Genomic DNA, 57671 nt, shown 5'->3' with positions numbered 1-57671 from the left:
TGTCCTTCCGCGCCCTGGTGGCTGCGGGCACATCCGAGGCGAATGCCCGCCCGCTGGCGGTTGCCACCGCAGCGACAGAGGCCGACGGGGTGGCCAGCCATGGCCTCGCTTATATCCCGATCTACGCGGAGCATGTGCAGTGCGGCAAGGTGGACGGGCAGGCGTCGCCCGCGCTGGCCCGCCCGCGTCCCGGCGTCATTTCCGTGGACGCGGCCACAGGGTTCGCGCATCCGGCCATCGACGCAGGCTTTGAGGCGCTGATCCCGGCAGCCCGCGAGCAGGGCATCGCGGTTCTGGCCATCCGCAACAGCTATAACTGCGGCGTTCTCGGCTACCACACCGCCCGCCTGGCCCGCGCCGGGCTGGTGGGGCTGGGCTTTACCAACGCGCCGGCCTCGATTGCCCCGTCGGGCGGCAGCAAGCCGGTTGTCGGCACCAACCCGTTCTCGGTCGCGGTGCCGGGCGAGGACGGCGAGCCGGAACTGCTGATCGACCAGAGCGCCAGCACCATCGCCAAGAGCGAAGTGATGAAACACGCCCGCGAGGGCAAGGAGATCCCACTGGGCTGGGCGCTGGATGCTGACGGCAACCCGACCACCGATCCGGACGCGGGCCTCAAGGGCTCCATGGCGCCGTCGGGCGGGTATAAGGGCGTTAGCGTCGCGCTGCTGACCGAAATAATGGCCGCCGCACTGACCGGTGCGACCCTGGGCATCAACGCCTCGCCGTTCTCCGGCACCGCGGGCGGCCCGCCGAAAACCGGCCAAATGTTTATCGCAATCGACCCCGCTGCGACATCAAATGACACATTTCGTTCCGGAATGGTCGGAATCGTGGAAGCGGTGCGGGCACAGCCTGGCGCACATGTGCCGGGCGACGGGCGCCGCGGCAAGCGGATCAGGGCCCGTGACCAAGGCGTCGCGGTCAGCGTTGCAACGCTGGACAGGATCAAAGCTCTCATGGGCTGACGCCAATCCCCGGCGGGACCGCAACCCGCCGGATACTCCGCACCACGGTGCGGCACGTGCGAAACGGGAGGAAACGCATGTCAATTAAGCAACCTTTTACCGATTTGGAGATTAAGACCTCCAACGGCGGCTTCTACGAGGGGCACAGCGTCGAGATCGCCTTGCTCAGCAAGGGGATCATGGTCGCGCTGGTGCTCTGGGCCCTGGTTTGGCCGGCAAACGCCACTGGCGTGCTGGGCAGCCTGAACTGGCGCATTCTGGAGGATTTCAACGCATTCTACATCGTCATCGTCGGCTTCTTCGCCTTTTTCCTGTTTGTGGTCGCCGCTCTGCCGCAAACCGGTAAGCGGATCATGGGGGCCCCGGGCGAGCAAAAGGAGTTTTCGGACTTCTCCTGGTTCTCGATGATGTTCGGCGCCGGTCTGGGCGTCGGCCTGATGGTTTTCGCCACCGCAGAGCCGCTGGGCCTGTGGGGGTCCAACCCGGTGGTGCTGTCGCAGGATGTCGCGGCAAACAGCGAAGAGGCCATTCAGTCCGGCTTCCGCTACACCTTCCTGCACTACGGCTTCCACGCCTGGGCGATTTATGTGGTGACCGGCCTGTCGCTGGCCTACTACGCCTATACCCGCGGCATGCCGCTGACCATCCGCACCGCGCTGACGCCGCTGTTCGGCAAGCTGATGAACGGCTTCCTGGGCCACGTTGTTGACGTGCTGGGCGTTGTCGCCACCATCCTGGGCGTCTCCGTGACCATCGGTTTCGGCGTGTCGCAGTTCGTGGACGGCCTCTACGCGATCACCGGCATGGAATGGATGATGGACATGAGCGGCGACGCGCCTGCACCGGGCACCGTTGGCCTGCTGGCCGGCCTGTTCGCGATCATGGGCCTGTCGATCATCTCGGCAGTGTCCGGCGTCGGCCGCGGCGTCAAGTATCTGTCGAACCTGAACCTGGTGCTGTCGATCATCCTGCTGCTGACCTTTGTGGTCTTCGGCTCCTTCATGTTCGCCATGAGCACCTACGCCTCCGCCTTTGTGGACTATATCCTGAACTTCACATCGCTGAGCTTTGGCGCTTTCGGCCCGCAATCCGCGGCTGAATTCTCGGCAGCACTGCCGGCCGAGGCAGCCCCCTATGCCGACGCTCTGCGCGGCGGTGCCACCAACGCCTGGGGCTCCTTCGAAGGCTTCAAGTCCGGTCTGGAAGGCGAAGCGGCTGCCCTGTCCGACGACGTGCTGTCAGCGGCCTATGCCGCAGGCGAGCCGCAGCGCCAGTTCGGCTGGCAGGCAGGCTGGACCACCTTCTACTGGGCCTGGTGGATCGCGTTCTCGCCCTTCGTGGGCCTGTTCCTGGCGCGCATTTCCCGCGGCCGCTCGGTGCGTGAATTCATCATCGGCTGCGTGTTCGCCCCGGCGCTGGTCTGCTTTGCCTGGATGACCATCCTGGGCGGCACCGCCATCGACCTGGAACTGAACGGCGCAGCAGAGGGTGCGATCATCGGCGCCTCCAACACTGCCAAGCTGTTTGTCACGCTGCAAAGCATGATCGACGGCGGCCTGCTGTCCGGCATCACCATCATGTGCGTGGTTCTGATCATGACCTTCCTGGTCACCTCTGCGGACTCCGGCATTCTGGTGATGAACACCATCATGTCCGGCGGCGACCAGAACATCGGCAACAAGCACAAGATCGTCTGGGGCCTGATCCTGACCGCCGTGATCGGCACCCTGCTGTTCGCGGGCAAGCAGAATGGCGGGGCCGACCCGATGGAAGCGCTGAAAAGCGCGATGATCATCGGTGCCCTGCCGTTCACCATGGTGATGGGCCTGATGTGCATCTCGCTGGCCAAGGCGCTGTTCCGCGACGGTCAGCGTGAGAAGGCAGCAGAGCGCGCGCCTGCCGAATAAGCAATGCTGCCGCCCTGCCGGGCGGTGCAGGGGCCGGAGGGAGAAATCCCTCCGGCCCTTTTTGTTTCCGGCGGCCCGGAATCTTCCCGGGCAGCTCTGCGCGGGCGGGGCCGGAATTGCGTTAATATGGAAACTTCTTGCCGCAAAAGGCGTAAAACATACGGTTTCTGGATTAATTTGTGAAACCGCCGTATACTGTCCTCTCATGCCGAATGAACCTGCCTGCCGGACCTTTGGAGTGTTCGGGCAGCGGGGAAAGGGGGCGGGATGCTGATTGCGGTCGTGCTTGTGCTGATCGTGGCGGGGTCCGTTGCGTTCCATCTTTACAGCCCGTGGTGGTGGACGCCGATCGCGTCGAACTGGGACTATATCGACAACACGCTGGTTATAACCTTCTGGATCACTGGCGCGGTGTTCGCCGCGGTGGTGCTGTTCACAGCCTATTGCGTGTGGAAATTCCGGCACCGGCCGGGGCACAAGGCGGAATTCGATCCTGAAAACAAGCGCCTGGAATGGTGGCTGACCGCGGTGACCGCCGTTGGCGTGGCGGCCATGCTGGTGCCGGGGCTGTTCGTGTGGAAGCAGTTTGTCACCGTGCCGGACGACGCCACCGAGCTGGAGGTCTTCGGCCAGCAGTGGAGCTGGGCCTACCGGCTGCCGGGGGAGGACGGGGTGCTGGGCACCGCGGATGCGGAATGGGTCAGCGGAGAGAACCCGTTGGGCGTCAACCCGCATGACCGCTTTGGCAACGATGACCTCATCATCGAGGGCGGCGAGGTCTATCTGCCGGTGGATCAGCCGGTGAAGCTGCTGCTGCGCTCGATCGACGTTCTGCACAATTTCTACGTGCCTGAGTTCCGCGCCAAGATGGACATGGTGCCAGGCATGGTCACCTATATCTGGTTCACGCCCACCCGCACCGGCAATTTCGAGGTGCTCTGCGCCGAATACTGCGGCACCGCGCATCCCTTCATGCGCGGCTATGTGACCGTAGTGGAGGCGGAGGAATACCAGGAATGGCTGCAGGAGCAGCTGACCTTTGAAGACTACGCCCGCACGGCGTCTGAACCCGCGACAAGACTGGCAGAACGGTGAGGGCAGTGCCCGGCCGCGGGCGGAAACGAAGTGCCCGCTCCGTATTGCCGGAGGCAAACCTCCGGTTTGACGGGGCGGTCGGGCACTGCCCGGCTTTCAGCCGGGCGGGACGCAAACGCGATGGAGTCCTGCAATGACCGACACCCTGCCTGACCACGACAGCAATCTGCCGCCGCGCGAAGTTGCCGATGTGATGCCGCCGCATGCGCACAGCTGGATTGGCAAATATGTTTTCTCGCAGGACGCCAAATACATCGCCATCCAGTATTCCGGCACCGCTGTGGCCATCGGCCTGGTGGCCCTGGTGATGTCCTGGCTGATGCGGCTGCAGCTGGGCTTTCCCGGCACTTTCGACTTCATCACGCCGGAGGCCTATTACCAGTTCGTTACCATGCACGGGATGATCATGGTGATCTATCTGCTGACCGCGATCTTCCTCGGCGGTTTCGGCAATTACCTGATCCCGCTGATGGTCGGTGCCCGGGACATGGTGTTTCCCTTCGTCAATATGCTCAGCTACTGGGTCTATCTGCTCGCCGTCCTCGTGCTGGTTGCCAGCTTCTTTGTTCCCGGCGGGCCGACCGGCGCGGGCTGGACGCTCTATCCGCCGCAAGCGGTGCTGTCCGGGACGCCGGGCGGCGCGCAAAGCGGCATCATCCTGATGCTGGTCTCGCTGATCCTGTTCATCATCGGTTTCACCATGGGCGGGCTGAACTATGCCGTCACCGTCCTGCAGGCCCGCACCCGCGGCATGACGATGATGCGGCTGCCGCTGACGGTCTGGGGCATCTTCACCGCCACGGTGATGGCGCTGCTGGCGTTCCCGGCGCTGTTCGTGGCCTGCGTGATGATGCTGTTCGACCGGCTGCTGGGCACGTCGTTCTTCATGCCGACGCTGGTGGAGCTGGGCGAGAAGCTCAGCTATGGCGGCGGCAGCCCGATTGCCTTCCAGCACCTGTTCTGGTTCTTCGGCCACCCCGAGGTCTATATCGTGGCACTGCCCGCCTTCGGCATCGTCTCCGACCTGATCGCGGTCCATGCGCGCAAGAACGTCTTCGGCTACCGGATGATGGTCTGGGCCATTGTCATCATCGGCGCGCTCAGCTTCATCGTCTGGGCGCACCATATGTATGTCTCGGGCATGCACCCGTGGTTCGGGTTCTTCTTTGCCACCACGACGCTGATCATCGCCATCCCGACCGCGATCAAGGTCTACAACTGGATCCTCACTCTGTGGAAGGGCGACATCCACCTGACCCTGCCGATGCTGTTTGCGCTGGGCTTCATCGTGACCTTCGTGAACGGCGGGCTGACGGGGTTGTTTCTGGGCAATGTGGTGGTCGATGTGCCCTTGTCTGACACCATGTTCGTCGTCGCCCATTTCCACATGGTGATGGGGGTGGCGCCGATCATGGTGATCTTCGGCGCGATCTATCACTGGTATCCCAAGATGACCGGGCGGATGCTGAACGAGGCGATGGGCCAGATCCACTTCTGGGTCACCTTCATCGGTGCCTATGCGGTGTTCTTCCCGATGCACTACGTGGGCCTGGTCGGCGTGCCGCGCCGGTATTTCGAGATCGGCGAGCCGGAATTCCTGACCGCGCCGGTTGACGGGCTCAACGCCTTCATTTCCTCAGCCGCGCTGATTGTCGGGGCCGTGCAGGTGCTGTTCCTGTTCAACATCTTCTGGAGCCTGCGCCGCGGACGCGCAGCGGACGGCAACCCCTGGCGCGCCACCTCGCTGGAATGGCAGACACCGGAAACGCCGCCGCGGCATGGCAACTGGGGCGATGAGCTGCCCAATGTCTACCGCTGGGCCTATGACTACAGCGTGCCCGGCGCGCCGGAGGATTTTGTTGCTCAGAACGATCCCTGGGTGCCGGACGGCGAGGGGAGGCGGCTGTGACGGTCATCCTTGCCTTCCTGGCGCTGGTCGCCCTGGCTGCGGGGCTTTGGCTGTCGCAGCAGCGCCTGGCCTCCAAGCCCTGGCTGGAAACCGGCATTGCGCCACTGGCGGGCCATGGCCCGGGCAAGGCGCCAGGATTTATCTTCATCGCGGTTTTCCTGGCCGTGGCCGGCGGGCTCTTTGCCATGCTGGGCAGCGCCTTTGTCATGCAGATTGAGGAAACGCCGTGGGAGCTGGTGCCGCTGCCCGGCCGGGTCTGGCTGAACACCGCGCTTTTGCTGCTGGCCAGCCTGTTCCTGCAGTTCGTGGTGATCTCGGCGCGGGCCGGGACAGCGCGCTGGCTGCGCGCCAGCCTGATTGCCGCCAGCATCGCCACGCTCGCGTTTCTGGCAGGGCAGGCGCAGGTATGGATCGCGCTGACCAAAGACGGCTACCCGCTGGACGGCCCCCCGGCGGCCAGCTTTTTCTACCTGATCACCGGCCTGCACGGGCTGCATGTGCTGGGCGGCATCATCGCGCTGGCGGCGGTCTGCCTGCGCCACGCCGGGGGCAGGGACGTCAAGGCGCTGCTGCCGGGCGTGCGGCTTTGCGCGCTGTACTGGCACGGGCTGCTGGCCTTCTGGCTGATGCTGTTTGCGCTGCTGCAGGGCTGGGGCAACGCCTTTCTGGCGCTATGCCGCGCGGCCGTGAGTTGAAGGAGGAGGGAGAGTTATGGAACATCCGCTTCAAGGCCAGGATCAGACATTGCTGCAACAGGGGCACAGCGGCTTTGCCGCCGACTGGGGCTCGGACCAGCGGGTGTTCAAGAAGGTCTCCTGGGGCAAGGCGATGATGTGGATCCTGCTGCTCAGCGACACGTTTATCTTTGCCTGCTTCCTGGTCGCCTATCTGAACGCCCGCAATTCCACCACCTTGGAATGGCCCAACGCCAGCGAAGTCTTTGCCCTTCATATCGGCGGCCGGGACCTGCCGCTGATCCTGATCGCCATCATGACCTTCGTGCTGATCTCCTCCTCCGGCACAATGGCGATGGCGGTGAACTGCGCCTACCGCAAGGCGCGCAAGGCGACCGCCGCACTGATGCTGGCCACCGCCGCTTTGGGCGCGGCTTTTGTGGGAATGCAGGCGTTTGAATGGTCCAAGCTGATCAGCGAAGGCGTGCGCCCCTGGGGCAACCCCTGGGGGGCAGAGCAGTTCGGCGCCAGTTTCTTCATGATCACCGGCTTTCACGGCACCCATGTGACCATCGGGGTGATCTTCCTGATTATCGTCGCGCTCAAGGTCTGGCGCGGCGACTTCGACCGCGACCAGCGCAGCTGGATGTCACAGGGCAACGGCGATTACGAGGCGGTCGAAATCATGGGGCTCTACTGGCACTTCGTCGACCTGGTCTGGGTCTTCATCTTTGCATTCTTCTATCTGTGGTAGGGGGCCGCGATGACAGATACACCGCAAGCAATGGACACCGGCAGCATGGCCCATGAAGAGGGGCAGCAGCATCCGATCAAGCTCTACTTCGTAGTCTGGGTTTTGCTGTTCATCCTCAGCGCCGCGTCTTACTGGGTGGATTATGCGCAGCTGCAGGGGCTCCTGCGCTGGAGCCTGATCCTGATCTTTATGACCTTGAAGGCGGGGCTGATCATTGCCGTTTTCATGCATATGGCCTGGGAGCGGCTGGCGCTGATCTATGCGATCCTGCTGCCGCCGCTGGCGATGATCGGGCTGCTGGCAATTTTGATCATCGAGTCGGGTTACACCGCAGATACCCGTGTGATTGAGCTCGGGCAGGGGGCAGCTGCCGCGCCAGAAGAGTAAAGTATAATCGCCTGGCCGATAGGCCGGGCAGCACCCGACCTTCCCCACGGGAGGGCGCTTCACGCCCGCCGAGGGTCAGGCGCTGCCCTCAGTGTTGTTTCTGGGTCGTGTAAAGAGAAAGGCGCCCCGGTGTCCCGGAGCGCCTCCAATTTTCAGTTTCGGCAGCTCTTACGCCGCCAGATCGAACCGGTCTGCGTTCATCACCTTGACCCAGGCGTCAACGAAGTCCTGCACAAACGCCTCCTTGGAGTCATCCTGCGCATAGACCTCGGCCAGCGCCCGCAGCTGCGAGTTGGAGCCGAACACCAGATCAGCACGGGTGGCGGTCCATTTCACCTCGCCGCTGGCACGGTCGCGGCCCTCATAGGTGCCGTCGCCAGCCGGTTGCCACTGCACGCCCATGTCCAGGATATTGGCGAAGAAATCGGTGCTGAGCACGCCAGCCCGGTCCGTGAACACCCCGTGCGCGGAGCCGCCGTGATTGGCCCCAAGCACCCGCAACCCGCCGATCAGCGCCGTCATCTCCGGCGCGCTCAGGGTCAGCAGCTGCGCCCGGTCCACCAGCATCTTCTCGGCCGGAATGCTGTAGTCCGCCTTCTGGTAGTTGCGGAAGCCGTCGGCCTCCGGTTCCAGCACGGCAAAGCCCTCGATGTCGGTCTGCTCCTGACTGGCATCGGTACGGCCAGGGGTGAAGGGCACTTCCACCGGATGCCCGGCAGCCTTGGCGGCCTCTTCCACGCCGGCGCCGCCTGCCAGCACGATCAGATCGGCCATCGAGATCTTCTTGCCGCCGGTTGCGCCGGCATTGAAGTCTTGCTGAATGCCTTCCAGAACCTTCAGCACCTTCGCCAGCTTCTCAGGCTCGTTCACTTCCCAGTCCTTTTGCGGCGCCAGGCGGATGCGCGCGCCGTTGGCGCCACCGCGCATGTCGGAGCCGCGGAAGGTCGAGGCCGAGGCCCAGGCGGTGGAGACCAGCTCCGGCACCGAAAGCCCGGAGGCCAGCACCTTGGCCTTGAGGTCCGCCACGTCGCCGTCTTCCACCAGCGGGTGATCCACCGCAGGCACCGGATCCTGCCAGATCAGATCCTCCGCCGGAACCTCCTCACCCAGATAGCGCGACTTGGGCCCCATGTCACGGTGGCATAGCTTGAACCAGGCGCGGGCAAAGGCGTCGGCGAATTTCTCCGGGTTGGCGTGGAAATCGCGCGAGATCTTCTCGTACTCCGGGTCCATCCGCATCGACATATCCGCGGTGGTCATCATCGGCGGATGCGTCTTGCTGGGGTCATGGGCGTCCACCACCATATGCTCGGGCTTCACATCCTGCGCCTGCCACTGGTTTGCACCAGCCGGGCTTTTGACCAGTTTCCACTCATAGTCGAACAGCACGTCGAAATAGCCCATATCCCAATTTGTCGGGTTCGGTTTCCACGCGCCCTCAATGCCGGACGTGGTGGTGTCAGCCGCATTCCCGGTGCCGTGCGAGTTCAGCCAGCCCAGCCCCATATGCTCGATCTCCGCGCCTTCCGGTTCCGTGCTGACCAGCTCCGGATCGCCTGCGCCATGCGCCTTGCCAAAGGTATGGCCGCCCGCCACCAGCGCCACGGTCTCCTCGTCATTCATCCCCATGCGGGAGAATGTCTCGCGCACATCCTTGCCAGAGGCGACCGGATCCGGATTGCCGTCCGGGCCTTCCGGGTTCACATAGATCAGCCCCATCTGCACCGCGGCCAGCGGGTTGGCCAGGTCGCGCTCGCCGGAATAGCGGCTGTTGGGCTGGTCGCTGGTGGCCAGCCACTCGGTCTCCGCCCCCCAATAAACGTCCTCCTCCGGCTCCCACACATCCGCGCGGCCGCCGCCGAAGCCGAACACCGGGCCGCCCATCGATTCAATGGCGCAGTTCCCCGCCAGGATCATCAGATCCCCCCAGGAGATCCGGTTGCCGTACTTCTGCTTGATCGGCCACAGCAGGCGGCGCGCCTTGTCCAGGTTGCCGTTGTCCGGCCAGCTGTTCAGCGGCGCAAACCGCTGATTGCCGGTGCCGCCGCCGCCGCGGCCGTCCGCACTGCGGTAGGTGCCCGCGCTGTGCCAGGCCATGCGGATGAACAGCGGCCCGTAATGGCCATAGTCCGCAGGCCACCAGTCCTGGCTGTCGGTCATCAGCGCGTAAAGGTCCTGCTTCACCGCCTTCAGGTCCAGCTTCTTGAACTCTTCTGCATAGTTGAAATCAGCGCCCATCGGGTTCGACGCAGGCGAATGCTGGTGCAGGACCTTCAGGTTCAGCAGGTTCGGCCACCAATGCTTGTTGGTGGTGCCGCCGGATGCGCCGGCGCCATGAAACACCGGGCATTTTCCTTGGGGGGTATTTCCGTCCATTTTTGTCTCCGATCGTGGCTGCAATTACTATCGTGCTACGTGACAGAAGCGCCCTCGGGCCTGTGCGGCAGCTCATCGCTTGAGCGCAGCCCCGGCCCCGCCTTGAGAATACAAGCGCGGCAAAGCTGCTGCCGGATTCCCTGTCTTCGTGAAATGAGGCTAGCAGAGGAAACCCATTGGATTAAGTTGCATTTATTCATCGCAGTGATAATCAAATCCTATGATAAACGTGACCCTCCGCCAGATGCGCTATTTCGAGGCGCTGGCCCAGCACCGCCATTTCGGCCGCGCGGCAGAGACCTGCTCGGTGTCGCAGCCTGCTTTGTCTGTTCAGATCAAGGAATTGGAGGAAATTCTGGGGGTGCAGCTGGTGGAGCGCGGGGCGCGTCAGGTGCGTTTGACCAGCTTTGGCGAGGATCTCGCCTTAAGGGTGCGCGGCATCCTGCGCTCGGTGGATGAGCTGGGCGAGCTGGCGCGCGCCTCCCGTGACGGTCTGGCCGGGCGGCTGCGGATCGGGGTGATTCCCACCATCGCGCCTTACCTGCTGCCCTCCATTGTCGGCACGCTGACCCGCCAGTATCCGGAGGCCGACATCCGGGTGCGCGAAACCGTGACCCCCAAACTGCTTGAGGAGCTGGGGGAGGGGCGTCTGGACACCGCCATCGTGGCGCTGCCGGTCTCAGAACCTGCGTTCGAGGAAGTGCCGCTGTTCTCCGAGGACTTCGTGCTGGTGCGCCCGGGGGAGGACAGCGGCAAGCCGGTGCCGGGTCCGGAGGGCTTGCGCGAAATGCGGCTCCTGCTGCTGGAGGAGGGGCACTGCTTCCGCGATCAGGCCCTGTCGTTCTGCAACATGCAGTCGGCGGCCCCGCGTGAGCTGCTGGACGGCAGTTCCCTGTCGACCCTGGTTCAGATGGTCAGCGCGGGCATCGGCGTGACGCTCATTCCGGAAATGGCAGTCCCGGTTGAAACCCGCTCGGCGGTGGTCTCGGTGGCCCGCTTCCGCGACCCGCAGCCCGCCCGCACCATCGGTATGATCTGGCGCCGCAGCAACCCGCTGGCGCGGCAGCTGACGCAGGTGGCCGAAGTGGTGCGCCAGGCGGCCGATACCCTGCGGGCCAGCTGCAGCCCGATGATCTGAGGCGCGGATCTGTTCTGCCTTTGTGAACAATCACCGGCTTAGCCCCCTCTGGATTGAGTGGCTCCGGGGTGGTCTCAACCTCTTGCAGATTGGTGCGCAAAGAGCACGTTCACAAGCCTTTCAACGGCCTTATTGTTTCCTGATTCAGGTTGTTTTGTTAACTTTCCATAAAAAATAACGAACTGAAGCGGGCATACAGGCAGATGAAAACGGGCTTTCGCGGCACGTTTGTTGTTTCCTGGTCGCAAACCGAGATTGACGGCCTTCCGGCCGCGCCGGTGGGCGCGCTGGAGGTGGGCGCGGCTTGGTCCTGGCATGGCGATGCTGTGCGGGTGGACGGGCCGGCAGGGCTGTTGCGGCTGGATACGGCAAGCGATGAGGCAGAATTGCGCCGCCGGGCGGCACGGTCGGTGCGCCGGCTGGTTGGGGCAGCGGTGCAGAACCGGACCGATGTGGATGCGGTCGCGGTGGACGAGCCGCTGATGGACAGGAGCTTTGCCGTGACCAACGGCGCGCAAAGTTTCACGGTGACCCTGATCGAAACCGGGCCGGGCCAGTTGCCGCTCTTGATGTTCACGGGCAGTCTGCCGCCGCGCGGGACCGACCTCTGGGTGGTGCACCAGTCGCTGGCCGGCCGCAGCACGGAGCGGACCCACGGCGAATCCGGGGTGGTCTGCTTTACCCCCGGAACGCTGATTTCGACCCCCGAAGGGCCCAAGCGGGTCGAACAGCTGCGCGAAGGCGGCAAGGTCCAGACCCGTGACAATGGCGCCCAAGAGATCCTGTGGATCGGCTCGCGCCGGATCACCGGTGCGCGGCTGCACGTGATGCCGCAGCTGCGCCCGGTCCGCATTCATGCCGGCGCCCTGGGGATCGACCGCCCGGAACGGGAGCTGCTGGTCTCCCCCGATCACCGGATGCTGCTCCGCGGCGCGCATGTGCAGGCGCTGTTCAACACGCCCGAGGTGCTGGTGGCGGCCGGCGATCTGGCCAATGGCCGCACAATCCTGCCCGATGCCACGGTGCGCGAGGTCACCTATATCCACCTGATGCTGGCCAATCACCAGGTGCTCTGGGCCAACGGGGTGGAGACCGAAAGCTTCCATCCCTCCAACGCCTCGCTCACCGCGCTGAGCGGCAGCGACAGGGCGAGGCTGTTCCGTCTGCAGCCGCAGCTGGAGCGCGATCCGCTGTCTTACGGCGCCTATGCCCGCCGCAATCTCAGCGCGTCCGAGGCCGCGATTCTCGCGCATCAGGCCGCCTGAGCCTTTACGGAACCGGAACAGCGCGCTATTTCGCGTCCCGGCCCGGCTGTCGCCTGCAGATTTCCAGGCAAATGCGCGTTCGCCATGTTGACTCTGCCCCATCCCCCTATATAAGCGCGGCTTCATTGGTGTTGGTGGCCCCCGCAAGGGGATGCCTGTCATGCCCGGATCCTGGATGCGGAGCAAGAGGACAACGCCCTTCGATTGTTGCAGGTGCTCCTGGAGCAGGTGAACACGGACGGTGCGGTGGCGGATGCGATTGCAGCCCGAAAAGTGGGAACCGGTTTTCGGAACAAGCTGCAATGCCATTAAAGAAGGAGATCAGCCGTGACCAAACGCACGTCTGCCAAGTACAAAATCGACCGCCGCATGGGCGAAAACATCTGGGGCCGTCCGAAGTCCCCGGTCAACCGCCGCGACTACGGCCCGGGCCAGCACGGCCAGCGCCGCAAGGGCAAACTGTCCGACTTCGGCATTCAGCTGCGCGCCAAGCAGAAGCTCAAGGGCTACTACGGCGACCTGACCGAAAAGCAGTTCCGCCGCATCTACGGCGAAGCCGTCCGCGTCTCCGGCGACACCGGTGAAAACCTGATCGGCCTGCTGGAGCGCCGCCTGGACGCCGTCGTCTACCGCGCCAAGTTCGTTGCAACCGTCTTTGCGGCCCGCCAGTTCGTGAACCACGGCCACGTGACCGTGAACGGCAAGCGCGTGAACATCCCCTCCTACCGCGTCAAAGAAGGCGACGTGATCGAGGTCCGCGACAAGTCCAAGCAGATGGTTGCCGTTCTGGAAGCCACCCAGCTGGCTGAGCGCGATGTGCCGGATTACATCGAAGCCGACCACTCCAAGATGACCGCAACCTTCGTGCGCACCCCGTCCCTGGGCGACGTGCCGTACCCGGTTATGATGGAACCGAACCTGGTCGTCGAATTCTACGCCAAGAACTAAGCCTGCTGCCCCCGGGGCATCTGGCGGAAGGGCTGTCCTGCGGGGCAGCCCTTTTTCTTTGCTGCTGCCGCCTTGCAGGAGGTCGCGTGGCGCGGGCCGCAAGGAAAGCTGTGGTCCGGCGGCGTCATTGGTACTATCCTGATCCCAAAACGACAGGGAGTGACCAATGAAGTTGATGATGAAGGCAGCTGCCGTGGCGGCGCTTACGGTTCTGGCGGCGGCGGCAGGCGCTGCACCGCTGAAACTCACACCCGCAAATCCGCAGCCCTCCGGCCTCAAGCCCGGCCTTGCGGTGACCTACGCCTACCCGCAGGACGTGAAAACACTGGCCGAAGCCTCTTCAGCGCTCAAGATCGGCAGCGAGCGCGGCCGCCCCATTTCCGGGCTGGACAACCGGGACACCGAAGAGGGGCAGAACACCCTGACCTCCAAGCGGCCGATGCACGTGGCGGCCAGTATCACCGGATACGTGAAGTTCGACCAGCCCGGCATCCACAATATCGACTTCCTGACCAACGACGGGCTGCGGGCCAGCATCGGCGGCCAGATCGTGGGGGAGTTCGACGGCCGCCAGTCCTGCGACACCACCATCATGACCCAGGTCGAGGTACCCTCCGCCGGCTGGTATCCGGTTGATATTCTGTACTTCCAGCGCCTTGGGACAGCCTGCCTGCACATGCGCATGGGCCCGGACGGCAAACGCCCGAAATGGATGAAGGACAGCGCCTTCGGTCACTGACCAGAAAGGCCTTCTTCTGGCCGGAAATATCCCGGGGGAAGCCCGGAGGGCTGGGGGCAGAGCCCCCGCTCCATCCTTTTCTAAAGCGGCAGCGGGCGGCCTTCTGCGATGGCTTCCATCGCGAAATAGGAGGTCACGCTGTCCAGCTCCACGCCTGAGATCAGCCGCTGATAGACCTTGTCGTAGCTGGCCATGTCCTCGGTCACCACTTTCAGCTGATAATCGTAATCGCCGCCGATCCGGTGGAAATCCACCACCTCGGGGATGGTCAGCACATGGCGGCGGAACTTTTGCAGCCACTCCGCCGAATGGTGCCGGGTGCGCAGCAGCACAAACACCACCAGATCCAGCCCCAGCTGCTTGCGGTCCAGCCGCGCGGTGGAGCCCTTCAGCAAGCCGCTTTCATTCAGCGCTTTCAGCCGCCGCCAGCAGGCGTTCTGCGACAGGCCAACCTGATCCGCCAGCTCCCGCTGAGACAGGCTGGCGTCCTGTTGCAGCGCTCGCAAGATGGCGCGGTCAATTTGATCTGCTGATTTGCTCATTAGTGGATCATATGACACAATAATCGTGCGATCCACTCAGTAATTGATAAAGTTATCTCGCCGATTTCCGTTCAAGATGTCTCAACAGATTTCGGAGGCGCGACATGACCCTGGCAGCATTCAAACAGACCATCCGGCAGGCCGCACAGGACGGCACCCTTGGCGGCAGCGTAATCGGCGACGGTGTGATGATCCCCGGCCTCGATGGTGAGGTGCCTCTGGTCTATGCAGACTACGTCGCCTCCGGCCGGGCGCTGCGCCAGGTTGAGGATTTTGTGGCGGCGCAGGTGCTGCCGTTCTACGCCAACTCCCACACTGAGGCGTCCTACTGCGGCACGCAAATGACCCGCCTGCGCCGCGAGGCGCGCAGCGAAATCGCCCGTCTCACCGGCGCCACGGCACAGGATGCGGTGATCTTCACCGGGTCGGGCGCCACCGCGGGCCTCAACCGGCTGGTGAGCCTGTTCGGTGTCAATGAGGCCGCGCGGCCGGTGGTCTTCATCGGCCCGTATGAGCACCACTCCAACATCCTGCCCTGGCGCGAAAGCAAGGCGCAGGTGGTCGAAATCCCCGAGGCGGAGGAGGGCGGGCCCGACCTGGCGGTGCTGGAACTGGCGCTGAAGCAGCACGCGGACAGCGACCTGAAGATCGGCAGCTTCTCCGCCGCCTCCAACGTGACCGGCATCGTGACCGATCCTGATCCCATCAGCCGCCTGCTGCACGCTCATGGCGCGCTGGCGGTCTGGGACTATGCCGGCGGCGGCCCTTACCTGCCGGTTGACATGGGGCAGGGCGGCGCCGCCCGCAAGGATGCTGTGGTCGTGTCACCGCACAAGTTTCCCGGCGGCCCCGGCGCCTCCGGCGTGCTGGTCGTCAACACCGGCGCGGTGCGCCGCCGCTGCCCCTCGTGGCCGGGCGGCGGCACCGTCAGCTTTGTCTCCCCCTGGCGGCATGAATACAGCCAGGATCTGGCCGCCCGCGAGGAGGCCGGCACCCCCAACGTGATCGGCGACATCCGCGCCGCCCTGGCGTTCCTGGTCAAGGAGGCCGTGGGCCAGCAGCAGATCGAGGCCCGCGAGGCCAAATTCGCGCAGATGGCCTGGGACGGCTGGTCCGCCAACCCGCGCCTGCGCATCCTTGGTCACCGCGAGGCCCACCGGCTGCCAATCTTCTCTTTCCTGGTCACTGACGGGGCGGGCAGCCCGGTGCATCAGCAGCTGTTCACCCGTATGCTGAGCGACGTCTACGGCATCCAGGCGCGCGGCGGCTGCGCCTGCGCAGGCCCTTATGCGCACCGGCTGCTGGGCATCAGAGAGCCGGAGTCGGAAACCCTGTTCGCCGACCTGCAAGCGGGAGAAGAGATGAAGAAACCCGGCTGGGTGCGGCTCAACTTCTCCTACCTGATGGAGGAGGAGACCGCGCAGTACATTATTGATTGCGTGAACGATCTGACGCTGAAAGCAGGGGAAATTGCCGCACGCTACAACGCTGATCCGGCAACTGCACGGTTCAAATCCCGGGCCGCCTAGGCCCAACCGGAACGGGTGCTTTCCCGCGCCGGGGAAGCACCTCACATGCTTGTGATATGTAGGCAGCCGGCCCCTGCATTTAAAGGGGGAATGTCTATCCCAAATCCCCCGCGACGGGCGGCCGGCGCCATGGCACGCTTGAACCAGTAGTTAATTGGTTGGAGCAAAATCATGGCTCTCAAGCTTTCCGCCCCTGTCGGCGACAAGAAACGGATTACCAAGCCGGACCCCAAGACCGGCGAAAGCAAATTCAAACCGGTCAAGAACGCCCCCGCGGATGTCGAACTTGTCCGCCTGATGCTCAAGGCGAACGGCTATTCCGTCGAAATCAGCACCAAGTGCGATGCCGGGCTGATCAAGACCATCAAGGATTTCCAGAAAAAGAAGCTGGGCTTCAAAAAGCCCGACGGCATCGTCGATCCCGGCATGCGCACCTGGAACGCTGGCCTGCCCAAGCTGGCCGCGATGCATGCCGCCGACACCAAGATTGAACGGGTTGAGGTTGTCGAGAACGGCAAGACCAAGCTGATCACCGTTGCCGAGTTCGAGGCGGGGCAGGAAGAATTGCGCCGCAAGCTTCTGGCCAAGGCCAACATGATGTACGGCCAGGCGGAATCCTGGGTCGATTTCTGCAACGAGGTGGAAAACACCCGCCAGGGCAACGAGACCTTCCTCAATGCGCTCACGGAATTTGCCGTCAGCGTGGTTAACGACAAGACCGATCCGCCCTGGACCCCGATCCTGAATGCCCGCTCCGAGGCGAGTTTCCTCAAGACATTGACTAGCAAGAAAAAACCGGACTGGAAAAAGGTCTACAAACAGGATGTGAAGGCATCCAAGGCCTATAACACCGGCGGCAAGGCGTTCAAGAAATTCATCGACCAGCGGATCGCCACCGCAGGGGGCATCGTCTGGAAGCTGGAAGTGGTGCGCGAGGTCTCCTTTGCCGTGGTGGAAACCTACATGACCGCGCGCCTGGTGGCGACCAAGGGTATGTCGCCTGCCAAGGCTCACGCTGTCGCTGCCGCCAGCACCGAGGCGCTGAAATCCAGCGCGGGCCAGCTGGGTGAGCATCTGGCGGGCAACAAGGTGACATGGGACGGCGCCGCCAAGAAAGTGTTCATCGACAGCTTCATTGCCGGGCTGGCGGGGGCTGCAGGCGGCAAGCTGACCGCCAAGCTGTCGGCAGGCCTCGCCGATGATCTGGCCAAGGCCGCAGCCTCGAAACTCTCCCGCGAGATGCCCAAGAAAGCGGTGAAGGTCTTCTTTGAGAAGTTCCTGAAATCCAAGGCCGGGGAGGCGATGGTGACGGAAGCCCTGAAGGAAACCATCGGCCTGGCCAAGCCGCTGATCGAAAAAGGCCGTCCGCCGAACACCAAGGAGATCAAGGAAAGCATCGCCAAGATCCTGACCGCAGGCATCATGTCCGCAGGGGCCGGCAAGGCGCTGGAGAAATTCTCCTCCGGCTTCACCTCCGGCGCGGAAAAGTTCCTCAAGACCAAGCTGGCGCCCGCCGCGATGGAGGGCGCGGTCAAGAAGGATTTGATCGCCAAATACGGCGCCAAGGCCACCGAGGATTTCATCAAGCTGCACGGCGACGCTGTCTATGGCGAGATCTCCAAGCAGATCTCCGGCAAGACGCTCAGCAAATATGCAGGCGAGGCCCTGAACAGCGCCGACGGCTCGCAATCGGCGGCGACCATGCAAAAGCAGGCCAACGAGGCGATGCGCAAGGACATGGAGCTGCGCAAGCAGATCCAGAAGATCATCATGGCCGAGGCCAAGCGCAAGATGCCCAAGACAGCCGCGGCGCATTAACGCCAGCGGTTCTGTCGGCGGGAGCTGCCGCAGGGGGGGCGGCAGCCTGGGGGAAGCGTCATCTTGGTGCTTCCCCGTCCGCGTTTGGGCCGTTATGACGGGTTGGAATTAAGGAGCCCGTATTATGACTCAACTCACACCGCAGCCCGGTATCATGGACATCGCTCTGTATCAGGGCGGGGCTGCCCATGTGAAAGGGGTGAGCAATGTTGTGAAGCTCTCCTCGAACGAGAACCCGCTTGGCCCCAGCCCCCGCGCCATTGAGGCGATGCAGGCGGCGGCGGCCAGTATGCACCGCTATCCCAGTTCGGATCATGCAGCGCTGCGGCAGGCCATCGGCGAGGTGCACGGGCTGGAGCCGGAGCAGATCATCTGCGGCGCCGGCAGCGACGAGATCATCGCCTTCCTGTGCCAGGCCTATGCCGGGCCGGGGGATGAAGTTCTCTATACGGAACATGGCTTTGCCATGTACCGCATCAGCGCACTGGCGGCCGGCGCCACCCCGGTGGAGGTGAAGGAGCGCGAGCGCGTCACTGATGTGGACGCGCTGCTGGAAGGCTGCACCAACCGCACCAAGCTGGTCTTCATCGCCAACCCCAACAACCCCACCGGCACCATGATCAGCGAGGCCGAGGTCGCGCGGCTGGCAGATGGCCTCCCCGTTGGCGCGCTTCTGGTGCTGGACGGCGCCTACGCCGAATATGTCGAGGGCTTTGATGCCGGCGCCGCGCTGATCGCATCCCGCAGCAACGTTTTCATGACCCGCACCTTCTCCAAGATATACGGCCTGGGCGGCGCCCGGATCGGCTGGGGCTACGGCCCCAAGGAGATCATCAACGTCCTGAACCGTGTGCGCGGGCCGTTCAACGTCTCCAGCACCGCGCTGGCGGGCGCTGAGGCATCCGTGCGCGATACGGATTATGTCGATCACTGCCGGTCCGAAAACGCCAAGTGGCGCGCCTGGCTGGCCAATGCGCTGGCCGAAATCGGCGTGCCGTCGGACGTCTCCAGCACCAATTTCATTCTGGCGCGTTTCAGCAGCCAGGCCGAGGCCGAGGCCTGCGACCTGTACCTGCAAGCACAGGGGCTGATCGTGCGCCGGGTGGCGGGCTACAACCTGCCCACAGCACTGCGCATCACCATCGGCGACGAAGACTCCTGCCGCCGCATCGCGCAAGGCGTCAAAGCATTCAAAGAGGGGCAGGCATGAGCAGCCAGGAAAACGGCCAGGTCTACGGCCGCGTCGCGCTGATCGGGCTGGGCCTGATCGCGTCCTCGATGTTCTGGGCGATGAAACGCGCAGGCCTTGCGGGCGAGGTCACCGGCTATGCCCGCAGTGAGGAAACCCGTGCGACGGCTCGCAAAATCGGCCTCTGCGACCGCGTCTGCGACAGCGCGCGCGACGCTGTGAAAGACGCCGACCTGGTGGTGCTCTGCGTCCCCGTCGGCGCCATGGGCCCGGTGATGGAAGAGATCGCCCCGGTGCTGAAACCCGGCGCCACGGTCTCTGACGTGGGCTCCGTCAAACGCCACGTGATCGAGGCGGTGCAGCCGCATATCCCTGAGGGCGTTCATTTCGTGCCTGCCCATCCGCTGGCCGGGACGGAGCATTCCGGCCCCGAATCCGGCTTTGCCGAGCTGTTCGACAACCGCTGGTCGCTGCTGGTCCCGGTCGAGGGCACAGATCCCGCCGCCACGGCCCGTCTGCGCGCGCTGTGGGAAGGCATGGGCGCCAATGTCGATGAGATGGACGCCGACCACCATGACCTGGTGCTGGCCGTCACCTCCCACACCCCGCACCTGATCGCCTACACGATGGTGGGTGTGGCCGACGACCTGCGCCGGGTGACCGACAGCGAGGTGATCAAATACTCCGCCGCGGGTTTCCGCGACTTCACCCGTATCGCCGCCTCTGATCCGACCATGTGGCGCGACGTGTTCCTGACCAACAAGGACGCCACGCTGGAAATTCTCGGCCGCTTCACCGAGGAACTCTTTGCCCTCCAGCGCGCCATCCGCACCGGCGACGGCGCGCATCTGCACGATTACTTCACCCGCACCCGCGCCATCCGCCGGGGCATCATCGAGGCCGGCCAGGACACCGACGCGCCGGACTTCGGCCGGGTGCAAAAGAAATGATCCGGGCCGGTGCTGTCCTTGCGGCTCTGGCCTTGGCGGCGGCGCCGGCCTTGGCGGAAAACCAGCCGGAACGCGCCCCCGAGCTGCGGGAGCTCGCCGCCCTCAGCGCCCCGGCAGCAGCCCTGCCGCCCATGCCTCTGCCGCAGGCCCGTGCAGGCACCCAGGCGACCGAGGTGCTGTTCGGCCGCAAGAAACGCCTCAAGGGCGCGGTTTGCGGCGACGCGGACATCAAGGGCGATGAGGCCGGCACTGTGGCAGGCGCCTTGCCCGGCTGTGGCGTCAAGGATGCGGTCAGGGTGCGTGAAATCGCCGGGGTGCGGCTCAGCCAGACGTCGCTGATGACCTGCAACACCGCCCGGGCGCTGAAGACCTGGATCCACCGCGAAGTGGAAACCGCCTTCGGGCGCCGCAACAAGGTGGTCGGCCTGCGGGTCGCGGCCCATTACGCCTGCCGCACCCGCAACAACCGTCCCGGCGCCAAGATCTCCGAACATGGCAAGGGCCGGGCGATCGACATTTCCGGCTTCACCCTGGCCAGCGGCGAGACCGTCACCGTTCTGCACGGCTGGAAAAAACGCAAGACCCGCAAAAAGCTGAAAAAGATCTGGCGCGCCGCCTGCGGCCCCTTCGGCACCGTGCTGGGGCCGGAGGCCGACCGTTACCACAAGGACCACTTCCACCTGGATATCGCCCGCCACCGCGGCGGCTCCTACTGCCGCTGACGGCGGCCGCCGCCAGGCGGCGCTCCCCTGTTCATCTGGCTGAAAATATCCCGGAGCGCGAGGCAGAGCCTCGCACAGTCCTGCCCTTGCCAGCGGTGAGCAGGCTGCGTGCGGGCGCGCGGTCAGCGGATGATCAGCCGCGGCGCATGGCCCAGGGGCAGCGGGCCGAGGGTGACATAACCGTCCCTGAACCCCAGGGCGATGTCGAGGTCGCGGGAATTACCGCTGGCCTCTGCCAGCAGGCCCAGAACCCGCTCCACTGTGCCGCGCAACGCAGGCGGCAGCGCGCCGGTGCGCTCGGCCATCAGCACCAGCCCGCGCCAGTTTTCCGCCTGCAGCGCGATTTCCCCCTCGGGCAGCCCCTGCGCGTCCACCGTCAGCGCGCCGGTCGCCTTCAGCCGCAAATCACCCCAGCGGGCATCGGCCAGTTTCAGATCAATCCGGCGCGGCTGCGGCCGCTGCTGCTCCAGCGCTGACCGGTCCCAGGCGGCGTCAAAGGCAACCGTCATCTCCAGCGCCAGCGTATCGAACCGCTCCGGCAGGGCAGAGCTGGCCGCCAGCAGCCGCCGCCAGGCCGCGCGCGGCGCAAACTCCTGGGCGCCGGCGGTGATCCGGTAGGTCTCGGGGCTGTCCGCTTGCACCATGCGCAGGTCCAGCGCCGCGCCGCTCAGCACCGTCTCGCCGCCGCGCTCGATCTGCCAGCTGTCCGCCACCGCCGCCAGCCGCTCCAGCTCCAGCGCCGTGCCGGGCTTCAGGTGCAGGCTGGCCTGCAACCCGTCTGCGGTGATCACCGCAGTCCGGTCGAAATACGACAGCCGCTGCGCCGTCGCCGGGAAATGCAGCTCCAGCCGCCCGGGCCAGGCGGCGGGGCTGTCCAGTTCCAGCCAGTCCGCCCGCCAAGCCGTGCCGGTGCGGGGATCCGCCAGGGCAGGGCGGCTGATCCGGGTCTGGTGCCGGAACGGATAGCCCTGTGTCTCCAGCCCGGAGTATTCCGCCTGCCAGCCCCGGCTGTCCTGCGCATCGAACCAGGCCTCGATGCCGTTCTTCAGCCCCCAGGCCGCCGCCGCCCAGTACAGGCTCCACATTGCCGCAATGGCTATCAGCAGTTTTGCCAGGCGCATCGGATAGCCTCTTTTGTCCGCAACAGGATTGCTGTTTATAGGGGGGCAGCAGAAAGGGCCAGACGACATGACCATGTGGGTATTCGGATACGGATCACTTCTTTGGAACCCCGGTTTCCCGGTGGCCCGGCGCGAGGTTGCGGTGCTGCACGGCTATGCCCGCTCCTTCTGCATGACCTCCATTCACCACCGCGGCACCGAAGACCACCCCGGCCTGGTGCTGGCGCTGGACGCGGCCGAGGGCGCCCATTGCAAGGGCATCGCGCTGTCGGTGGAGGCCGGCCACGAAGAGCAGACCCTGGCGGAGCTGCGCGAGCGCGAGCTGATCTCCTCGGCCTACCTGGAGCGTGACCTGGAGGTGGAGCTGGCGGGTGGCTCCATGGTGACCGCCGTGACCTACGTGATCGACCCGCACCACGTGCAGTATTGCGGCGGCCTCAGCCTTGAAGAGCAGGCGCAGATGATTGCCCATGCGGTCGGCGGGCGCGGTCCCAATACCGAATACCTCTACAACACTGCTGAACATCTGGCCGAGATCGGCCTGCATGACAGCGACTTGGACTGGCTGGCGGGCCGGGTGCGGGAAATCACTGCCTGAGTCCCCTCCGGACGTGCCGGTCAGGGCAGCAGATAAGGCATCCACAAAGGGCGGCGCCCGCCCGTTTCGCCGGAGGCAACCCCGCGGTTTGAGGGGCGGACAGGCGGTTGCAGGTCCGGGAAACGCGGCCGTTCGGGAAACCACAGCGCCGGACAGCCATAAAGCCTTGGCGCTCCTGGCACTTTGCTTATAGGCTGCGAACCAAATAAGAGCAGACATAAGTGTCAGGAGCCAAGACGTATGGCGCAGCCAGACCGCAAGACCCGGCCGCAGTTCTCCCAGCCGGTGCGGCAGATCATCATGATGCTGATCGCGCTGGGGCTTTCCGGATTCGGGGCCTTTGTGGCGCTGCCGCGGGTGCTGCCGGTGTTCCAGGCCAACCCCTGGCTCAACGGCTTTATAGTCTTCGTGTTTGTGATCGGGGTGCTGGCCTGCTTCTGGCAGGTGGTGCAGCTCATCGGCTCGGTGCGCTGGATCGAACGCTTTGCCGCCGGCGACAACCAGGACCACCGCCGCCCGCCGTCGATGCTGGCACCGCTGGCGTCGCTGCTGGCGACGCGCAGCGCCCGGATGCAGCTGGGCTCCGCCTCGACCCGCTCCATCCTGGACTCGGTCGCCAGCCGCATCGACGAAGACCGCGAGATCACCCGCTACATCGTCAACCTGCTGATTTTCCTCGGCCTTCTGGGTACCTTCTACGGCCTGGCCACCACGGTTCCCGCCGTCGTCGACACCATCCGCAGCCTGGCGCCGCAGGAGGGCGAAGAAGGCCTGTCGGTTTTCAATCGCCTGATGACAGGTCTTGAGGCGCAACTGGGCGGCATGGGCGTGGCCTTCGCCTCCTCGCTGCTGGGCCTTGCCGGATCGCTGATCGTGGGCCTGCTGGAACTGTTTGCGGGCCACGGCCAGAACCGCTTTTACCGCGAGTTGGAGGAATGGCTCTCCTCGATCACCCGGGTCAGCTTCTCCTCCGGCGAGGACGGCGCCGGGGACAGCGGCGTGGTTTCGCAAGTGCTCGACAACATGGCCGAGCAGATGGACGCGCTGCAGGCGATGTTTGCAGAAACCTCCGAAGGCCGCGCGGCGGTGGATCAGAAACTGGGCGCGCTGGTGGAGACCATCCAGGAGATGAACCAGCGCCAGGAGCAGACCGGCACCATTACCGCGGCACTGGACCGGGTGGCAGTCGGGCAGGAAGCGCTGACCGAGATCCTGCGCGCGCAAGGAGAGCAGGGGGCGATCGACGCCGAAAGCCGGATGCGGCTGCGCTCGATCGACGTGCAGATGCTGCGCATCCTCGAAGAAATTTCCGCGGGCCGCCAGGAAAGCCTGGCAGAGCTGCGCAAGGACATCGACCTGATGATCAAGGCCTTCGCCCGCCCGCGCGGCCTCTCGCGCGGCGGCTTGCCGGGCCGGGACGCGGGGGAATAACCTATGGCCCTTTCCCGGCGCACAGGACAGCGGTTCCAGGCCTCGATCTGGCCCGGGTTTGTCGATGCGATGACCGGGCTGCTGCTGGTGCTGATGTTTGTGCTGACCATCTTCATGGTGGTTCAGTTTGTGCTGCGCGAGACAATCACGGGCCAGGAAAGCGAGCTGGATGAGCTCTCCGCCGAAGTCAGCGCGCTGGCCTCCGCGCTGGGGCTGGAGGAGCGGGAAAACAGCCGCCTGAACGCCCGGCTGGGGGCGCTGACCTCAACGCTCAACACCGCGGAACAGGACCTCGAGCGGGCGCGCAACCTGATCACCTCGCTGACCGCAGAGCGCGACCGGCAGGCGGGCGAACTGTCCGAGGCCGCCAGCCGCATCACCAGTTTCGAAGCGCAGGTGGCGGCGCTGATCGCCAGCCGCGACGCGGCCCAGGCGCGGGTCGCTGACCTGAGCGCAGAGCGTGAAAGCCTGGAAACGGCCCGCGCCAAACTGCTCAGCGAGCAGGAGGCATTGAACCTGGCGCTGGCCCAGGCCCGCGGCGAGATCGACGCCCAGGCCGAAGCGGCCCGTTTGGCCGCGGCACAGCGCGAGGCGATGGAAGCGCTGATCGCCAGCCTGGAGGCGGAGCAAACAGCAAACACTGAAGAAATCGCCGGTCTTCAGGAACAGCTGAGCGCCGAGGAAGCGGCCCGGATGGTGGAAGCCGCCGCCGCCGAAGCCCTGCGCGAAAAGCTGCAATCGGCGGATGCTGAGCTGACCGCCATGACCCTGGCGCTGGAGGCGCAGCGGCAGGAGGCTGAGGATACGCTGACATTGCTGGCCGCTGCCGAGGCCGCAAAGAAGCAGCTCGACGCGCAATTGTCCGAACTGGAGACGGCCCGCGCAGGCTCGGACGCCGAAGCCGGGCGGCTGGCGGCAGAGCTGGCAGAGGCCAAGGCGGCGCTGGCCGCGGCGGAAACTCAGGCCAGCGAGCTGGACGTGCTGCGCCAGCGGCTGCTGGCGGCAGCCGCCGCGCAGGAGGCGGCGGAGGCCACCGCGTCGGACCGGCTGACCCAGGCGGAAGAACGCGCCGCCCTTCTGGCGCAAGCCCGCGAGGCGCTCTCGCAGGAGAAAGCGGTGTCAGAGGAGGCCCGCCGAGAAACCGCGCTGCTCAACCAGCAGGTGGCGGCCCTGCGCGAACAGCTGGGGGGCTTGCAGGCCATTCTGGACGACTACCAGGCCCGCGACGCCGCGCAGCAGGTGCAGCTGCAGAACCTGGGCCAGGACCTGAACGCAGCCCTCGCCCGCGCCGCATCAGAGGAGCGCAGGCGGCGGCTGCTGGAGGAACAGGAGCGCAAGCGCCTGGAAGCCGAAGCCGAGGCGCTGGCCAGCAAGGCACAGGACCTGGAGCGCTACCGGTCGGAGTTCTTTGGCCGTCTGCGCGACCTTTTGGGCACCCAGGAGGGCGTGCGCATCCAGGGCGACCGTTTTGTCTTTGCCTCCGAAGTGCTGTTTGCGCCCGGCAGCGCCACCCTGTCGGCTGAGGGCAAGGTGGAGATCGCCAAGGTGGTGTCGATCCTGCAAAGCGTGGTAGCAGCGATCCCGCCGGAAATCAGCTGGATCATCCGGGTAGACGGCCATACCGATGACACGCCTTTGGGCGCACATCCGAAATTCTCCGACAACTGGGAGCTCAGCCAGGGACGGGCGCTGTCGGTGGTGCGCTATATGGTGGAGGCGCTGGGGGTGCCGCCGTCGCGGCTTGCGGCCAACGGGTTCGGGGAGTACCAGCCGGTGAACCCGGCGGACACGCCCGAAGCGCGCGCCCAGAACCGGCGCATTGAGCTGAAGTTCACCGAGAAGTAATCCGGGCCGGCGCCTTGCGGATCCGCCCCGTGCTGCGGCTGGCGCCCGCGGCCGGCCAAAGGGGCTGCGCCAGCGCGGCCGGCGGAAGGTGCAACCCGCTTCACTAATGGAGACAAGCTACTAGTTACGCACGGGTTGCTGCCCCACCGGGCAGTAGGGCACTATTAAAACTATTGCGAATGCGGGAGTTATCAACTTTTGAAGGAAAACGTCCCGCGCGTTGCAGCCCCAGCGGCGTATTCCGGCGCGCTCCCGCCCGGCGCCTGGCCGCCCCGCTGGGGCGTCCGCGCCGGTTGGGCCGCGCATCTACCGGGGCTGCTGCCCCGGCAGATGCGGCACCGTGATACAGCAAAGCTTTAGTCCGGGGTGTCCGCCAGCCTCATGCTGCTGCTGAAGCTGTCCACCTCGCTGCCGCCGCGCAGCAGGCGCGCCGTTCCGGTATAGCTGCCCGCAGGCCAGGACCCGCCGCGCAGACGGCGGCCGGTGGCGCGGAAGAACTGCGCCTGATCCTTTTCCAGCGCTTCTCGGCGGCTCACAAACTCACCGCCGGGCCCGGTCACCGTCAGCTCCAGCGTGTCGCCGGCCTGGCCGCCAAAGGCGTAGGCCCAGAACACGAAGGCCGGGGCATCCGCGGCCAGCGGCGCCTGGTCGGCGGTGCCATCCTTGATCGCCTGGTATTCGGGAATGGCAGTGCTGAAGCCTGCGCCCAGCACGCCGCCGGGCCGGTAGGGCAGCGGGTCGGCCCAGAGCGTCTGCCCGGACGGACTGGCGCAGGTGCCGGAACTGTCCGGCGCAAAGGGATCCACCACCGCGCCGTCCTTGCGGACAGACAGATGCAGATGCGGGAACTGGGTCTTGCCGGACAGGCCGACTTCGCCCAGGGCATCTCCGGCCTTGACCTTCATGCCGCTTTGGACCCGGATCGAGCCGCGCTTCATGTGGCAATACTGGGTTTCCCAGCCGCCGCCATGCCGCAGCACAACGCCGTTGCCGCACTCCTTGCCTTCAATGGCCGCGGCATTCTCTGCGGTTGCGTACTGGTCCGGCATGGTGTTGCGGTTGCCCAGGACGACGCCATCCGCGGCGGCGCGGACCGTGGCGCCGGCCCGCATGTCCGACAGGTAGGGCAGGGCAATGTCCGTGCCCTTGTGGCCCTCATAGCTGAGAGTGCCGCAAGTGAAATCCGTGGCCCCGGGGCCCGGGTCATGGTCCACAAACTGCTGGATGTGGCAGTCCTGGCCAAGGGTGCAATCCAGCGGGAACTGCAAACGAAAATCGCCCGCCGCGGCGGGCGCGGCGAGCGATAAAGCGATCAGCAGTCCTGCGGGGCGCATCAGTCCGCGGTCAGGAGCGGCGGCCGGTCGCCGGAAATCCGCGGCTTGCCCGGACCCTCCAGGCGCAGATCCAGCTTGCCGTCCTTGATACCGACCTTGACGACGCCGCCTTTGGTCAGCTTGCCGAACAAGAGCTCCTCTGCCAGCGGCTTCTTGATGTGCTCCTGAATGACCCGGCCCAAAGGCCGCGCGCCCATGCGGTCGTCGTAGCCCTTGTCGGCCAGCCACTCGGCCGCCTTGCGGGTCAGTTCGATGGAGACGTTGCGGTCCATCAGCTGCGCTTCCAGCTGGAGGACGAACTTCTCGACCACCTGCAGGATCACCTCTTTGCCCAGCGGCGCGAAGGAGATCACCGCGTCCAGGCGGTTGCGGAACTCCGGCGTGAAGGTGCGCTCGATGGCGGCGGTATCCTCGCCCTCGCGGCGGTCGCGGCCAAAGCCGATCGCGGCCTTTGCCATGTCGGAAGCGCCCGCGTTGGAGGTCATGATCAGGATCACGTTGCGGAAATTGACCGTCCGGCCGTTGTGGTCCGTCAGCTGGCCGTTGTCCATCACCTGCAAGAGGATGTTGTAGACGTCCGGGTGCGCCTTTTCGATCTCATCCAGCAGCAGCACGCAGTGCGGGTGCTGATCGACGCCATCGGTCAAGAGGCCGCCCTGGTCAAAGCCGACATAGCCCGGAGGCGCACCGATCAGGCGGGAGACCGCGTGTTTCTCCATGTACTCGGACATGTCAAAGCGCAGCAGCTCCACACCCAGCTGATCTGCCAGCTGTTTCGCAACCTCGGTCTTGCCGACGCCGGTGGGGCCCGCAAACAGATAGTTGCCAATCGGCTTCTCCGGCTCGCGCAGGCCGGCACGGGCCAGCTTGATGGCACTCGACAGGGCGGTGATCGCATCGTCCTGGCCGAAGACCACGCGCTTGAGCGACTTCTCCAGATCTTTCAGCACCTCGGCATCGTCCTTGGAGACGTTCTTGGGCGGAATGCGGGCGATCTTCGCCACGACCGCTTCAATATCCTTGACGCCGATGGTCTTGCGGCGCTTGCTTTCGATGATCAGGTGCTGCGCGGCGCCGGCCTCATCAATCACGTCAATCGCCTTGTCGGGCAGCTTGCGGTCGTTGATGTAGCGCGCTGACAGCTCCACCGCGGTCTTGATCGCGTCGCCGGTGAACTTGATGCCGTGATGCTCCTCGAAATAGGGCTTCAGACCCTTCAGGATCTCGATGGAATCTTCCACCGACGGCTCATTCACGTCGATCTTCTGGAACCGGCGGGACAGCGCGCGGTCCTTCTCGAAATGCTGGCGGAACTCCTTATAGGTGGTGGAGCCCATGGTGCGCAGCTTGCCGCCCTGCAGCGCAGGTTTCAGCAGGTTCGACGCATCCATCGCGCCGCCCGACGTGGCGCCGGCGCCGATCACGGTGTGGATCTCGTCGATGAACAGCACCGCGTCCGGGTGGTCCTCCAGCTCGGAGACCACGGCCTTCAGCCGCTCCTCGAAATCGCCGCGGTAGCGGGTGCCAGCCAGCAGCGCGCCCATGTCGAGCGAATAGATGGTGGTTTCCGACAGGATCTCCGGTGTCTCGCCCGAGACGATGCGGCGCGCAAGGCCCTCGGCGATGGCGGTTTTGCCAACGCCCGGATCGCCCACCAGCAGCGGGTTGTTCTTGCGGCGGCGGCACAGCACCTGGATGCAGCGCTCCACCTCGTGGTCGCGGCCGATCAGCGGGTCGATGTCGCCGTCGCGGGATTTTGCGTTCAGATCGACGCAGTATTTCGCCAGCGCCGACTCTTTCTTTTCGCCCTCGGGGGCGGTGGTCAGGTTGTCCTCTTCCTGCTCCGTCGCGCCGGTTACCGGGCGGGATTCCCCATAGGCCGGGTCCTTGGCGACGCCATGGGCGATGAAGTTCACCGCGTCATAGCGGGTCATCTCCTGGTCCTGCAGGAAATAGGCGGCATCGCTTTCGCGCTCGGCAAAGATGGCGACCAGCACATTCGCCCCCGTTACCTCAGTCCGGCCGGAGCTTTGGACGTGGATCGCGGCGCGCTGGATGACGCGCTGGAAGGCGGCGGTCGGTACCGCCTCGGAGCCGTCGATATCGGTGACCAGATTGGCAAGATCCTCATCCACGAATTCCACCAGGGAGGATCGCAATTCGGTCAGGTCGACACTGCAGGCGCGCATCACGCGGGCCGCGTCGGGCTCGTCGATCAGGGCCAGAAGCAGATGTTCCAGGGTTGCGAATTCGTGACGGCGTTCATTCGCCAGCGCAAGCGCTGCGTGAATGGCCTGTTCCAGGGTGCTCGAGAATGAAGGCACGGGCGTGCTCCTCTGATCTTGGGTTGGCCGGCGGGGCGGTATTAACCAACCCCTCAGTTCAACCATGTGCTTATATGGTTAGAGTTTGGTTGATAGAGCGCCGGCTTCAAGGGCTTTTCTTCATTTTGCGGTCACAATTATTTTCTCCCTGTTGCACCCGGACGCCCTTGATTTGCTCAGAAATTGTCTTTGCGCTTGCGGATTTCGGCAAAAACTTCTGCGTCATCAGCATCTTCCATGCCCAGATGCGCTCTGATGGCGCTATCACCGGCGCGCAGGAACGGATTGGTGCCAAGTTCCAGCTGCAAGGACGAAGGCACTGTCGGGTCACCCTTTTCCCGCGCGCTTGCGATATCGCGGATGCGGTCCTGCAACGCCGGGTTGCCCGGATCCACAGTGGCCGCAAAGGCACCGTTAGACTGGGTGTATTCATGGCCTGAGTAAACCATAGTTTGCGGCGGCAGCGCGGCAAGACGCGACAGGCTGGCCCACATCTGCTGCGGCGTGCCCTCAAACAGCCGCCCGCAGCCCAGTGCCATCAGGCTGTCGGCGGTGAACACCGCGTCCGCGCCGGGGATGTAATAGGCGATATGCCCCACCGTGTGGCCGGAAACATCCATCACCTGCACCTCCTCGCCCAGCAGGGTGAATGTGCCGCCGTCCTTCACAGCCAAGTCCAGATCAGGCAGCCGGTGCGCGTCCGCCTCGGCACCGGTCACCTTGGCGCCATAAGCCTCCCGCAGCTCTGCCACGCCGTCCACATGGTCCCAGTGGTGATGCGTCAGCAGGATCCAGTCCAGCCCCCAGCCGCGTTCCTCAAGCGCTGCCTTGATGGCGCCGGCTTCGGGCGCGTCCACCAGCGCGGTCTCGCCCGAGTCCGGATTATGGATCAAAAAGGCATAGTTATCGGACAGGCAGGGCAGGGTGATGATCTCAAGAGGCATGGTCATTCGCCTTTACATTGCTAAACTGCGCCCAGATTGGCCGAAGCAGCAGGCGCCCGCAATGCATCTTGATGTGCAGGATCTGAGGAACTTCTACTACCGCAGCACGCTGGGCCGTGCGGCGCAGGCGTCGATCCGCGGCCGCCTGCTGGAGCTGTGGCCGGAGGCCGAAGGCCTGACGGTCGCGGGCTTCGGCTTTGCCGCGCCGCTGTTGCGCCCCTACCTGCCGGAGGCGCGCCGGGTGATGGCGCTGATGCCGGGGCCGCAGGGGGTGATGCAATGGCCTGCGGGGATGCCCAATGTCTCGGTGCTGTGCGAGGAGACCAGCTGGCCTGTCGATACCGGCCGGATCGACCGGCTGGTGGTGCTGCACGGGCTGGAGACCTCGGAACGGCCCGCCCGGCTGCTGGAGGAATGCTGGCGGGTGCTGGGGCCGGGCGGCCGGGCGATTTTCATCGTCCCGAACCGGGCCGGGTTCTGGGCCCGCTCGGATCTCACCCCTTTCGGCTATGGCCGCCCCTACACGCTGCGCCAGCTCGAAGGCCAGCTGCGCGAGCATCAGTTCGCCATCGAGCAGCACACCGCGGCGCTGTACCGGCTGCCCAGCCACAAGCGGTTCTGGCTCAAATCCGGCGCCATGCTGGAGAAGATGGGCCGCAAACTGCCGGCAATGCTGGCCGGCGGGGTGTTCATGGTCGAGGTCAGCAAGCAGACCTATCCGCAGAAGGGCCACATGATCCGCACCAAGACCCCCAGCCGCATCCGGGTGCTGGAAGGGCTGTCCAACCCGATGCCGGAGCCGGCCTGACCCCGTGGCCGCCGATTTCGATTCCCTGAAACTGCCGGCGCCGCCGCCGCAGCGCAGCAAAACCGGCCCCGGCAGCGATATGTGACGGATTTCGGGGCAAATGCCGCTGTCCGGAATCGCCAAATTCTGCAGTTCAGCCGCACTTTTTTATTTGCCGACTGTGGTCAAAGGGCCGCACTTCCCGCAAGCCTTTGAAAACACGGAAAACATGCTTTCATCCGTTACCGTTATAGACAGTTGATAGGTCGCATCCGCTCTGCTAGACCCACGCTGATTTCAACGCCCCGCTGCCAATGGGGGATGACTCACGCCCCCGGACGCCTCCTGACGCCAGGTACGCCAACCGGGGCCAAAAACATATCGGAAGGGTGGACGTGTCCGAACCAGCTTCGATTTCTGCAGGCATTGCTGCGCGCTATGCCACGGCGGTGTTCGACATCGCTGAAGAAAACAAGGCGCTCGACAGCCTTGAAACCAGCATCAATGACCTGGCAGCCGCGCTGGCTGACAGCGACGACCTCAACAGCCTGATCCACTCGCCGCTCGTGTCGCGCGAAGAGCAGGGCGCCGCAATCACCGCGGTGGCAGACAAGATGGGCCTGGAGCCCGTCCTGCGCAATACCCTGGCTCTGATGGCTGACAAGCGCCGCCTGTTTGTGCTGCCCGCGCTGATCGAGGCGCTGCGCGCCCGCCTGGCTGACGCCCGCGGCGAAGTCACCGCCGAGGTGGTGTCCGCCAAGGCGCTGACCAAGACCCAGAGCGAAAAGCTGGCCAAGACCCTGGCCGAGCGCGTGGGCAAGAAAGTTACCATCAATGCTTCCGTCGATGCCTCCATCATCGGCGGTCTTGTCGTTAAAGTGGGCTCGAAGATGATCGACAGCTCGATCCGCTCCAAGCTCAACTCCCTACAGAATGCAATGAAAGAGGTCGGATAAATGGGTATCCAAGCAGCAGAGATTTCTGCGATCCTGAAAGACCAGATCAAGAATTTTGGTCAAGAAGCCGAAGTGGCAGAAATCGGCCGCGTGCTGTCCGTTGGTGACGGTATTGCCCGCGTCTACGGCCTCGACAACGTTCAGGCCGGTGAAATGGTCGAATTCCCGGGCGGCATCATGGGCATGGCGCTGAACCTGGAAGCCGACAACGTCGGTATCGTGATCTTCGGCTCCGATCGCGACATTAAAGAAGGCGACACCGTCAAGCGCACCAACTCGATCGTGGACGTTCCGGCCGGCCCCGAGCTGCTGGGCCGCGTTGTCGACGGTCTGGGCAACCCGCTGGACGGCAAGGGCCCGATCAACGCTTCCCAGCGTCTGGTCGCAGACGTCAAGGCGCCGGGCATCATCCCGCGTAAATCGGTGCACGAGCCGATGGCAACCGGCCTCAAGTCGGTTGACGCGATGATCCCGATCGGCCGCGGCCAGCGCGAGCTGATCATCGGCGACCGTCAGACCGGTAAGACCGCCGTGGCTCTGGACACCATCCTGAACCAGAAAACCTACAACGACGCCGCAGGCGACGACGAGTCCAAGAAACTGTACTGCGTCTACGTTGCTGTCGGCCAGAAGCGTTCGACCGTTGCCCAGCTGGTGAAGAAGCTGGAAGAAGCCGGCGCGATGGAATACTCCATCGTCGTGGCCGCAACCGCGTCCGACCCGGCGCCGCTGCAGTTCCTGGCGCCCTACGCCGCGACCGCGATGGCCGAATACTTCCGCGACAACGGCAAGCACGCGCTGATCATCTATGATGACCTGTCCAAGCAGGCCGTGGCCTACCGCCAGATGTCCCTGCTGCTGCGCCGTCCGCCGGGACGTGAAGCTTACCCGGGCGACGTTTTCTACCTGCACTCCCGCCTGCTGGAGCGTTCGGCCAAGCTGAACGAAGACTTCGGCGCCGGCTCGCTGACCGCTCTGCCGGTTATCGAAACCCAGGGCGGCGACGTGTCCGCGTTTATTCCGACCAACGTGATCTCGATCACCGACGGCCAGATCTTCCTGGAAACCGAGCTGTTCTACCAGGGCATCCGCCCCGCCGTGAACACCGGTCTGTCGGTTTCGCGTGTGGGCTCCTCGGCCCAGACCAACGCGATGAAGACCGTTGCAGGCCCGGTGAAACTGTCGCTGGCCCAGTACCGCGAAATGGCGGCCTTCGCCCAGTTCGGTTCCGACCTCGACGCCGCCACCCAGCAGCTGCTGGCCCGCGGCGCCCGTCTGACCGAGCTGATGAAGCAGCCGCAGTACTCGCCGCTGACCAACGCCGAAATCGTCTGCGTCATCTTCGCCGGCACCAACGGCTACCTCGACAAGGTCGACATCAAGGACGTCGGCCGCTGGGAAGCAGGTCTGCTGGCGCATATGCGCGGCAAAGGCAAGGAGACCCTGGACTGGATCACCAACGAAGATCCCAAGATCAAGGGCGACGCCGCTGACAAACTCAAGGCTGCGATCGACGAATACGCCGCCACCTTCGCATAAGGAGAGAGTCGGGACATGCCTTCTCTCAAGGACCTTAAAAACAGGATCGAGTCGGTCAAATCGACCCGCAAGATCACTAAAGCCATGCAAATGGTGGCCGCGGCGAAACTTCGCCGCGCCCAGGAAGCTGCCGAGGATTCCCGGCCCTACACCAAGCGGTTCAACGCCGTGATGGCAGGGCTGGCGGCCTCGGTCGGCGGTTCCGACTCCGCGCCCAAGCTGCTTCGCGGCACCGGCTCGGACCAGGTACAGCTGCTGATCGTGATGACTGCCGAGCGCGGTCTGTGCGGCGGCTTCAACTCGAACATTGCCAAGCTCGCCCGCCAAAAGGCGGCTGAGCTGAAGGCCGCGGGCAAGACGGTCAAGATCCTGACCGTCGGCAAAAAGGGCCGCGACGCCCTGAAACGCGACCTGGGCGATGATTTCGTCGGCCATGTGGACCTCAGCGAAGTCAAGCGTATCGGCTATGCCAATGCGCAGGCGATCGCCAAGGACATCCTGACCCGGTTCGATGCTGGTGAATTCGACGTTGCCACGATCTTCTACTCGGAGTTCGTCAACGTGGTGACCCAGATTCCGACCGCGCAGCAGATCATCCCGGCTTCCTTTGAAGCCGAGGAAGGCGAGAGCTCTGGCGCCGTCTACGACTACGAACCCGGCGAAGAGCGGATCCTGGCGGACCTGCTGCCGCGCGGCGTGGCGACCCAGATCTTCTCGGGGCTGCTGGAAAACGGTGCATCCGAACAGGGTGCCCGGATGAGCGCGATGGACAACGCAACCCGCAACGCGGGCGAGATGATCGACAAGCTGACCATCGAGTTCAACCGTTCCCGTCAGGCCGTGATCACCAACGAGCTGATTGAAATCATTTCGGGCGCTGAGGCGCTCTAAGAGACAACCGGAGACCAACAAATGGCACAAGCAAAAGGCAAGGTGACCCAGATCATCGGCGCCGTTGTGGACGTCCAGTTTGACGACCACCTGCCCGCAATTCTGAACGCACTGCACACCGAAAACGGCGGCAAGACCCTGGTTCTGGAAGTGGCCCAGCACCTCGGCGAAAACACCGTCCGCACCATCGCTATGGACGCAACCGAGGGCCTGGTCCGCGGTCAGGACGTGACCGACACCGGCGCGCCGATCTCGATCCCGGTCGGCAACGCCACCCTGGGCCGCATCCTGAACGTGGTGGGTGAACCCGTGGACGAAAAGGGCCCGGTCAGCGCGACTGAGACCCGCGCCATCCACCAGCCCGCACCCGAGTTCAACGAGCAGTCCACCGAGTCCGAGATCCTGGTGACCGGCATCAAGGTGATCGACCTGCTGGCCCCGTATTCCAAGGGCGGCAAGATCGGCCTGTTCGGCGGCGCCGGCGTGGGCAAAACCGTTCTGATCATGGAACTGATCAACAACATCGCCAAAGTGCACTCCGGCTACTCGGTGTTCGCGGGTGTTGGCGAACGGACCCGTGAAGGCAACGACCTGTACTGGGAAATGATCGAATCCAACGTGATCAAGCCGGACAACCTGGAAGACTCCCAGGTGGCCCTGGTTTACGGTCAGATGAACGAGCCTCCGGGAGCCCGTGCCCGTGTTGCGCTGACCGGCCTGACCCTGGCCGAACAGTTCCGCGACCAGTCCGGCACCGACGTTCTGTTCTTCGTCGACAACATCTTCCGCTTCACCCAGGCGGGCTCGGAAGTGTCCGCTCTGCTCGGCCGTATCCCCTCCGCTGTGGGCTACCAGCCGACCCTGGCCACCGACATGGGCGCCATGCAGGAGCGTATCACCTCGACCAAGAACGGCTCGATCACCTCGATCCAGGCCGTCTACGTTCCCGCGGACGACCTTACCGACCCGGCACCGGCAACCACCTTTGCCCACCTGGATGCGACCACCGTTCTGAACCGTGCGATCTCCGAACTCGGCATCTACCCCGCTGTGGACCCGCTCGATAGCTCGTCGCGCCTGATGGACCCGCAGATCGTGGGCGAAGAGCACTATGCGGTTGCGTCCGACGTTCAGCAGATCCTCCAGCGCTACAAGTCGCTGCAGGACATCATCGCCATCCTCGGCATGGACGAACTGTCGGAAGAGGACAAGCTGACCGTTGCGCGTGCGCGTAAGATCCAGCGTTTCCTGTCCCAGCCGTTCGACGTTGCGAAGGTCTTCACCGGCTCCGACGGTGTCCAGGTTCCGCTGGAAGACACCATCTCGTCGTTCAAGGCTGTTGTGGCCGGCGAATACGACCACCTGCCCGAAGGCGCCTTCTACATGGTTGGCGGCATCGACGAAGTGATCGCCAAAGCCGAGAAGATGGCTGCGGAAGCCGCCTAAGAACGGATTTTCCCCCGCGCTTTCGCGGTGCGGGGGAACCCTGAAAGGAGGCCCCAATGGCACAAACGATGCAATTCGACCTCGTCAGCCCGGAGCGCGCCCTGGCGTCGCTGCAGGCCAGCGCGGTTCAGATCCCCGGCGCCGAGGGCGACATGACGGCGATGCCTTCGCACGCGCCGACCATCACCACCCTGCGCCCCGGCGTGCTGAAGGTCGAAAGCCCCGAAGGCAACTCGGAGTATCTGGTGACCGGCGGTTTTGCCGAAATCGCAGGCGACAGCCTGTCGGTTCTGGCCGAGCGCGCGATCCCGATGACTGAGATGACCCGCGATCAGATGAACGAGCTGATCGAGGAAGCCCGCGAGATGTACAAGACCGCGAAAGAGGAAGACCAGCCCCACGGCCTGGTCGAGGACGCAGCCAAGCTGCTCGCCGACATGGAAGCCCTGGGCACCCATATGTCTCTCTGATCCTTCGCGGACTGGACGAGTTTGAAACCGGCTCCCCTTGGGGGCCGGTTTTATTTTGGGGCAGGCGGGTTGCGGACGGCTGCAGGACGATAGCGGACCGTTCCTGAGTAGGAGCGGGACAGCGTATTCGGGACAAACCGGACTTTCGCCGCAGATGCAGCCTGGGCAAGGCCGAGTTCCGCCCAAGCGCAGATAACAGACTTTGCAGAGCCATAGCGCCAGGGCTAACCTAATTAGGATAGAGGCTTTCCCCGCCCTTCCATTCGAAAGCCGAGTATACCTCGAGTAGCGTGTTGCGCAGGACGTTGATAGTTTGCACTGACACGTCTACTGCACCGTAGTGGCCATCAGACATCGTGGCGCCAAATTTGTTCCCATTCAAACCCATGCCTATGAGAGCGGTACCTTCAATGCTGATTTTGGATTTATCGACCTTCTTCAAATCGATTTTCTTCCCATAGTGCTCACCCTTGGATCGGTCTTCGGCATGTTGAATTGAGTTGCGAATTCCTCGCAAATCGGGAAGAGAAGCGCCGAATTTCTTGTGAATGTCTATTATGTCAGTTGGTGCGTCTGGGTCTTTCGCTATGTCACCAAGAAATTTGTCAAACAAATCCAATGCGTGAATGAACGCTTTCGCAAAGATAAACGGCGGCTTACTCAGAAGACTCTGAGGCAAAAATCCGCGCTCCCACATCTGGTGGCGAACTTGAGTATCCACAAGAAGCCTTCTTTTGTCGTACTCCTCTATAACACCCTCATTCGGCATTCCGATTGGCATCATACCATTAGGAAATAATTCTGATTCTACTTCGCGGGATATGCTACTGCGAGCCTCAAACTCCTCCATATGGCGTTCCATAGTTTGATTAGACGCGTGAGCTTGATCGAACATGTTGAGCGTTACATTCGCCTCCAAGACTGCGTCTTCCAGGCACCCTATTTGCCCGCCAATGCGCCAGGCCGCATCTTTGTCTAAACCCTCTATCCATATTCCGGGTTTGGTCCACTCCAATATTACCAAATCAAATCCCTCAAAACTTGTAGATTGTTGCAGAAGGTATGATGCAAACCAATAAAGGAGCAAGCCCTTCCAACCAATGCTGCGCTTCGCATGCGGGACCTTGCAATGGCCGCATAGCGTGGGGGAGCGACGTGCTGCACCTGCGAGGGCCTGGCAGGCGATCAAAGACCGCTATGGTGCAGGTTTCTCAGACGCCATGCGAGGCTTTTGAGTGACGCGGGGCGTTGCTTGGCGTCGGAGAAGCGCTCAAGCGGGAAATCGCGGGGTTGGGATTGGGCGGACCATCCCAGGTCTATGGGGATTTGAGCCGGTTGTTTGCCTTGGATTTTGCGGAGCTGGATGAGGCGGCAGCACTCCTGCAGGCGGCCTCAGCATAGGTTTTGCGGGCTTTGCTCAACATGCGTTGTATCCTGCGGTTTTCGTGACCTTCTGAACCACGGGCATCTGGGTTCCGGCCATGCCGGTGGGGTCGCAACCGGTTTTGAGCGCGGTTGAGATTGGACTTCCGGTTTTTGGCGCGCGTGTCATGCAGCAGCCCTCGCTGTTCCTGGCGGCGCTCTGGGGCGCCGTTCTGGCGCCATGGTTTCGACGATGACCAACCGCCCGCCGCAGCAGGGGCATGGCAGCGCGAGGACGCGGGCAAGTGCATCGGATGCATCGATATTGTCATCGCGAGCGTGACCCTGATCTGATGTTTCGGCCCCGAGCAGTTCCTTGATCCTGGCGATATTGGCGGCACGGTTGCCATTCCCGAAGAAGCCGTAGTGGCGGATGCGATGCTGCCCCTTGGGCAGGACATGGATCAGGAACCGGCGGATGAACTCGCCGGTCTTGAGGGTCATGGTGGTATGCCGCCCGGGACCGTTGACGCGGTAATCCTTGACGCGGAAGGTGACGCTCCGGCCGTCCATGCGGATCAGGCGGCTGTTCGAGATCGCGACACGGTGGGTGTAGCGCGACAGGTATGCCAGCACGGCTCTGGGGCCGGCGAAGGGCTCCTTGGCATACACAACCCAATCGATCTTGCGCAGCGGTCGCAGGAAAGCGTCGAAGGCCGCGCGATCCGCAAGCCTGGCATGATCGCCGAAGAAGTGCAGCTTCCCGGCTTTGTGCAGCCGGGCCAGCCCGTCCAGGAAGAGGCGCCGGTAGAGGCGGGACAGCACCCGGACAGAGAGGAAGAAATTCCTGCGGCAGGCGATCCAACCGGTGCCATCGGCAGACAGGCCACCGCCCGGCACGATCATGTGGACATGCGGATGGTGCGTCATCGCCGAGCCCCAAGTGTGCAGGACGGATGTGATGCCGGCCCGGGCGCCAAGGTGCTTGGGGTCGGCGGCGATCCGGATCACCGTGTCCGCACTTGATCGCATCAGCAGATTGTAGATCTCCCGTTTGTTATGGCGGGCGATGTCGGCGACCGGTTTTGGCAGCGTGAAGACCAGGTGGAAATACCGCACGGGCAGCAGTTCGGCCTCCCGCGCCGCCAGCCATGCCTTGGCCGCACCCGCCTGGCATTTGGGACAGTGCCTGTTCCGGCACGAATTGTAGGCGATATGTTCATGCGCGCAGTCTTCACATCGTGCAACATGACCGCCAAGCACGGCCGTGCGGCAGCGCTCGATGGCGCTCATCACCTTCAACTGATCGAGGCTGATATGGTCCGCATTGGCCGCCCGCCAAGCAGCACCATGCATGCGGAAGACATCCGCGACCTCCAAATGTGATGGGGGCAAGGCGCGCTATGACGCGCGTTTCCTGCCCTTCCTGCGCTTCGCCGCGGTCAGGCCGTCCAGCGGGCTCTCCACCGCCGCGATCATGCCCGTAGCGACGCTGGCATAGCGCGCCGTCGTGGTGAGTTTGGCATGACCGAGCAGCGCCTGAATGACCCGGATGTCGACGCCGCGTTCCAGCAGATGTGTCGCAAAGGAATGGCGCAACGTGTGCAGCGTCACCGGCTTGGTAATCCCTGCGGCCCGCGCGGCCTCCTTGAACAGCCGCGAAATCTGGCGGGCCGAGAGGTGTTTGCCGCGATAGCCGGGGAAGAGAACCCGCTCGGGTCCGGGCACGCCCGTGTCCTGGCTCGCGGGGCGTTGGGTCCACCACTCGCGCAACAAACCCAGAATGTCCCCGGGCAACATCACGTTGCGATCCTTGCGGCCTTTGGCCTGCACAATGCGGATGATCTTCTGTTCCCCGTCGATGTCGCCGACCTTCAGCCGGACGACCTCGCCCGCGCGCATGCCGCACCCATAGGCGAGCGACAGCATTACGCGCGCCTTCAGGCCGGGCGCCATGGCCAGAACGCGTTTGACCTCGTTGCGGCTCAGCACGAGGGGAACCTTCACGGGCTTTTTGAGGTGGAACACTTCGGCCGCAAGGTCATGCCGGCGCAGGGTGACCCGGAACAGGAACTTCAGCCCGGTCATGGTCTGGTTGCGGGTGCAGATACTGGTCCCGCTCTCGATCAGATGCAGCTGGAAATGCTTCACGTCATCCGGTGAAGCTGTCTCCGGAGATCGCCCGAGCCAGGAGGCAAACCGCTTGCAGGCCCGCAGGTGGCTGGTCTGCGACGCAGGTCCGAGATTGCGTGCGGACATATCCGCGATCATGCGCGCCCGAAGGGGTGTCGCCGGTGCAGGGTGCTGATTGGTCATGGGAAAACCCTCTATCAACCGAGGCAAAATCACCTCGGCCAACAGCACACACCCGACCTCCTAAACCGCGAAACAAATACCGCTTCAGCCCAACGCCTGCCACGCAGAGCCCCTATCGCGGAGCGATTTAGTGCATGCGCAGATAGCAGCCTTTGCAAATACATCCCTGTCGCCAGATCTGGTCACGATTTTCGCCGCGCTGCGACGCCCAATAGCTGCCGCTCGTCGTGAGTACAGTATGAAACCGGCATCGTGTGACCGGGTAGCGGGACAGAACCGCATTTGCTCTCGTAGCTATTGCTACCGCAGAAAACCCTCGCCGCTGCCGCGCGAGATTTTCGGCGGCGCGGCGAACTTCCCGTTTGCGGTCATTCGGCCCCCCCGGGAAGCGGCGGAGCACACCGCCTTTTCGCGGAGGCCGGATCGGAATAACGAGACGTGTGACGTTGCCGATACAGCGACTGCAAAAAAAGGCGAACGAGCGGCACTATCCGGCGACAGGTCGACTGCTGGCGGTCACATCGAAGCCGAAAGGGGCCGACCATCCGACCTCGTGTCCAGACGGAGGCGGATTCAGCCTTTTTCCACGCCGCTGAGCAGCCGGTCCTGCAGGTGGTCGCCATGCAGTACGGAGATGTCGCCGGTTGTCTCAAGAACAACTGCCCTCACTTGTGATAAATCCTTTACGTTGGCCTCGCGAAGCTTCGCGATTAGATCCGATTCAGCCACTCTCGTTGCAGTCAGCGCCGCTTCCAAGATGACACCGTCCCGCATCAGCAGCACCGGGTCGTTCTGGATAATGGATTCCACCCTGCCGGACCTGATGCGCAGGAGAGCTACGACGAACTGAACGCCTAGCAGAGTTGCAATCGCAGTCGCTGATTGGAAAAAACCCGGCCAATCCGTCGCCTGACTGGCTCCGGCCAGCAGGGAGCCTGTTGCTACGGTGACGACGAAATCAAAGGAGTTCATCTTCGAAAACGTGCGCAAACCGATGATCCGGACAAGGAAAATGATCCAGGAAACAGCCAGAGCGGACAGCAGGACAGCTCTGAAAAGAACATCCAACAGAAGGTTTTCGAAGATCATTCTATGGTCCCTTGAATGGTTGATACCACGACGAGGTGCCGCAGCACTGAGAGGACGATGATTGGACGGCGAAACGCGAGAGAGAGCTGAAGCCGATACGCAGGGAAAGCAGACCGTTGGAGCAGGTGTCAAACGCATGAACGGCTGCAGCGAGGATAGCCGTACTGACGTACTCTTGTTTAGGTCTTGCGATCAGGACATATTTCTATCCCAGAAACGCAGCTTTTCGCAGGCTCTCAAAAAATCACTGACGTTTTCGCCGTCGATCTTCAGCATGCCATCGTCGATCTTGTCGGAGATACCCACAGCCTCGATCAACGGCATGGCGGCATCGGACCACGCGATGAATTTCGCATGTGCAAAGGCATCGCTGAGGAAATCCTGTGACGGTTTGTCATTTGCCATTTCGTTGCCGGCTTCCTCGGAAAATACCAGTGCCACCGCATCGAACAGAACCGAGGGGCCTCCATCAATCTGCTCGTCTGCGGGCTTTGTCGTACCGTCGGACAGTTTTGCACCGAGGATCTGCGGAGCGACGATGGCCACCGTCGCGCCCGCGCCGGTGAATTCGGCCTCGAGCTCATTGACCAGACCGGCGTCGGCGCCGTCAGTGATATACAGACCCAGCTTGCGGCCGGCAAAGCTCTCCGGGCCGTTCTTGAGAATGCTCAGCGCGTCCGAAGCTGGCAAATCGGTGATCGGTTTGCGCGCCGGCTTTGCCGCGTCGGGCAGATCAGTGACGCCCAGCCCTTTGGCTACGGCTTGGGCCAAATCATCATGCACGTTCATCAGGTGGCTCAGCATTCGAAGCCTGATCCTTTCATGCTGGCACTTGGACAACTCGAACGTGTAGGCGGCCGCAATGTGGTCCTGTTCAGTGGCTGTCTGGCTGATCCAGAACTGCCGGGCCTGGCTGTAGTGGTCGGCGAATGTCTCGGAGCGCGTGCGTTGCTTGCCGCCCTGCACCCGCTCAGGATAACTGGCGAACCCGATTTCGGGGTTTTCGCGAGGCCCGCCTTCCTCACCCCAACTGTTCGGCTCATAATTCGCCCGGCCTTTGGGATTTCGCATCGCCATATGGCCGTCCTGCTGGAAATGGTGAACGGGACATTTCGGAGCGTTAATCGGTATGTGGGTGAAATTCGGCCCGCCAAGACGCTTGGTTTGCGTATCGAGGTAGGAAAAGTTGCGCCCCTGTAGAAGCGGATCGTTGGTGAAGTCGATGCCGCGGACGATATTCTGAGTGCAGAAGGCAACCTGCTCGGTTTCAGCGAAGAAATTATCGACGTTATTATCCAGCGTCATGGTGCCGATAATCTGTACCGGCACCTGCTCCTCGGGTATAAGCTTGGTGGCGTCGAGAATATCGAAATCGAACTCATCCGCGAAATCGTCATCGAAGACCTGGATGCCCAGGTCCCATTGCGGAAAATCCCCAGCGTCAATAGCATTCCACATATCGCGGCGGTGAAAATCCGGGTCGGCGCCGTTGATCTTCAACGCCTCGTTCCAGACAACAGACTGCAGGCCTTGTTTCGGTTTCCAGTGAAATTTCACGAAATGGGATTTACCCTCGCCATTGACCAGCCGGAAGGTGTGTACACCGAACCCTTCCATGAACCGCAGGGAGCGGGGAATGGCGCGGTCCGACATCGTCCAAAGGGTCATGTGGACAGCCTCAGGCGATAGCGAGATGAAGTCCCAAAAATTGTCATGCGCGCTTTGAGCCTGGGGGAAGGCGCGATCGGGCGCAGGCTTAACCGAATGGACCAAGTCGGGAAATTTCATCGCGTCTTGGATGAAGAAGACCGGCATGTTGTTGCCAACCAAGTCCCAGTTGCCCTCATTGGTATAGAACTTAACCGCAAAACCACGCACATCGCGGGCGAGGTCCGGCGACCCCTTGCTGCCGGCAACGGTGGAAAAGCGGGTGAAAACAGGTGTCTTCTCCCCTTCCCTTTGGAAAATGTCGGCACAGGAGAACTCCGGGATCGCCCTGGTCAGTTCGAAGTGGCCATGTACGCCATATCCGCGCGCATGCACGACGCGTTCGGGTATCCGTTCATGGTCGAAGTGGAAGATTTTTTCGCGCATGATTTGATCTTCCAGCAGCACCGGTCCGCGCGGTCCTGCCGTAAGGGAGTTTTGATCGTCGGAGATGGGAGTGCCCTGTGCTGTCGTGATGGTTTCCTCGTGCGCGTCCGCCTGCTGACGCGGTGCGCCGCCGTTATCCAAGTTCAGTTTCTTCATGCCTTATCTCCCTTCCTGTAATGGACACACCTACCCGCCTGCAGGGTGATCGTGTCCGCCATTGTCTATCCCGTCGAGCCTGGCCGGCGCTTCGGGATCCGATTGCAAGAAGACGTTCCGGGCCAGTGGAAACTGGTGTGAACGGCTTTCCAGAAAATGCATGAGGTAGCCTGCGGTATTGGGGAAAGCCATCAGGTCACCGACCGCAACGCCATGGGGGAATACCATCTTGCGCCGGGTCAGCCATTCGCTTTCCGTGCAGTAGGTTCCGGCAAGGTAGCCCGCGACTGCATCGCCGCGCGGCCCCTTTCCGGGAACCATCAACGGGTCGAGTGCAAACTCGGAAAAGCCCGATCGCGATTGGGTGCGGTTCATCTGCACCCCAATGACCGGCACGCCCGCACTGTCGGTCTTTCGGAACGCCACGCGCGCCACCGTCATGCCGCACCCGTCCAGCAGCGACCGGCCCGGCTCGCACCGCAAGGTTACATTCGCATCTCGCAGCCGCCGGGCGATTGTGCGGTCTCCATCGGAGGCTTGCAGGATCTGTCGCATCCAGTCGGTCTGCACCAGAAGCTGGGCCACAGGATAGCTGTCCACTGTGCCGGGCGCGCCGTCCGGCCCCGGCTTTCGCCCAATGTTGTCATTATGTTGCGTGATCGGGTCACGTTCTCCGGCCAGCGCCTTGTCCAGCTCAGCCAGCCAAACGTCCCACTGGCCGACCTCTGCGAGGTAATTCATCGGGATGCCGCCCCCGATGTCGAGGAAGAAATCCTCACTGCCGCTGCCCCGAATATCCGCCATCAGGGACAGTGTCTGGGATATTGCCGCGATGCGCTCCTCCGCACTGTAGCCATTGAGGTGAAAATGCAGCCCATCCAGCCTGAACGCGGCGGACCGTTCCAGCCGCACCGCAATCTGCGGTACCTCGCTCAGGGGGAAGCCAAACCGCGAGTAGAGCGCCCTGCCACCGCAGGAAAAGCCGTTCAGCCGCAACCCGACCGAAACCGGCCGTTCACCGCCCTGTGAAACGTCTTCCAGCAACGCTAACTCGTCGGCGTTGTCGAGCACGATGGTCACGCCGCCAGCCACGCAAAGCGCCAGCAGCGCCCGGTCCTTGACCGCCGCCGTGCAAACAATCCTGTGACCGGGAACTCCCTGGGCCAGACATTGTTCGACTTCGGCATGGCTTGCTGTGTCGATGCCAATGCCCAAATCCCGGGCCGCTTCGACATAGGTCAGGCACTTGTTGGCCTTGCGCGCGAACATCGGCAGGAAAGGCAGATCGAAGTCCGCGACGCATTGGGTCAGTGCTGCGATATTCCGGCGGAAGGGTTCATCGGACTGGATATTCAACGGTGCGCCAAGGTCTTCGGTCAGCGCGTGCAAGCGCGGCGGATCGGCAATCAGGTCGACCATCCAGTCCTCCAGCCGCGGGCGGAGGGGGACAACACCCCGGCAATGTTCAAAGAGGGACTGCGGTCGGCTCATGCTGTCTGCTCCAGGCTTGTCTCCGGGCTTGCACGGTCTGCACGCACGACGTTCGCTGCCCAGCGCTCTGGCAAATCGTGCAGCGTCCGCGACAGGGTGTCGTTGCCCAATACGCTGCCTTCAGTCGCGCGCCCGATGATCGACAACCCCGGTGTTGCGGCATCGTTCACCAGCGCCTGCGCCCGGTCATTCACGGCAATGCCCCCCAACGCCCCTACGCTCAAATGTCCGTCGCGCAGCAGGCCGTTCAGAGGCTGCGACAAGGCTGCACTTCCAGCGGGCGGTATCGTCGTGTCGACCGTGACATCCGCGGATAGATCGCCTTTAAGGTGATCTAGGCTTACCAGCCCGATTCGTTCGAGACAGATCAGTTTGCCGGTATTCTGGGCGGGTGGTCCGAAGGCCAGCCGTTCCATCTCAGCCGCGACGGCACGGAACCGGGCTGCGTCCGTCTCCGGTAGCTCTTGGTGGCTTATCCAGCGGACGAGTCGGGGATAGCATCGCCGCCAAGTCTCACCCAAGGCCCATAAAATGTCGGGCGGACGGGTACCGAACGCAATCTCGCAGCCCGCGCGCAACTCGTAGCGGCAGCGTTCCCGGTCGAAAACAGATCCCTGCCAATCGGCGAAGACGGCCGCCGCAGTGCCAGGCACGTTATCTAGCGTCCTCTCAGCCATCTGCAGCATCAAGGGCCAGATATCGCCAAAGAAGGTCGTGCCATGCTTGTCTGTAAGAAGCGCATCGAACTCGTCAAGCCGTGCCTCCCAAAACACGCTACCCTGGGGTGGCACGAAGCGATCCGTATCGACCTTTGCCCGCATCGGGCGACCGGTGCGGCTGAAGGGTGCGATCAGACGCGGCTCACCGCCGGAAGGGAAATAGGTATAACCTTGCTCCGAGCGGGTGAATGAACCGCCGCGCCCTTCGGTGAGCGCCAGCATCGCGTCGAGGAACGTCAGGGCGAACCCCTTGCAGGCCACGGAGGCGCCCGGCGGAACGCGCGCCTTGGTCAAAGCCTGATCTACGGGAAACGGAGAGGGAATGCTCCGGCTGCAATCGGTCCGGCGCGTCCGGCACCAGTCCTGATGGCCGGTGCAAATCAACAGCTCGTCGACCACGATCCGGCCGGGTGAGAGCATCCAGCCCGCTTGCAATTGCCGCACTTCACAGACCCTGCTCTCGTGCATCGCAATATGGATATTCGGGGGTGCGCCCGCGACGACCTGATTAAAGCACCATGTGAGGTAACGGCCGACCACCGCGCGCGGTACGTATTCGTCCGCGGCCACCTTGCTGCCTTTCCCCATCAACCATTGCAGCAAGTCCGGCCCCCGGCCGCCGGTCCAGGCGTCGATCTTACTGGCCGGGAAATTCATCAGCAGAACATCCGGCTGCCCCGGATCGTAAATCGGTCCCGCGCCGGGGTGGGGCGACTCTTCGAACATGTGGACATCGTAACTGTGCGATGGCGTTTTGCGGGCTGTTTCGCACAACGAGTCCAGCGAATAGAGCCCTTTGGGGCCGCATCCGACGATGGCAATCTGTCGAGGCGCCTGACTTATGCTGAGGGTCATTGCAGGCCAGCCAAGGCGCGTACCTCTTTCCCGGAAGCGCCCAGCTCCCGCGCGACCCATTCGTCATCGAAGACAGTACCCAAGTATCGCGAACCTGAATCATGAATGATTGCCACAGCGGTCTTGCCGGATAGTTCGTCCTGCATGCTGCGCACCGCTTCGAGCACCCCGCCCCCCGATCCGCCGACCAGGAAACCCTCGCGTGCGACGGCGCGACGGCAGCCCGCAACGCACGTGAGATCGGACACTCGAACCAGGTCATCGAAACTTTGCCCCTGTGCAAGCTCGGGCAGACGGCCGGCCCCCATGCCAGAGATCTTTCGCGGTCCTGCGGTGCCGTCAAACAACGTGCTGCCTTCCGCATCAACGGCGACAACCCTGGTCTTGCGCCCCTTGGCGCGCAGAAAGTCCCGGCAGCCGCGCGCAGTACCTGTGCTGGAGCAGGCGACGAAGAGGTAATCGACCTGCCCGGGCAACGCGGCGTCAATTTCCGCCACGGTCCCGGCTTCGTGTGAAGCAGGGTTGTCGAGATTGGCGTATTGGTTTGGCCAGAACCGATCTCCGGCTTCTTCGAGCAGCGCTTTCACCCGCTCCAGACGGGCGGCAAGAAAATCGCCGTTCACGGCTTGCTCGACCATCTCAATCCGTCCGCCCAAGGCGCGGATGATTGCGACGTTCTGCGCCTGCGCGTTGGGGTCTACGACGCAGATAAAGTTCAGGCGGTGGACGGCGCAGGTTTGCGCCAGGCCGATGCCCATATTCCCGGAAGACGACTCAACAACCGTATCTCCCGGTGAGAGGCGGCCATCTGCAAGCGCGCGCTCGATCATGTGACGGGCAGGCCGGTCTTTCGCGCTGCCGCCCGGGTTCAACGCTTCGACTTTGGCAAGCAAGTTGACCTCAGGCTTGTCCAGATACCGAGGCAGCCGCACCATCGGGGTCTGGCCGATAAGATCCAGAAGGTTGTCCGCGATCCGAGGGCCCGAAGCGTGCGTGGTGTCAGATTTTGATTTGATATTCATGGTTTCACCATTTCGGAGCGGTGCCCGGCGCAGCCCGGTCCAGCGGAAGCACCGCAGAAGAGGTCATTGAGCGAAACACGGATGGCGGGCACTGAAAACCTGAGCCGGTGTCTAGAAGTCTTCGGCGGCATCATTTCGCCGCGGGCCGCCGCATCGCGCACCATTTCTGGCGTGACCACTTCATTTTCCCGCCAGGCCATGACTTCAACTTCAGCCGGATTGTCGTAATCGACCTCGACACATGGTGCGAAATCGGCGCCGAGAGTATGCAGTGCGTTATAGCGGTGATGGCCATCCAATAACGTCCGGCAGCGTCGCGCGACAATCAAGGGTCGCCTGACTGCTTGGTCCGTCCGAATGGCCCTCGTTATGCGGGCGGAGTGATCCGCGTTCACAAGCTCATGCGGTTTAATATCCGCAAGCGGCCGAAGCACGACTGACATAGCGCACATATCGAGAGACCTTTTTTGGGTTTGCGACGAAGCGCCAGACCGACCGTGCCTCCGTCTACGCCATCAACGCGCCACACACTGAAAGGTTCCAATTGACCGCTGCAGTGTTGGCGCAGCCGACCCCCAGGCACTGTCAGCCTCCCCTTCACCGAGGTCAGAAAGTTGTGCTGGCGCATTTTACCGGCTTGAATGTTGCGAAATGTACTCCATATACCATCCATACGGATGGAGGATTACGATGGGCAACATTAGACAACTACGAGATAAGCAGCCTGAGAACGAGAAGATCACAATCAACCTCGGCTTTGTCGACCTTGGACGCATCGATCTGCTGGTACAGGAGGGGTTCTATTCAAACCGGAGTGACCTGATCCGAACGGCGATCCGCAATCAGTTAGAAAGCCACACAGGTGTCGTCAGTGAATCGCTCGAACGGCATACGATGGAGCTGGGGCTGCGCGACTACTCGGTGGCCGATCTGGAGGCGCTGCGGGACGCCGGCGAGATGCTGCACGTCAAAGTCGTTGGGCTTGCCCGGATCGACGCAGATGTCACGCCCGAATTGGCACGTCAAACCATCGGAACCATCACCGTGCTGGGCGCTTTGCAAGCCAGCACCGAAGTTAAGAAGGCACTTGCCGATCGTATCAGGTAAGCCGCCCAACCCTTAAAAGGAAACAGCATGAAACTCTTTAACGCAGGGGCGCTGCGCCCTGCGGGTGATGACCCGCGCCTGTCGGCTGCCAACGAATTGGTCCGGCGCACGCTCGCACAGCACGGGCTTTTGCCCGGAGCGGATGCGCCTGGGCCGGGTAATCTGCCGGCGATGGGAGGGCTGATGGGTCACCTGCCGCAAACCGGCACACGGACCGCCCCCATTCCGCCGGCACACCCTGAGGGTGCTGTATTCGATCAAGACACCTATACCTGTGCGGCGGGCACCCGGAGGTACCGCACCTATGCCCCGGCCTCGGCGCAGTCAGGCGTAACCGGCATCGTCCTGATGCTGCATGGCTGTACACAATCCCCCGAAGACTTCGCGTCCGGCACCGGCATGAACGCGCTGGCCGAAAAACACCGCTTCGTGGTGGTCTATCCCGCCCAGTCACGCGGCGACAACGCGCAGTCCTGCTGGAATTGGTTCAGCAAGGGCGATCAGCGGCGCGGTTGCGGCGAACCCGCTATTCTCGCCGGATTGATAAGCCAGGTCTGTGCAGAGCATGGTGTCGACCGGGACCGGACATTCGTTGCCGGGCTATCGGCAGGCGCTGCAATGGCGGCAATTCTGGGAGAGACCTATCCGGATGTGTTCGCCGCTGTCGGTGCTCATTCGGGGTTGCCTGCAGGTGCCGCCAGGGATGTCCCTTCCGCCTTCGCGGCGATGCGCGGGAGTATCCTGGATGCCCCGGTCCGTTCTAAGCACGGTCCGCGCGTCCGTACGATCATCTTCCACGGCACCGCCGATGCGACAGTCAATCCCGACAACGGCGACGCCATCAGGCGGCGCGCACTGGCGGCTGGACCGGAACAGAGCATTGAGACAAGCGAACATGGGCAGGCAAATGGCCGTCGTTACACACGGCTGATCTCCAGCGATCCAGCCGGGACGCCCCAAGTCGAACTCTGGCGGATTGAGGGTCAAGGCCATGCGTGGTCGGGCGGTTCGGCAAAAGGGACCTACGCCGATCCAAAGGGACCTGATGCCAGCGCCGAGATGGTGCGGTTTTTCTTCAACAACTCAGATGAGGCGAGTTGAGATGACTAGAATGACTTTGACATTCGACGCGGTTAGCGAGGCGGTCCCCGGTCCGAAATGGATGGCACGCTGGCAGCGGTCCTGGCCCGCTTATGAGGCGTGGTTCGCCGCGCGAGGCGGACATACAGGCCCAAACCGGACCCAATGCCGCAGCGCAATGAAGCGGTATATGCCCGAATTAGTTGCGACTTATGACAATCTGGTCACGCTGGCTGGCGGATCAGACCGTGCTGCCCGCTTCCTGTCGACATGGTGTCCGCCCCGCTACCTAGGGGGGTGCTCACTTGCGGCGGCCGCCGACGGCGATGAAGTGCGGCTTGTGCGGAACTATGACCTATCACCGGACCTGAACGAAGGCCTGCTGCTGCGCACTGAATGGACCGGGCAGCCCGTCATGGGCATGGTCGAGTTCCTATGGGGGCTGTCGGACGGCATCAACGATGCAGGTCTGAGTGTCGCACTCGCGTATGGTGGCCGATCGGAAACCCGCAAGGGATTCGGAATCACAACTATTTTGCGATACTTGGTTGAAACCTGCGATACGGTTGACCAGGCGATCGCAGCACTTAAACGGGTGCCCTCGCATATGGCTTACAATCTGGTGCTTGCCGATGCATCGGGGCACACCGCCAGCATAGAGCTGTCGCCCGGCGGCGGCATAAAGCTTATGCCCCGCGCAATTGCGACCAATCACCAAAGCGGCCCGGAAGTTGCTGAGCGGTCCGCGTTCACGCGCAGCTTCGAGCGTTTGGCGCATCTGGACCGGCTGCGCTTAAATCCCGGCGAATTGAACCGCGAATTTCTAGCGCCCCCCTTGATACAGGACCGGTATGGAGAGGGGTTCGGAACCCTGTTCACGGCTGAATATGACCCAAAGCGCCGAACCTTGGGTCTGACGCTTGATGGAGATCGCTGGGATCAGGCTCTGCATGGATTTAAAGAGGGTCAACGTGTGGTCACTTATTCGAATGATGCGGTTGAATTGCACTGCGCATGGCCAACAGAGGCGTTGGACTGGTCCGCGGCTGCTAAAATCGACTGGCGGCAGTTGGCGAGGGATTATGCAAATGGCCGCGGCAGGATGATCGCTGCATATCTGCCATCAGCGGCGAATGTTAAAAGTGCGGCCTGATCGTAGATCAGTCGCGATACTCGGACCAGTTTGCGCCTGCTCCACGTTTGAGTTCCACACCATGTGGCGGGCGCCGCGGCGCTGACTGCCAGTTTAATCGAGAAAAAGTTGGATCTTGTATAAGCGTCGCGTAAGCCGTGCCGTACACCAAACTATCCTCTACTGCGCCTGAACCTCGTATGCTATCGGTTCGGTGATAGTCCGCTTCGCCGGACGGTCCTTCATTTGCAAACACACGAAAGCCATTACTTCGATGAGCAATACCGCAACAGCTACCGTTCTCGCTATTCTTGAAGAGGAATTCCAGGCCGTTCACGAGGCCTGGCTGGGCACACAGGGCGAAGAAGGCCTGAAACGCACGGATCTGTTTTCGGACAGTGAAGGCCGCGAGCACACAGTTGCTCTGCTGCAGTCATTCGCCAAGGGTGTCCGCAACGGGGTGATTGGTGAGGATTTCGACCTGGACGGGGCCGCGTGGTCCGAGCTCCGCAACGTGCTGGCAGATCTCACCAAAGAGCGCGTACGCCGCGGCGTCACCCCGACCGAGATGGCATCGTTTGTTTTTGCTCTTAAACCTGCCCTGTTTGAGCGGATGCGGCAGCGCAAAGCGCACGACCCTTCCACGCTGATCGAGGAAGTCTGGCTGATCTCCCGCGTCATTGATGCTTTTGCCCTGTACACCAATGAAATCTTCATTGCCGAACGCGAGCAGGTGATCGAGCGCCAGCGCGAGGAAATGCTGGAGCTTTCGACACCTGTGGTCGAATTGTGGGACAGGGTGCTGACGCTGCCGTTGATCGGAACGCTCGACTCCGCCCGCGCCCAAGACGTGATGGAAAACCTGCTCGAGGCCATTATGCGCGAGCGCGCAGAGGTGGTGATCGTCGACATCACCGGTGTGCAGGTGGTGGATACGCAGGTTGCGCAGCATTTGCTGCGTACTGCTTCCGCCGTGCGGTTGATGGGTGCGGAATGCATCATCAGCGGGATCAGCCCGAAAATCGCACAGACCATGGTGCAACTGGGTGTGGATGTCGGCAATGTGACCACCCGCTCGACAATCCGCAGGGCCATCGGCGATGCGCTGGACCGGCTTGGCTACCAGATCACGGCCAAGGACGCCTGACCCATGGATGCCGCCTCGATCCACCTGGTTGAAGACGTCCTGCTTGTCGCCATCCAAGAAGACATCACCGACACCGATATTCTCGACCTTCAGGACGTTCTGTCAGAGCGGGTTTCAGCCGAAGGCGCGCGCGGTGTCGTGATCGACATCAGCACCCTGGAAATCGTCGACACCTTTGTCGGCCGGGTCATTGCGCAGCTCGCCAACATCGCAAATCTTCTGGATGCCGAAACTTTTGTGGTGGGAATGCGGCCTGCCGTTGCGATGACGCTGGTGGAACTCGGCATGCACCTGCCCGAGACGCGAACCGCACTCAGCCTCACGCATGCGATGCAGCAGCTGCGTGCGGCTGCCGGAGGATGACCGCGCAGGAAAGCCAGCCTGCAGGGCGGATTGCCTTGCGCAGCGACCGCGATGTGGCGCGCGCGCGCCGGGCGGTGGCGCGCGCGATGGAGGACCTCGGCGCCCGCGCGATCCGGCGGACGCGCTTTGTCACTGCCGTCAGCGAAATTGCGCGCAATGCCGTGGTGCATGGCGGCGGCGGCGAGATGACCGTTTTCGTCCACGGTGACCCGCCAGGGGTTAGCATCTGCTGTCAGGACAAAGGCCCGGGAATTGAGAACATCAAGCTGGCGATGAGCGATGGATTCACGACCGCTGGCGGGCTTGGGCATGGGTTGGGCGGCGCCCGGCGGCTGGCCGACAGCTTTGAAATCGAAACCGCTCCCGGAGCCGGGACAACAATCCGAATGGCGGCACAGCTATGAATTTGTGGCTTGAAATTGATGACCCTGCCGCGGTGGCGCCTGCCCGGCGGCGGGCAAAGCAGGCAGCCCGGGACCTGGGGCTGTCCGAAACCCGCCAGGAAGAGGCCGCCATTGCAGCGACCGAGGCTGCGACCAACGTTCTGCGCCACGGCCGCGGCGGCCGCTTTCTGATCCAGGCATTGCGGCTGCCGCGCGGGGCGCGGCTGGTCCTCATTGCCGCCGACGACGGTAACGGAATTGCTGACCCGGACCGTATGATGCGCGATGGCGAAAGCGGCAGCGGCACTGCCGGCCTTGGCCTTGGCGGAATGCAGCGCCTCTCCGACCGGTTCGACCTCTGGACGCAGCCCGGCAAGGGCACCATCACCGTCTGCGAGTTTGCGGCGCCGGGTGCCGAGCTATCGCGGGAGGGCGTGGATCTTGCGGCCTTGACGGTTTGCCACCCTGCAGAAACCCGCTGCGGCGACGCCTGGTCTGTCCGGGAAACGCCGCAGGGCACCGACGTTCTGCTGTGCGACGGCCTGGGCCATGGTGCGTCCGCGGCAGAGGAAGCCGAAGAAGTCATCACGACCTGTGCCGCGGACAGCGGATCGCCAGAACAGGTGCTGAGCCGCGCATCGCGGGTCCTCAGCGGGCGCCGGGGCGCTGTCGCATCCGCCCTGCGCATACGCCCAGGGCTCGACATTCTGGAGTTTGGCGGCGTCGGAAACATCGCCACCTTCAAGGTCAGCGGCGGTGTTTCCAAGCGTTTCCCGGTGCGCGACGGCCGTCTTGGCGGTCCGCCCTTGCACGCATTCGGTGAAGAGACCACGCTGATGCCCGGCGATCTGATCATCATGCATACTGACGGGATCGCCACGATCCGCACCGGCGATCTTCCCGCCGGGCTTTTCAGCCGCGCACCGCTGACGATTGCCGCGGCGCTGATGCACTGGAACTTCCGCGGGCGGGACGACGCTGGAATAGTCGTGCTGCGCGTGAACAAGACCGGTTAGGACCATGACGGAAACACTCATCACCCTTCGTATCGAGAAAGACACGGACATCGCCCGGCTGCGGCAGGCCGCTGCGGCTGTGGCGGATGTGCTGGGGTTCGGGACATTCACCAGAACACGCGTGGTGACCGCCCTCATAGAACTTGCGCGCAACGCGCTGGAATACGCGGGCCATGGCCGCGCACGCCTCGCGCTCAAGGCGGATGGAAACCGTCTTGCGTTGCGCGCGGTGGTACTCGACCAGGGTCCGGGCATTGAGCAACTGGACGAAGTCCTGGGCGGCAACGACATAGCAACCAATGGGCTTGGACTGGGCTTACGGGGCGTCCGCCGGATTGCCGACAGTTTCGATGTCCAATCCAGTGCCGAGGGCACTAAGGTCGACGTCAGCTTTCGCAGCGATCTGCCGGCGGCCGCATTCAGCGAAGCGGCCGGGCGGGTCACCGAGGCCCTTTCTGGCATGGAGGGGGCCGATCCGTCGGCACTGCTGGCGGAGCAAAACCGCGAATTGCTTGAGGCGATAGAGGCCAGGGATCTGCTCATGCAGGAGATCCATCACCGGACCGGCAACAACCTCACCCTGATCAGCGCCCTGATCCGCATGAGCGGTTCCTCAACACAGTCCCCGGAGGCCAAGCAGCTGCTCAGCGAGCTGGATACCCGCGTCCGCGCCGTCATCAAGGCGCACGAGCTGATGCAGCATTCCAACAGCGGGGACATGGTGCCGCTGCTGCCGTTTCTGCGCGATATTGCTCGAAATGCCGAAAGTGCGTTCAACGGAGCGGGTTTGAGCGTGGGCGTTGAGGTTGGAGGCGATGAGCTTTGCGTCTCAGGCAAGACCGCCGTGGATCTCGGGCTGGTGGTCGGCGAGCTTGTAACCAACGCCTACAAACACGCCTTCACAGGCCGCAGCCAAGGCAAGATACAAATTGAGCTGAAGTGCGGAGACGAAAATTCCTGCCTGACAATTGCGGACGACGGCAAAGGCTTGAGCGATGGTGCCGAGCGGCCCGAAAGGTCGAACTCACTGGGCTGGCGGCTTATTCGGACAATCGCTCAGCAATATGGCGGCGCCATTGAAACGAATGGAGAAAACGGGCTCTCAGTTTCGATCTGCTTTTCAGAGCGATTGGTGTGATCCACCGGAGTCCGGCTCTTGGCGGCCAACTTTCAACGTTGGAGGACAGCAAATTTCATTTGCTGGAACGGGCTTTTGGACTTGGGTAGGAGGCCATCACCGGCAGTACACTAGTGCCAGCGAAGCAACTGCATTGGTTGCAGCGTGCTACTTACTCTATACTGGTTTCACCTGGGCGCCCGCAAACGAGCGATATTGCGGGGGCGCCGAACCCGGAGCTTGCTGCGGCAATCGGCGCGAAACCGTACTTGGCGGTGTGTTCGACCTGTTTTGCCGGGCAAACGCCTGAAGATTTTCTTTGCCGAGGCGTGAGCTGAGGTATGCAGCGCCGCCGTAACTTAGACGAATAGGCAGGCAGAATGTTGCTGGGGATTATAAGATTTCTGATCTGGCTGTCTGCAATAGGCGTTCTGGCGGTCACCATCCTGCCGCTGATGAACACGCATCAATGGTGGATCCGGATGTGGGACTTTCCCCGCCTGCACATCTTCGCCTTCGCGTGTCTGCTGGCTCTGATCTCGGTTTTGGTCCAGCGCTCGCACTCTGTTCCCCCTATTGTGATCCTCATCGCTTGTGCTGCCTATCAGGCAAAGATGATCTTGCCCTTCACCCCGTTTGTGCCGGTCGAGATAGAGTTGGGAAATGGCTCTGATAACCCGACGGTCTCGTTCCTGGCTGCGAACGTGCTGATGGAGAATGAAGAATATGACCGCCTGATCGATCTGATAGAGGAAGAGAACCCGGATGTTCTATTCCTGATGGAAACTGATAATCGATGGGTCGAGGCGCTGGAAAATACCTTGAAACGGTATCCAACTGTGCTGAGCCATCCCCAAGACAACCATTATGGGCTAATCTTCGCATCTGGTCTGGAAGTGCAGTCCGCCGAAACGGTTTATCTCGCAAACGACAACACCCCTACCTTGCTGGCCGAGTTGCGCGCGCCTGGCGGTGCCGGGTTTCATTTTATCGGCCTCCATCCCCGCCCGCCCATACCCGGCGAGGATACCGATGAGAGGGATGCGCAGATAAAAAGAGCTGCCACCCTGACCAAACACTCGGATCTGCCGGTGATCGCCATGGGCGACTTCAATGATGTGGCCTGGTCCTGGACGGCGCAGCGGTTCAAGCACCATGGCGGCTTCCGCGACCCGCGCGTCGGCCGTGGCATGCTGCCAAGCTTTGATGCGAACCATCCGATCCTGAGGTTCCCGATTGACCAGCTTTACCTGACCGGAGAGATTGAGCTGATCTCTTTCGAACGCAAGCGGAATGTCGGTTCCGATCATTTTCCAATGGGCGCGGTCGTCGCGGTGACCAGCCAGAAAGACGGTTAGATGTCGAGAGACGACGCTGAAACGCCAGACGAGCAGCACCGCGATGTCAAAACCCTTCGCGGGATTAAATTTGCCGGTCTTGGGATATTTCTGCTCCTCCTCCTGCAGACACTGGTTTGGGCCAGCGATTTCCTGATACCCGTCACCACCGCAATTCTGGGGTATTTCGTGCTGAACCGCCCAAGGCGCTGGCTGGCCAGGATGGGCATGCCGCCGACGGTGAGTGCCGCGGTTTTTACCGTCTTTCTGATCTTGATAGTTGGGCTTGCACTGGTCAATCTCAGCGAGCCGGTTTCGAACTTCATTTCAGAACTGCCGGGCATAGTTCAGCAAATCGACGACAAGCTCTCGGCGGCAGGCGGCGCCCTGCAGGCAGTGAACGAGGCGACAGATGCCGCTGGCGAAATTCTCAATCCAAAGGATGACGATACCGTCGAAGTCGAGGTCGTTTCCAAGACCAGGATTTCAACGGTGGTTGCGGGGTTGGCGCCTTCCCTGCTCGGTCAGATAGCGTTTGCCATTCTGCTCCTGTTTTTTCTGATTTCGTCGGGGGACATGTTCATTCGCAAAACGTTGCAGAGCATCGGGCGGTTCGGCGGCAAACGGCGCGCCGTGGAAATCGTGTACGACATAGAAGACCGTCTGGGCCGGTATCTGGGAGCCATAACCGCAATCAATGCCGGACTTGGTGTCTGTGTCGCGGCAGCCATGGCCCTCTGGGGGTTGCCGAATTTCCTGATGATTGGTGTGCTGGCCTTTCTCTTTAATTTCGTGCCCTTTGTAGGTGCGATCGCGGGCTCCACGATCGCCGCGGCGCTTGCATTTGTGTCCTTTGAAGGGGTCTGGCCCGCTGCCGGCGTTTGGCTGACCTACATGTTCCTTACATCGGCCGAAGCTCAGCTGGTAACACCTGCGCTGATCTCGCGTCATATGAAGCTGAACACCACAGTGGTCTTCCTAAGCGTCGCCTTTTTTGCCTGGATCTGGTCGGTGATGGGCATGATCGTCGCCTTGCCGATCCTGACTGTCATCAAAATCGCTTGCGACGAAATTGACGGGCTGAAGGCCGTCGGGCGCTTTCTAGGCCAGGATGAGACAGCAGATGACTAGAAGGAGCAGACACGCAGGACCACGCGCTGAGGCGGGCTTGCCCGGCATCGCGGTCCTAGGCTGCAAGTCCGGATGCGGCACGCGATGTGTATCTGCCGGCGGTGGACGTGTCGCGTTTTAGTGCCGCCCCAAGTGCTCGTTTAAGCCACCTTTCGTTC

Annotated in this window: 50 protein-coding genes (1 of these 50 running past the window's edge); 35 read left to right on the top strand and 15 right to left on the bottom strand. The window is 63.0% G+C overall.

Annotated elements, in window-relative coordinates; genetic code table 11:
• The 7 genes from ACTRWG_RS02740 to ACTRWG_RS02710 form a co-directional block, all read left to right on the top strand.
• On the top strand, window positions 1-968 hold the 3' portion of the coding sequence (locus tag ACTRWG_RS02740) for an Ldh family oxidoreductase (protein ID WP_027234915.1). It extends 43 nt beyond the left edge of the window; 968 of the gene's 1011 nt are visible here — the last part of the coding sequence; its start codon lies beyond the left edge, outside the window; the stop codon is at window positions 966-968.
• A gap of 77 nt (window positions 969-1045) precedes the next feature.
• A complete protein-coding gene (locus ACTRWG_RS02735; RefSeq protein WP_027234914.1) occupies window positions 1046-2875 on the top strand; it encodes a BCCT family transporter in 1830 nt (609 codons plus the stop codon).
• A gap of 267 nt (window positions 2876-3142) precedes the next feature.
• Window positions 3143-3970: a cytochrome c oxidase subunit II gene (locus ACTRWG_RS02730; RefSeq protein ID WP_027234913.1), complete on the top strand. Its 828-nt coding sequence runs from the start codon at window positions 3143-3145 to the stop codon at window positions 3968-3970.
• Window positions 3971-4103: 133 nt separating this feature from the next.
• Window positions 4104-5879: a cbb3-type cytochrome c oxidase subunit I gene (locus tag ACTRWG_RS02725; protein ID WP_027234912.1), complete on the top strand. Its 1776-nt coding sequence runs from the start codon at window positions 4104-4106 to the stop codon at window positions 5877-5879.
• Window positions 5876-6574: a cytochrome c oxidase subunit 3 gene (locus ACTRWG_RS02720; RefSeq protein WP_027234911.1), complete on the top strand. Its 699-nt coding sequence runs from the start codon at window positions 5876-5878 to the stop codon at window positions 6572-6574. The genes ACTRWG_RS02725 and ACTRWG_RS02720 overlap by 4 nt, the downstream gene beginning before the upstream one ends.
• Window positions 6575-6590: 16 nt before the next feature.
• The gene (locus ACTRWG_RS02715; RefSeq protein WP_462828920.1) at window positions 6591-7307 is read left to right on the top strand and encodes a heme-copper oxidase subunit III family protein; all 717 of its coding nucleotides are present in this window, start codon (window positions 6591-6593) and stop codon (window positions 7305-7307) included.
• Window positions 7308-7316: 9 nt separating this feature from the next.
• Window positions 7317-7694 carry a cytochrome C oxidase subunit IV family protein gene (locus ACTRWG_RS02710; protein WP_027234909.1) on the top strand — a complete coding sequence of 126 codons (378 nt, stop codon included), beginning with the start codon at window positions 7317-7319 and terminating at the stop codon, window positions 7692-7694.
• A gap of 168 nt (window positions 7695-7862) precedes the next feature.
• Here the strand turns inward: ACTRWG_RS02710 and katG are convergent, their stop codons facing one another.
• The gene (gene katG, locus ACTRWG_RS02705; RefSeq protein WP_462828919.1) at window positions 7863-10070 is read right to left on the bottom strand and encodes a catalase/peroxidase HPI; all 2208 of its coding nucleotides are present in this window, start codon (window positions 10068-10070) and stop codon (window positions 7863-7865) included.
• A 220-nt stretch (window positions 10071-10290) separates the two neighbouring features.
• On the opposite strand from katG, the gene ACTRWG_RS02700 reads away from it, so the two are divergent.
• The 4 genes from ACTRWG_RS02700 to ACTRWG_RS02685 all read left to right on the top strand — a co-directional run bounded on the left by ACTRWG_RS02700 (window position 10291) and on the right by ACTRWG_RS02685 (window position 14160).
• Window positions 10291-11208 (top strand): LysR substrate-binding domain-containing protein, encoded by a 918-nt coding sequence (locus ACTRWG_RS02700; RefSeq protein WP_462828917.1) that lies wholly within the window; start codon window positions 10291-10293, stop codon window positions 11206-11208.
• Window positions 11209-11411: 203 nt separating this feature from the next.
• Window positions 11412-12473: a Hint domain-containing protein gene (locus ACTRWG_RS02695; protein ID WP_462828916.1), complete on the top strand. Its 1062-nt coding sequence runs from the start codon at window positions 11412-11414 to the stop codon at window positions 12471-12473.
• Window positions 12474-12800: 327 nt separating this feature from the next.
• On the top strand, window positions 12801-13421 hold the full coding sequence (rpsD, locus tag ACTRWG_RS02690; protein ID WP_027234905.1) for a 30S ribosomal protein S4: 621 nt from the start codon (window positions 12801-12803) through the stop codon (window positions 13419-13421).
• A gap of 166 nt (window positions 13422-13587) precedes the next feature.
• The gene (locus tag ACTRWG_RS02685) at window positions 13588-14160 is read left to right on the top strand and encodes a PA14 domain-containing protein (protein WP_462828915.1); all 573 of its coding nucleotides are present in this window, start codon (window positions 13588-13590) and stop codon (window positions 14158-14160) included.
• A gap of 80 nt (window positions 14161-14240) precedes the next feature.
• Here the strand turns inward: ACTRWG_RS02685 and ACTRWG_RS02680 are convergent, their stop codons facing one another.
• Window positions 14241-14702, bottom strand: a complete 462-nt coding sequence (locus ACTRWG_RS02680; protein ID WP_260003317.1) for an Lrp/AsnC family transcriptional regulator — start codon at window positions 14700-14702, stop codon at window positions 14241-14243.
• A 104-nt stretch (window positions 14703-14806) separates the two neighbouring features.
• On the opposite strand from ACTRWG_RS02680, the gene ACTRWG_RS02675 reads away from it, so the two are divergent.
• From ACTRWG_RS02675 to ACTRWG_RS02655, 5 genes are all read left to right on the top strand, one after another.
• The gene (locus ACTRWG_RS02675) at window positions 14807-16231 is read left to right on the top strand and encodes an aminotransferase class V-fold PLP-dependent enzyme (protein WP_462828914.1); all 1425 of its coding nucleotides are present in this window, start codon (window positions 14807-14809) and stop codon (window positions 16229-16231) included.
• A 171-nt stretch (window positions 16232-16402) separates the two neighbouring features.
• A complete protein-coding gene (locus ACTRWG_RS02670; RefSeq protein ID WP_259958673.1) occupies window positions 16403-18049 on the top strand; it encodes a peptidoglycan-binding protein in 1647 nt (548 codons plus the stop codon).
• A gap of 124 nt (window positions 18050-18173) precedes the next feature.
• On the top strand, window positions 18174-19259 hold the full coding sequence (gene hisC, locus ACTRWG_RS02665) for a histidinol-phosphate transaminase (RefSeq protein ID WP_462828913.1): 1086 nt from the start codon (window positions 18174-18176) through the stop codon (window positions 19257-19259).
• On the top strand, window positions 19256-20188 hold the full coding sequence (locus tag ACTRWG_RS02660) for a prephenate/arogenate dehydrogenase family protein (protein ID WP_027234899.1): 933 nt from the start codon (window positions 19256-19258) through the stop codon (window positions 20186-20188). The genes hisC and ACTRWG_RS02660 overlap by 4 nt, the downstream gene beginning before the upstream one ends.
• A complete protein-coding gene (locus ACTRWG_RS02655) occupies window positions 20185-20910 on the top strand; it encodes an extensin-like domain-containing protein (protein ID WP_027234898.1) in 726 nt (241 codons plus the stop codon). Before ACTRWG_RS02660 ends, ACTRWG_RS02655 begins: the two co-directional genes overlap by 4 nt.
• A 122-nt stretch (window positions 20911-21032) precedes the next feature.
• Here the strand turns inward: ACTRWG_RS02655 and ACTRWG_RS02650 are convergent, their stop codons facing one another.
• On the bottom strand, window positions 21033-22031 hold the full coding sequence (locus ACTRWG_RS02650) for a DUF2125 domain-containing protein (protein ID WP_462828912.1): 999 nt from the start codon (window positions 22029-22031) through the stop codon (window positions 21033-21035).
• Between the two features lie 67 nt (window positions 22032-22098).
• On the opposite strand from ACTRWG_RS02650, the gene ACTRWG_RS02645 reads away from it, so the two are divergent.
• The 3 genes from ACTRWG_RS02645 to ACTRWG_RS02635 all read left to right on the top strand — a co-directional run bounded on the left by ACTRWG_RS02645 (window position 22099) and on the right by ACTRWG_RS02635 (window position 25905).
• The gene (locus ACTRWG_RS02645; protein ID WP_027234896.1) at window positions 22099-22629 is read left to right on the top strand and encodes a gamma-glutamylcyclotransferase; all 531 of its coding nucleotides are present in this window, start codon (window positions 22099-22101) and stop codon (window positions 22627-22629) included.
• A gap of 240 nt (window positions 22630-22869) precedes the next feature.
• Window positions 22870-24060 carry a biopolymer transporter ExbB gene (locus tag ACTRWG_RS02640; protein WP_027234895.1) on the top strand — a complete coding sequence of 397 codons (1191 nt, stop codon included), beginning with the start codon at window positions 22870-22872 and terminating at the stop codon, window positions 24058-24060.
• 3 nt (window positions 24061-24063) lie between these two features.
• Window positions 24064-25905: a peptidoglycan -binding protein gene (locus tag ACTRWG_RS02635; protein WP_027234894.1), complete on the top strand. Its 1842-nt coding sequence runs from the start codon at window positions 24064-24066 to the stop codon at window positions 25903-25905.
• A 356-nt stretch (window positions 25906-26261) separates the two neighbouring features.
• On the opposite strand, the gene ACTRWG_RS02630 is transcribed toward ACTRWG_RS02635, so the two are convergent.
• The 3 genes from ACTRWG_RS02630 to gloB all read right to left on the bottom strand — a co-directional run bounded on the left by ACTRWG_RS02630 (window position 26262) and on the right by gloB (window position 30513).
• Window positions 26262-27239 (bottom strand): M23 family metallopeptidase, encoded by a 978-nt coding sequence (locus ACTRWG_RS02630; protein ID WP_462828910.1) that lies wholly within the window; start codon window positions 27237-27239, stop codon window positions 26262-26264.
• Window positions 27239-29563 carry an ATP-dependent Clp protease ATP-binding subunit ClpA gene (gene clpA, locus ACTRWG_RS02625; RefSeq protein WP_027234892.1) on the bottom strand — a complete coding sequence of 775 codons (2325 nt, stop codon included), beginning with the start codon at window positions 29561-29563 and terminating at the stop codon, window positions 27239-27241. The genes ACTRWG_RS02630 and clpA overlap by 1 nt, the downstream gene beginning before the upstream one ends.
• A gap of 176 nt (window positions 29564-29739) precedes the next feature.
• Window positions 29740-30513, bottom strand: coding sequence for a hydroxyacylglutathione hydrolase (gloB, locus tag ACTRWG_RS02620; protein WP_462828909.1), 774 nt, complete (start codon window positions 30511-30513; stop codon window positions 29740-29742).
• Window positions 30514-30568: 55 nt separating this feature from the next.
• Here gloB and ACTRWG_RS02615 point away from each other — a divergent pair, with 55 nt between their 5' ends.
• From ACTRWG_RS02615 to ACTRWG_RS02590, 6 genes are all read left to right on the top strand, one after another.
• Complete coding sequence (locus ACTRWG_RS02615; protein WP_027234890.1) at window positions 30569-31315, top strand: class I SAM-dependent methyltransferase; 747 nt, start codon at window positions 30569-30571, stop codon at window positions 31313-31315.
• Between the two features lie 374 nt (window positions 31316-31689).
• The gene (locus ACTRWG_RS02610; protein WP_027234889.1) at window positions 31690-32250 is read left to right on the top strand and encodes a F0F1 ATP synthase subunit delta; all 561 of its coding nucleotides are present in this window, start codon (window positions 31690-31692) and stop codon (window positions 32248-32250) included.
• A complete protein-coding gene (gene atpA, locus ACTRWG_RS02605) occupies window positions 32251-33789 on the top strand; it encodes a F0F1 ATP synthase subunit alpha (RefSeq protein ID WP_027234888.1) in 1539 nt (512 codons plus the stop codon).
• Between the two features lie 15 nt (window positions 33790-33804).
• Entirely contained in the window at window positions 33805-34680 is an 876-nt protein-coding gene (locus tag ACTRWG_RS02600; protein ID WP_027234887.1) for a F0F1 ATP synthase subunit gamma, read from the top strand.
• A gap of 21 nt (window positions 34681-34701) precedes the next feature.
• A complete protein-coding gene (gene atpD / locus ACTRWG_RS02595) occupies window positions 34702-36126 on the top strand; it encodes a F0F1 ATP synthase subunit beta (RefSeq protein WP_027234886.1) in 1425 nt (474 codons plus the stop codon).
• A gap of 56 nt (window positions 36127-36182) precedes the next feature.
• A complete protein-coding gene (locus tag ACTRWG_RS02590) occupies window positions 36183-36596 on the top strand; it encodes a F0F1 ATP synthase subunit epsilon (RefSeq protein WP_259974679.1) in 414 nt (137 codons plus the stop codon).
• Between the two features lie 229 nt (window positions 36597-36825).
• On the opposite strand, the gene ACTRWG_RS02585 is transcribed toward ACTRWG_RS02590, so the two are convergent.
• The 9 genes from ACTRWG_RS02585 to ACTRWG_RS02545 form a co-directional block, all read right to left on the bottom strand.
• On the bottom strand, window positions 36826-37611 hold the full coding sequence (locus tag ACTRWG_RS02585) for a hypothetical protein (RefSeq protein WP_462828908.1): 786 nt from the start codon (window positions 37609-37611) through the stop codon (window positions 36826-36828).
• A gap of 533 nt (window positions 37612-38144) precedes the next feature.
• Entirely contained in the window at window positions 38145-39353 is a 1209-nt protein-coding gene (locus tag ACTRWG_RS02580; protein WP_027234882.1) for an IS91 family transposase, read from the bottom strand.
• A gap of 6 nt (window positions 39354-39359) precedes the next feature.
• On the bottom strand, window positions 39360-40274 hold the full coding sequence (locus tag ACTRWG_RS02575) for a tyrosine-type recombinase/integrase (protein WP_462828907.1): 915 nt from the start codon (window positions 40272-40274) through the stop codon (window positions 39360-39362).
• A 573-nt stretch (window positions 40275-40847) separates the two neighbouring features.
• Window positions 40848-41363: a DUF421 domain-containing protein gene (locus ACTRWG_RS02570; protein ID WP_462828906.1), complete on the bottom strand. Its 516-nt coding sequence runs from the start codon at window positions 41361-41363 to the stop codon at window positions 40848-40850.
• Window positions 41364-41555: 192 nt separating this feature from the next.
• Entirely contained in the window at window positions 41556-43613 is a 2058-nt protein-coding gene (locus tag ACTRWG_RS02565) for a catalase (protein ID WP_462828905.1), read from the bottom strand.
• A gap of 30 nt (window positions 43614-43643) precedes the next feature.
• Entirely contained in the window at window positions 43644-45032 is a 1389-nt protein-coding gene (locus tag ACTRWG_RS02560; protein WP_462828904.1) for a Y4yA family PLP-dependent enzyme, read from the bottom strand.
• 68 nt (window positions 45033-45100) lie between these two features.
• On the bottom strand, window positions 45101-46678 hold the full coding sequence (locus ACTRWG_RS02555; RefSeq protein WP_462828903.1) for an FAD/NAD(P)-binding protein: 1578 nt from the start codon (window positions 46676-46678) through the stop codon (window positions 45101-45103).
• Window positions 46675-47700, bottom strand: a complete 1026-nt coding sequence (gene sbnA, locus ACTRWG_RS02550; protein WP_462828902.1) for a 2,3-diaminopropionate biosynthesis protein SbnA — start codon at window positions 47698-47700, stop codon at window positions 46675-46677. The genes ACTRWG_RS02555 and sbnA overlap by 4 nt, the downstream gene beginning before the upstream one ends.
• Window positions 47697-48029, bottom strand: a complete 333-nt coding sequence (locus ACTRWG_RS02545) for a ParB N-terminal domain-containing protein (RefSeq protein WP_462828900.1) — start codon at window positions 48027-48029, stop codon at window positions 47697-47699. Before ACTRWG_RS02545 ends, sbnA begins: the two co-directional genes overlap by 4 nt.
• A gap of 361 nt (window positions 48030-48390) precedes the next feature.
• Between ACTRWG_RS02545 and ACTRWG_RS02540 the strand changes: the two genes are divergently transcribed.
• The 10 genes from ACTRWG_RS02540 (at window position 48391) to ACTRWG_RS02495 (ending at window position 57513) form a co-directional block, all read left to right on the top strand.
• On the top strand, window positions 48391-48807 hold the full coding sequence (locus ACTRWG_RS02540) for a CopG family transcriptional regulator (protein ID WP_462828899.1): 417 nt from the start codon (window positions 48391-48393) through the stop codon (window positions 48805-48807).
• Window positions 48808-48834: 27 nt separating this feature from the next.
• Complete coding sequence (locus ACTRWG_RS02535; protein WP_462828898.1) at window positions 48835-49908, top strand: extracellular catalytic domain type 1 short-chain-length polyhydroxyalkanoate depolymerase; 1074 nt, start codon at window positions 48835-48837, stop codon at window positions 49906-49908.
• The gene (locus ACTRWG_RS02530) at window positions 49853-51040 is read left to right on the top strand and encodes a C45 family autoproteolytic acyltransferase/hydolase (protein ID WP_462828897.1); all 1188 of its coding nucleotides are present in this window, start codon (window positions 49853-49855) and stop codon (window positions 51038-51040) included. Before ACTRWG_RS02535 ends, ACTRWG_RS02530 begins: the two co-directional genes overlap by 56 nt.
• 253 nt (window positions 51041-51293) lie before the next feature.
• Window positions 51294-52166 (top strand): STAS domain-containing protein, encoded by an 873-nt coding sequence (locus tag ACTRWG_RS02525; RefSeq protein WP_259957303.1) that lies wholly within the window; start codon window positions 51294-51296, stop codon window positions 52164-52166.
• Window positions 52167-52169: 3 nt separating this feature from the next.
• On the top strand, window positions 52170-52529 hold the full coding sequence (locus ACTRWG_RS02520; RefSeq protein ID WP_462828896.1) for an STAS domain-containing protein: 360 nt from the start codon (window positions 52170-52172) through the stop codon (window positions 52527-52529).
• A complete protein-coding gene (locus tag ACTRWG_RS02515) occupies window positions 52526-52933 on the top strand; it encodes an ATP-binding protein (protein WP_462828895.1) in 408 nt (135 codons plus the stop codon). Before ACTRWG_RS02520 ends, ACTRWG_RS02515 begins: the two co-directional genes overlap by 4 nt.
• The gene (locus tag ACTRWG_RS02510) at window positions 52930-53928 is read left to right on the top strand and encodes an ATP-binding protein (protein WP_462828894.1); all 999 of its coding nucleotides are present in this window, start codon (window positions 52930-52932) and stop codon (window positions 53926-53928) included. Before ACTRWG_RS02515 ends, ACTRWG_RS02510 begins: the two co-directional genes overlap by 4 nt.
• 4 nt (window positions 53929-53932) lie before the next feature.
• Window positions 53933-55066, top strand: a complete 1134-nt coding sequence (locus ACTRWG_RS02505; RefSeq protein ID WP_462828893.1) for a sensor histidine kinase — start codon at window positions 53933-53935, stop codon at window positions 55064-55066.
• 359 nt (window positions 55067-55425) lie between these two features.
• Window positions 55426-56403 carry an endonuclease/exonuclease/phosphatase family protein gene (locus tag ACTRWG_RS02500; protein ID WP_462828892.1) on the top strand — a complete coding sequence of 326 codons (978 nt, stop codon included), beginning with the start codon at window positions 55426-55428 and terminating at the stop codon, window positions 56401-56403.
• Window positions 56404-57513: an AI-2E family transporter gene (locus ACTRWG_RS02495; RefSeq protein WP_259970891.1), complete on the top strand. Its 1110-nt coding sequence runs from the start codon at window positions 56404-56406 to the stop codon at window positions 57511-57513. It begins immediately after the preceding gene.
• The last annotated feature ends 158 nt before the right edge of the window (window positions 57514-57671 follow it).

This window comes from Leisingera sp. G5_S3_59_S7, from assembly GCF_054968485.1.
This window is presented reverse-complemented; position numbering and strand designations above follow the sequence as displayed.

Bases quoted from the DNA above. Each gene is read 5' to 3' on its own strand.
- ACTRWG_RS02735 (WP_027234914.1), top strand. From the start codon at position 1,046: ATGTCAATTAAGCAACCTTTTACCGATTTGGAGATTAAGACCTCCAAC.
- ACTRWG_RS02730 (WP_027234913.1), top strand. From the start codon at position 3,143: ATGCTGATTGCGGTCGTGCTTGTGCTGATCGTGGCGGGGTCCGTTGCG.
- ACTRWG_RS02725 (WP_027234912.1), top strand. From the start codon at position 4,104: ATGACCGACACCCTGCCTGACCACGACAGCAATCTGCCGCCGCGCGAA.
- ACTRWG_RS02715 (WP_462828920.1), top strand. From the start codon at position 6,591: ATGGAACATCCGCTTCAAGGCCAGGATCAGACATTGCTGCAACAGGGG.
- ACTRWG_RS02710 (WP_027234909.1), top strand. From the start codon at position 7,317: ATGACAGATACACCGCAAGCAATGGACACCGGCAGCATGGCCCATGAA.
- katG (WP_462828919.1), bottom strand. From the start codon at position 10,070: ATGGACGGAAATACCCCCCAAGGAAAATGCCCGGTGTTTCATGGCGCC.
- ACTRWG_RS02700 (WP_462828917.1), top strand. From the start codon at position 10,291: ATGATAAACGTGACCCTCCGCCAGATGCGCTATTTCGAGGCGCTGGCC.
- ACTRWG_RS02695 (WP_462828916.1), top strand. From the start codon at position 11,412: ATGAAAACGGGCTTTCGCGGCACGTTTGTTGTTTCCTGGTCGCAAACC.
- ACTRWG_RS02685 (WP_462828915.1), top strand. From the start codon at position 13,588: ATGAAGTTGATGATGAAGGCAGCTGCCGTGGCGGCGCTTACGGTTCTG.
- ACTRWG_RS02680 (WP_260003317.1), bottom strand. From the start codon at position 14,702: ATGAGCAAATCAGCAGATCAAATTGACCGCGCCATCTTGCGAGCGCTG.
- ACTRWG_RS02675 (WP_462828914.1), top strand. From the start codon at position 14,807: ATGACCCTGGCAGCATTCAAACAGACCATCCGGCAGGCCGCACAGGAC.
- ACTRWG_RS02670 (WP_259958673.1), top strand. From the start codon at position 16,403: ATGGCTCTCAAGCTTTCCGCCCCTGTCGGCGACAAGAAACGGATTACC.
- hisC (WP_462828913.1), top strand. From the start codon at position 18,174: ATGACTCAACTCACACCGCAGCCCGGTATCATGGACATCGCTCTGTAT.
- ACTRWG_RS02660 (WP_027234899.1), top strand. From the start codon at position 19,256: ATGAGCAGCCAGGAAAACGGCCAGGTCTACGGCCGCGTCGCGCTGATC.
- ACTRWG_RS02655 (WP_027234898.1), top strand. From the start codon at position 20,185: ATGATCCGGGCCGGTGCTGTCCTTGCGGCTCTGGCCTTGGCGGCGGCG.
- ACTRWG_RS02650 (WP_462828912.1), bottom strand. From the start codon at position 22,031: ATGCGCCTGGCAAAACTGCTGATAGCCATTGCGGCAATGTGGAGCCTG.
- ACTRWG_RS02645 (WP_027234896.1), top strand. From the start codon at position 22,099: ATGACCATGTGGGTATTCGGATACGGATCACTTCTTTGGAACCCCGGT.
- ACTRWG_RS02640 (WP_027234895.1), top strand. From the start codon at position 22,870: ATGGCGCAGCCAGACCGCAAGACCCGGCCGCAGTTCTCCCAGCCGGTG.
- ACTRWG_RS02635 (WP_027234894.1), top strand. From the start codon at position 24,064: ATGGCCCTTTCCCGGCGCACAGGACAGCGGTTCCAGGCCTCGATCTGG.
- ACTRWG_RS02630 (WP_462828910.1), bottom strand. From the start codon at position 27,239: ATGCGCCCCGCAGGACTGCTGATCGCTTTATCGCTCGCCGCGCCCGCC.
- gloB (WP_462828909.1), bottom strand. From the start codon at position 30,513: ATGACCATGCCTCTTGAGATCATCACCCTGCCCTGCCTGTCCGATAAC.
- ACTRWG_RS02615 (WP_027234890.1), top strand. From the start codon at position 30,569: ATGCATCTTGATGTGCAGGATCTGAGGAACTTCTACTACCGCAGCACG.
- atpA (WP_027234888.1), top strand. From the start codon at position 32,251: ATGGGTATCCAAGCAGCAGAGATTTCTGCGATCCTGAAAGACCAGATC.
- ACTRWG_RS02600 (WP_027234887.1), top strand. From the start codon at position 33,805: ATGCCTTCTCTCAAGGACCTTAAAAACAGGATCGAGTCGGTCAAATCG.
- atpD (WP_027234886.1), top strand. From the start codon at position 34,702: ATGGCACAAGCAAAAGGCAAGGTGACCCAGATCATCGGCGCCGTTGTG.
- ACTRWG_RS02590 (WP_259974679.1), top strand. From the start codon at position 36,183: ATGGCACAAACGATGCAATTCGACCTCGTCAGCCCGGAGCGCGCCCTG.
- ACTRWG_RS02575 (WP_462828907.1), bottom strand. From the start codon at position 40,274: ATGACCAATCAGCACCCTGCACCGGCGACACCCCTTCGGGCGCGCATG.
- ACTRWG_RS02570 (WP_462828906.1), bottom strand. From the start codon at position 41,363: ATGATCTTCGAAAACCTTCTGTTGGATGTTCTTTTCAGAGCTGTCCTG.
- ACTRWG_RS02565 (WP_462828905.1), bottom strand. From the start codon at position 43,613: ATGAAGAAACTGAACTTGGATAACGGCGGCGCACCGCGTCAGCAGGCG.
- ACTRWG_RS02560 (WP_462828904.1), bottom strand. From the start codon at position 45,032: ATGGTCGACCTGATTGCCGATCCGCCGCGCTTGCACGCGCTGACCGAA.
- ACTRWG_RS02555 (WP_462828903.1), bottom strand. From the start codon at position 46,678: ATGACCCTCAGCATAAGTCAGGCGCCTCGACAGATTGCCATCGTCGGA.
- sbnA (WP_462828902.1), bottom strand. From the start codon at position 47,700: ATGAATATCAAATCAAAATCTGACACCACGCACGCTTCGGGCCCTCGG.
- ACTRWG_RS02540 (WP_462828899.1), top strand. From the start codon at position 48,391: ATGGGCAACATTAGACAACTACGAGATAAGCAGCCTGAGAACGAGAAG.
- ACTRWG_RS02535 (WP_462828898.1), top strand. From the start codon at position 48,835: ATGAAACTCTTTAACGCAGGGGCGCTGCGCCCTGCGGGTGATGACCCG.
- ACTRWG_RS02530 (WP_462828897.1), top strand. From the start codon at position 49,853: ATGCCAGCGCCGAGATGGTGCGGTTTTTCTTCAACAACTCAGATGAGG.
- ACTRWG_RS02525 (WP_259957303.1), top strand. From the start codon at position 51,294: ATGAGCAATACCGCAACAGCTACCGTTCTCGCTATTCTTGAAGAGGAA.
- ACTRWG_RS02520 (WP_462828896.1), top strand. From the start codon at position 52,170: ATGGATGCCGCCTCGATCCACCTGGTTGAAGACGTCCTGCTTGTCGCC.
- ACTRWG_RS02515 (WP_462828895.1), top strand. From the start codon at position 52,526: ATGACCGCGCAGGAAAGCCAGCCTGCAGGGCGGATTGCCTTGCGCAGC.
- ACTRWG_RS02510 (WP_462828894.1), top strand. From the start codon at position 52,930: ATGAATTTGTGGCTTGAAATTGATGACCCTGCCGCGGTGGCGCCTGCC.
- ACTRWG_RS02505 (WP_462828893.1), top strand. From the start codon at position 53,933: ATGACGGAAACACTCATCACCCTTCGTATCGAGAAAGACACGGACATC.
- ACTRWG_RS02500 (WP_462828892.1), top strand. From the start codon at position 55,426: ATGTTGCTGGGGATTATAAGATTTCTGATCTGGCTGTCTGCAATAGGC.
- ACTRWG_RS02495 (WP_259970891.1), top strand. From the start codon at position 56,404: ATGTCGAGAGACGACGCTGAAACGCCAGACGAGCAGCACCGCGATGTC.